General features: G+C 73.2%; 52 protein-coding genes (1 of these 52 running past the window's edge). 21 read left to right on the top strand and 31 right to left on the bottom strand.

Annotated features, from left to right (window positions below; translation table 11 throughout):
- From ACPXCS_RS19965 to ACPXCS_RS19935, 7 genes are all read right to left on the bottom strand, one after another.
- On the bottom strand, positions 1-800 hold the 5' portion of the coding sequence (locus tag ACPXCS_RS19965; protein WP_425945582.1) for a calcium:proton antiporter. 301 nt of this gene lie to the left of the window's left edge; the window shows 800 of its 1,101 coding nt (coding positions 1-800); it begins with the start codon at positions 798-800; the stop codon falls past the left edge of the window.
- A 72-nt stretch (positions 801-872) separates the two neighbouring features.
- Complete coding sequence (locus ACPXCS_RS19960; protein ID WP_425945581.1) at positions 873-1,175, bottom strand: hypothetical protein; 303 nt, start codon at positions 1,173-1,175, stop codon at positions 873-875.
- A gap of 129 nt (positions 1,176-1,304) precedes the next feature.
- Positions 1,305-2,306: a TerC family protein gene (locus ACPXCS_RS19955; protein WP_425945580.1), complete on the bottom strand. Its 1,002-nt coding sequence runs from the start codon at positions 2,304-2,306 to the stop codon at positions 1,305-1,307.
- A 237-nt stretch (positions 2,307-2,543) separates the two neighbouring features.
- A complete protein-coding gene (locus ACPXCS_RS19950) occupies positions 2,544-4,562 on the bottom strand; it encodes a TerD family protein (protein ID WP_425945579.1) in 2,019 nt (672 codons plus the stop codon).
- Positions 4,563-4,638: 76 nt separating this feature from the next.
- Complete coding sequence (locus tag ACPXCS_RS19945; protein WP_425945578.1) at positions 4,639-5,217, bottom strand: TerD family protein; 579 nt, start codon at positions 5,215-5,217, stop codon at positions 4,639-4,641.
- Positions 5,218-5,356: 139 nt separating this feature from the next.
- Positions 5,357-7,501 (bottom strand): excinuclease ABC subunit UvrB, encoded by a 2,145-nt coding sequence (gene uvrB / locus ACPXCS_RS19940; RefSeq protein WP_425945577.1) that lies wholly within the window; start codon positions 7,499-7,501, stop codon positions 5,357-5,359.
- 40 nt (positions 7,502-7,541) lie between these two features.
- On the bottom strand, positions 7,542-8,414 hold the full coding sequence (locus ACPXCS_RS19935; RefSeq protein WP_425945576.1) for an MHYT domain-containing protein: 873 nt from the start codon (positions 8,412-8,414) through the stop codon (positions 7,542-7,544).
- Between the two features lie 292 nt (positions 8,415-8,706).
- Between ACPXCS_RS19935 and ACPXCS_RS19930 the strand changes: the two genes are divergently transcribed.
- Both ACPXCS_RS19930 and ACPXCS_RS19925 read left to right on the top strand, forming a co-directional pair.
- The gene (locus ACPXCS_RS19930; RefSeq protein ID WP_425945575.1) at positions 8,707-9,585 is read left to right on the top strand and encodes a glycerophosphodiester phosphodiesterase; all 879 of its coding nucleotides are present in this window, start codon (positions 8,707-8,709) and stop codon (positions 9,583-9,585) included.
- Positions 9,586-9,892: 307 nt separating this feature from the next.
- On the top strand, positions 9,893-10,447 hold the full coding sequence (locus ACPXCS_RS19925) for a methylated-DNA--[protein]-cysteine S-methyltransferase (protein ID WP_425945573.1): 555 nt from the start codon (positions 9,893-9,895) through the stop codon (positions 10,445-10,447).
- Between the two features lie 9 nt (positions 10,448-10,456).
- On the opposite strand, the gene ACPXCS_RS19920 is transcribed toward ACPXCS_RS19925, so the two are convergent.
- On the bottom strand, positions 10,457-10,885 hold the full coding sequence (locus tag ACPXCS_RS19920; protein WP_425945572.1) for a VOC family protein: 429 nt from the start codon (positions 10,883-10,885) through the stop codon (positions 10,457-10,459).
- Between the two features lie 107 nt (positions 10,886-10,992).
- On the opposite strand from ACPXCS_RS19920, the gene ACPXCS_RS19915 reads away from it, so the two are divergent.
- Together ACPXCS_RS19915 and ACPXCS_RS19910 are read left to right on the top strand one after the other, a co-directional pair.
- Entirely contained in the window at positions 10,993-11,901 is a 909-nt protein-coding gene (locus tag ACPXCS_RS19915) for a pseudouridine-5'-phosphate glycosidase (protein ID WP_425945571.1), read from the top strand.
- Positions 11,898-12,893 carry a carbohydrate kinase family protein gene (locus ACPXCS_RS19910; protein WP_425945570.1) on the top strand — a complete coding sequence of 332 codons (996 nt, stop codon included), beginning with the start codon at positions 11,898-11,900 and terminating at the stop codon, positions 12,891-12,893. Before ACPXCS_RS19915 ends, ACPXCS_RS19910 begins: the two co-directional genes overlap by 4 nt.
- Before the next feature lie 191 nt (positions 12,894-13,084).
- Here ACPXCS_RS19910 and ACPXCS_RS19905 read toward each other — a convergent pair whose 3' ends face one another.
- Complete coding sequence (locus ACPXCS_RS19905) at positions 13,085-13,876, bottom strand: class I SAM-dependent methyltransferase (protein ID WP_425945569.1); 792 nt, start codon at positions 13,874-13,876, stop codon at positions 13,085-13,087.
- Between the two features lie 299 nt (positions 13,877-14,175).
- Between ACPXCS_RS19905 and ACPXCS_RS19900 the strand changes: the two genes are divergently transcribed.
- The gene (locus tag ACPXCS_RS19900; protein ID WP_425945568.1) at positions 14,176-15,303 is read left to right on the top strand and encodes a magnesium and cobalt transport protein CorA; all 1,128 of its coding nucleotides are present in this window, start codon (positions 14,176-14,178) and stop codon (positions 15,301-15,303) included.
- Positions 15,304-15,336: 33 nt separating this feature from the next.
- Here ACPXCS_RS19900 and ACPXCS_RS19895 read toward each other — a convergent pair whose 3' ends face one another.
- A complete protein-coding gene (locus tag ACPXCS_RS19895; protein ID WP_425945567.1) occupies positions 15,337-15,768 on the bottom strand; it encodes a CBS domain-containing protein in 432 nt (143 codons plus the stop codon).
- A 193-nt stretch (positions 15,769-15,961) separates the two neighbouring features.
- On the bottom strand, positions 15,962-16,603 hold the full coding sequence (locus tag ACPXCS_RS19890; RefSeq protein WP_425945566.1) for a uridine kinase: 642 nt from the start codon (positions 16,601-16,603) through the stop codon (positions 15,962-15,964).
- Positions 16,604-16,696: 93 nt separating this feature from the next.
- On the opposite strand from ACPXCS_RS19890, the gene ACPXCS_RS19885 reads away from it, so the two are divergent.
- The 3 genes from ACPXCS_RS19885 to ACPXCS_RS19875 all read left to right on the top strand — a co-directional run bounded on the left by ACPXCS_RS19885 (position 16,697) and on the right by ACPXCS_RS19875 (position 19,820).
- Positions 16,697-17,395, top strand: a complete 699-nt coding sequence (locus ACPXCS_RS19885; RefSeq protein WP_425945565.1) for a DUF2293 domain-containing protein — start codon at positions 16,697-16,699, stop codon at positions 17,393-17,395.
- Between the two features lie 249 nt (positions 17,396-17,644).
- Positions 17,645-18,124: a DUF1772 domain-containing protein gene (locus ACPXCS_RS19880; RefSeq protein WP_425945564.1), complete on the top strand. Its 480-nt coding sequence runs from the start codon at positions 17,645-17,647 to the stop codon at positions 18,122-18,124.
- A gap of 205 nt (positions 18,125-18,329) precedes the next feature.
- Entirely contained in the window at positions 18,330-19,820 is a 1,491-nt protein-coding gene (locus tag ACPXCS_RS19875) for a glutamate synthase subunit beta (protein ID WP_425945563.1), read from the top strand.
- Between the two features lie 9 nt (positions 19,821-19,829).
- Here the strand turns inward: ACPXCS_RS19875 and ACPXCS_RS19870 are convergent, their stop codons facing one another.
- Positions 19,830-20,315 carry a carboxymuconolactone decarboxylase family protein gene (locus ACPXCS_RS19870; RefSeq protein ID WP_425945562.1) on the bottom strand — a complete coding sequence of 162 codons (486 nt, stop codon included), beginning with the start codon at positions 20,313-20,315 and terminating at the stop codon, positions 19,830-19,832.
- 47 nt (positions 20,316-20,362) lie between these two features.
- On the opposite strand from ACPXCS_RS19870, the gene ACPXCS_RS19865 reads away from it, so the two are divergent.
- Positions 20,363-21,775: a PLP-dependent aminotransferase family protein gene (locus ACPXCS_RS19865; protein WP_425945561.1), complete on the top strand. Its 1,413-nt coding sequence runs from the start codon at positions 20,363-20,365 to the stop codon at positions 21,773-21,775.
- Between the two features lie 62 nt (positions 21,776-21,837).
- On the opposite strand, the gene ACPXCS_RS19860 is transcribed toward ACPXCS_RS19865, so the two are convergent.
- The 3 genes from ACPXCS_RS19860 to ACPXCS_RS19850 all read right to left on the bottom strand — a co-directional run bounded on the left by ACPXCS_RS19860 (position 21,838) and on the right by ACPXCS_RS19850 (position 23,969).
- The gene (locus tag ACPXCS_RS19860) at positions 21,838-22,650 is read right to left on the bottom strand and encodes an SAM-dependent methyltransferase (RefSeq protein ID WP_425945560.1); all 813 of its coding nucleotides are present in this window, start codon (positions 22,648-22,650) and stop codon (positions 21,838-21,840) included.
- Positions 22,651-22,853: 203 nt separating this feature from the next.
- Positions 22,854-23,108, bottom strand: coding sequence for a DUF397 domain-containing protein (locus ACPXCS_RS19855; protein WP_030246665.1), 255 nt, complete (start codon positions 23,106-23,108; stop codon positions 22,854-22,856).
- Positions 23,109-23,969 carry a helix-turn-helix domain-containing protein gene (locus ACPXCS_RS19850; RefSeq protein WP_425945558.1) on the bottom strand — a complete coding sequence of 287 codons (861 nt, stop codon included), beginning with the start codon at positions 23,967-23,969 and terminating at the stop codon, positions 23,109-23,111.
- Positions 23,970-24,211: 242 nt separating this feature from the next.
- On the opposite strand from ACPXCS_RS19850, the gene ACPXCS_RS19845 reads away from it, so the two are divergent.
- From ACPXCS_RS19845 to ACPXCS_RS19835, 3 genes are all read left to right on the top strand, one after another.
- Entirely contained in the window at positions 24,212-25,069 is an 858-nt protein-coding gene (locus ACPXCS_RS19845) for an ATP-binding protein (protein ID WP_425945557.1), read from the top strand.
- Positions 25,066-25,494 carry a hypothetical protein gene (locus ACPXCS_RS19840; protein ID WP_425945555.1) on the top strand — a complete coding sequence of 143 codons (429 nt, stop codon included), beginning with the start codon at positions 25,066-25,068 and terminating at the stop codon, positions 25,492-25,494. The genes ACPXCS_RS19845 and ACPXCS_RS19840 overlap by 4 nt, the downstream gene beginning before the upstream one ends.
- A gap of 282 nt (positions 25,495-25,776) precedes the next feature.
- Positions 25,777-27,753, top strand: coding sequence for an ABC transporter ATP-binding protein (locus ACPXCS_RS19835; protein WP_425945554.1), 1,977 nt, complete (start codon positions 25,777-25,779; stop codon positions 27,751-27,753).
- 195 nt (positions 27,754-27,948) lie between these two features.
- Here the strand turns inward: ACPXCS_RS19835 and ACPXCS_RS19830 are convergent, their stop codons facing one another.
- The 3 genes from ACPXCS_RS19830 to ACPXCS_RS19820 form a co-directional block, all read right to left on the bottom strand.
- On the bottom strand, positions 27,949-28,131 hold the full coding sequence (locus ACPXCS_RS19830; protein WP_425945770.1) for a hypothetical protein: 183 nt from the start codon (positions 28,129-28,131) through the stop codon (positions 27,949-27,951).
- A gap of 158 nt (positions 28,132-28,289) precedes the next feature.
- Positions 28,290-28,979: a DUF899 domain-containing protein gene (locus tag ACPXCS_RS19825; protein ID WP_425945553.1), complete on the bottom strand. Its 690-nt coding sequence runs from the start codon at positions 28,977-28,979 to the stop codon at positions 28,290-28,292.
- A gap of 99 nt (positions 28,980-29,078) precedes the next feature.
- Entirely contained in the window at positions 29,079-30,443 is a 1,365-nt protein-coding gene (locus ACPXCS_RS19820) for an amidohydrolase (protein WP_425945552.1), read from the bottom strand.
- Between the two features lie 134 nt (positions 30,444-30,577).
- Here ACPXCS_RS19820 and ACPXCS_RS19815 point away from each other — a divergent pair, with 134 nt between their 5' ends.
- The gene (locus ACPXCS_RS19815) at positions 30,578-31,525 is read left to right on the top strand and encodes an endonuclease/exonuclease/phosphatase family protein (RefSeq protein ID WP_425945551.1); all 948 of its coding nucleotides are present in this window, start codon (positions 30,578-30,580) and stop codon (positions 31,523-31,525) included.
- 306 nt (positions 31,526-31,831) lie between these two features.
- Here ACPXCS_RS19815 and ACPXCS_RS19810 read toward each other — a convergent pair whose 3' ends face one another.
- Positions 31,832-33,733 carry an FUSC family protein gene (locus ACPXCS_RS19810; RefSeq protein ID WP_425945550.1) on the bottom strand — a complete coding sequence of 634 codons (1,902 nt, stop codon included), beginning with the start codon at positions 33,731-33,733 and terminating at the stop codon, positions 31,832-31,834.
- A gap of 717 nt (positions 33,734-34,450) precedes the next feature.
- Between ACPXCS_RS19810 and ACPXCS_RS19805 the strand changes: the two genes are divergently transcribed.
- Entirely contained in the window at positions 34,451-34,954 is a 504-nt protein-coding gene (locus ACPXCS_RS19805; RefSeq protein WP_425945549.1) for an expansin EXLX1 family cellulose-binding protein, read from the top strand.
- A gap of 135 nt (positions 34,955-35,089) precedes the next feature.
- Entirely contained in the window at positions 35,090-35,704 is a 615-nt protein-coding gene (locus ACPXCS_RS19800; RefSeq protein WP_425945548.1) for a gamma carbonic anhydrase family protein, read from the top strand.
- Position 35,705: 1 nt separating this feature from the next.
- Here ACPXCS_RS19800 and ACPXCS_RS19795 read toward each other — a convergent pair whose 3' ends face one another.
- Together ACPXCS_RS19795 and ACPXCS_RS19790 are read right to left on the bottom strand one after the other, a co-directional pair.
- Positions 35,706-36,428 (bottom strand): aspartate/glutamate racemase family protein, encoded by a 723-nt coding sequence (locus ACPXCS_RS19795; protein WP_425945547.1) that lies wholly within the window; start codon positions 36,426-36,428, stop codon positions 35,706-35,708.
- Between the two features lie 5 nt (positions 36,429-36,433).
- Complete coding sequence (locus ACPXCS_RS19790) at positions 36,434-37,885, bottom strand: NCS1 family nucleobase:cation symporter-1 (RefSeq protein ID WP_425945546.1); 1,452 nt, start codon at positions 37,883-37,885, stop codon at positions 36,434-36,436.
- Positions 37,886-38,037: 152 nt separating this feature from the next.
- Here ACPXCS_RS19790 and ACPXCS_RS19785 point away from each other — a divergent pair, with 152 nt between their 5' ends.
- Positions 38,038-38,691 (top strand): GntR family transcriptional regulator, encoded by a 654-nt coding sequence (locus ACPXCS_RS19785; protein ID WP_425945545.1) that lies wholly within the window; start codon positions 38,038-38,040, stop codon positions 38,689-38,691.
- Positions 38,692-38,694: 3 nt separating this feature from the next.
- Here ACPXCS_RS19785 and ACPXCS_RS19780 read toward each other — a convergent pair whose 3' ends face one another.
- From ACPXCS_RS19780 to ACPXCS_RS19770, 3 genes are all read right to left on the bottom strand, one after another.
- Entirely contained in the window at positions 38,695-39,402 is a 708-nt protein-coding gene (locus ACPXCS_RS19780; RefSeq protein ID WP_425945544.1) for a uracil-DNA glycosylase, read from the bottom strand.
- 34 nt (positions 39,403-39,436) lie between these two features.
- Complete coding sequence (locus ACPXCS_RS19775; protein ID WP_425945769.1) at positions 39,437-40,633, bottom strand: MFS transporter; 1,197 nt, start codon at positions 40,631-40,633, stop codon at positions 39,437-39,439.
- Between the two features lie 545 nt (positions 40,634-41,178).
- Complete coding sequence (locus ACPXCS_RS19770) at positions 41,179-41,820, bottom strand: ArsR/SmtB family transcription factor (protein WP_425945543.1); 642 nt, start codon at positions 41,818-41,820, stop codon at positions 41,179-41,181.
- Positions 41,821-41,954: 134 nt separating this feature from the next.
- Between ACPXCS_RS19770 and ACPXCS_RS19765 the strand changes: the two genes are divergently transcribed.
- Positions 41,955-42,701, top strand: coding sequence for an RNA-binding S4 domain-containing protein (locus ACPXCS_RS19765; protein WP_425945542.1), 747 nt, complete (start codon positions 41,955-41,957; stop codon positions 42,699-42,701).
- A 36-nt stretch (positions 42,702-42,737) separates the two neighbouring features.
- On the opposite strand, the gene ACPXCS_RS19760 is transcribed toward ACPXCS_RS19765, so the two are convergent.
- Both ACPXCS_RS19760 and ACPXCS_RS19755 read right to left on the bottom strand, forming a co-directional pair.
- Positions 42,738-43,217, bottom strand: a complete 480-nt coding sequence (locus ACPXCS_RS19760; protein ID WP_425945541.1) for a DoxX family protein — start codon at positions 43,215-43,217, stop codon at positions 42,738-42,740.
- A 65-nt stretch (positions 43,218-43,282) separates the two neighbouring features.
- A complete protein-coding gene (locus tag ACPXCS_RS19755) occupies positions 43,283-43,990 on the bottom strand; it encodes a class I SAM-dependent methyltransferase (protein WP_425945540.1) in 708 nt (235 codons plus the stop codon).
- Between the two features lie 242 nt (positions 43,991-44,232).
- Between ACPXCS_RS19755 and ACPXCS_RS19750 the strand changes: the two genes are divergently transcribed.
- Positions 44,233-44,541, top strand: a complete 309-nt coding sequence (locus tag ACPXCS_RS19750) for a DUF6343 family protein (RefSeq protein WP_425945539.1) — start codon at positions 44,233-44,235, stop codon at positions 44,539-44,541.
- Positions 44,542-44,550: 9 nt separating this feature from the next.
- Here the strand turns inward: ACPXCS_RS19750 and ACPXCS_RS19745 are convergent, their stop codons facing one another.
- The 4 genes from ACPXCS_RS19745 to rpsA form a co-directional block, all read right to left on the bottom strand.
- Positions 44,551-44,931 carry a tetratricopeptide repeat protein gene (locus ACPXCS_RS19745; protein ID WP_425945538.1) on the bottom strand — a complete coding sequence of 127 codons (381 nt, stop codon included), beginning with the start codon at positions 44,929-44,931 and terminating at the stop codon, positions 44,551-44,553.
- 50 nt (positions 44,932-44,981) lie between these two features.
- A complete protein-coding gene (gene coaE / locus ACPXCS_RS19740) occupies positions 44,982-45,602 on the bottom strand; it encodes a dephospho-CoA kinase (protein ID WP_425945537.1) in 621 nt (206 codons plus the stop codon).
- A 498-nt stretch (positions 45,603-46,100) separates the two neighbouring features.
- Positions 46,101-47,039, bottom strand: a complete 939-nt coding sequence (locus ACPXCS_RS19735) for a PAC2 family protein (RefSeq protein WP_425945536.1) — start codon at positions 47,037-47,039, stop codon at positions 46,101-46,103.
- Positions 47,040-47,217: 178 nt separating this feature from the next.
- On the bottom strand, positions 47,218-48,711 hold the full coding sequence (rpsA, locus tag ACPXCS_RS19730) for a 30S ribosomal protein S1 (protein ID WP_114251453.1): 1,494 nt from the start codon (positions 48,709-48,711) through the stop codon (positions 47,218-47,220).
- Between the two features lie 363 nt (positions 48,712-49,074).
- Here rpsA and ACPXCS_RS19725 point away from each other — a divergent pair, with 363 nt between their 5' ends.
- Both ACPXCS_RS19725 and hrpB read left to right on the top strand, forming a co-directional pair.
- On the top strand, positions 49,075-49,923 hold the full coding sequence (locus ACPXCS_RS19725; RefSeq protein WP_425945768.1) for a class I SAM-dependent methyltransferase: 849 nt from the start codon (positions 49,075-49,077) through the stop codon (positions 49,921-49,923).
- A 49-nt stretch (positions 49,924-49,972) separates the two neighbouring features.
- Positions 49,973-52,486: an ATP-dependent helicase HrpB gene (hrpB, locus tag ACPXCS_RS19720; protein ID WP_425945535.1), complete on the top strand. Its 2,514-nt coding sequence runs from the start codon at positions 49,973-49,975 to the stop codon at positions 52,484-52,486.
- Positions 52,487-52,728: 242 nt separating this feature from the next.
- Here the strand turns inward: hrpB and ACPXCS_RS19715 are convergent, their stop codons facing one another.
- Positions 52,729-54,474 carry a lytic transglycosylase domain-containing protein gene (locus tag ACPXCS_RS19715; protein ID WP_425945534.1) on the bottom strand — a complete coding sequence of 582 codons (1,746 nt, stop codon included), beginning with the start codon at positions 54,472-54,474 and terminating at the stop codon, positions 52,729-52,731.
- 317 nt (positions 54,475-54,791) lie between these two features.
- Between ACPXCS_RS19715 and ACPXCS_RS19710 the strand changes: the two genes are divergently transcribed.
- Positions 54,792-55,643, top strand: a complete 852-nt coding sequence (locus ACPXCS_RS19710) for a DUF4184 family protein (RefSeq protein ID WP_425945533.1) — start codon at positions 54,792-54,794, stop codon at positions 55,641-55,643.
- Positions 55,644-55,873: the final 230 nt, after the last annotated feature.

Raw genomic sequence — 55,873 nt, 5'->3', positions numbered from 1 at the left:
AGGACCAGCAACGCGATGACCACGCCGACGACGGCCTGGGGCAGCCCGGCGGCCTCCACCCCGGACTCGATGGTCGGCGACACCCCCTTGGCGAGGCCCACCACGCCGATCAGGGCCAGGCCCAGCAGCCCCAGGCTGATCAGGGCGGTTCGGGCGGTCGGCGCCTCGGCGTGGGCCTCCGCGGTGATGACCTCGCCGTGCCGGGTGATCGGCAGGAAGTAGTCGCGGTGCCGCACGGTCTGTGTCGCGACGAACAGGCCGTACAGCACCAGCGAGGACAGCGCCGCGAAGGTCAGCTGGACCGTGGAGAACTCCGGACCCGGCTTGCTGGTGGTGAACGTCGGCAGGACCAGGCTGAGCGTGGCCAGGGTGGCGACGGTCGCGAGGGCGGCGCCGGTGCCCTCGGGGTTGAAGACGGCCGTGCCGTGCCGCAGCGAGGCGACCAGGAGGCACAGTCCGACGATGCCGTTGCAGGTGATCATCACGGCGGCGAAGACCGTGTCGCGGGCCAGTGTCGAGCTCTTGTCCCCGCCGTCGGCCATGAGGGTGACGATGAGGGCGACCTCGATGATCGTCACCGCGACGGCGAGGACGAGGGAGCCGAACGGTTCACCGACCCGGTGGGCCACCACCTCGGCGTGGTGCACAGCTGCCAGGACGGCTCCGGCGAGCACCAGGGTCACCAGCGCGACGACCGCGCCCGGCAGATCGCGCCCCCAGGTGAACACGAGCAGCACCACCGCGAGCAGGGGCACCAGGGTCGTCCACTGTGCCGCGAGCGGCCGGCGCCGAGCGATCATGCAGTGATCGTCGCAGAGGTGACGGAACCCCGCACTCCGGTCGCGTGGGGCTCCGTCGCTCGCGAGGGCGCGCTACCTGAGGTCGCGGGCGTCCAGGACGTCGCAGTTGGTGAAGACCCGGTCGCCGATGCAGAGCGCGCCCACCCGCTCGGCCATCCTGCCGGTCTCGGGGTCGTCGCTGTTGCGCATGGCCTCCTCGTACGAGTCGAACTCGATCAGGGCCAGGTAGCGGTTGGGGTTGTCGCGGTCCTTCAGGAGCATCCGGTGCGTGGGACCGCCCGTACGGCCGGCGCCACGCTGCCCGGCCTCTTCGAAGATCTGCTCCATCTCGTCCAAGCGCTCGGTCTCGAAGTCGATGATCTGGACGAACTTCATGGCATCTCCCGCCGGCCACGGCGCCCCCGGGCCGGGGAACGCGCACAGGACCAAGCAAGCACCGGGACCGGTGCCCGGCAATTCGCCGCGCACCGGTCCCGGTGATGGTTGTTCCTACGTCCGGCGTGGTCAGACGTCGATGCTGTCCTTCGGAGCGCTTCCGCTCTGCCCCTGCGCCGCCTCGGCCGCCGCCTGCTTCTTGGAAGCCCGCAGACTGGTGAGGGTGGTGACGATCAGGACGGAGCAGATCACGCCGAGCGAGACCGGGATGCTGATCTCGGGGACGTGCACCCCGGACTCGTGCAGGGCGTGCAGCACCAGCTTCACGCCGATGAAGCCCAGGATGATCGACAGGCCGTAGCTGAGGTGGACCAGCTTCTTCAGCAGACCGCCGATGAGGAAGTACAGCTGCCGCAGACCCATCAGGGCGAACGCGTTGGCCGTGAAGACGATGTACGGGTCCTGCGTCAGGCCGAAGATCGCGGGGATGGAGTCGAGGGCGAACAGGACGTCCGTCATACCGATCGCGAGCATCACGACCAGCATCGGGGTCATGACCCGCTTGCCGTTCTGCTGGATCCACAGCTTGGTGCCGTGGTAGCGGTCGGCCACACCGAAGCGGCGCTCGGCGGCCTTGAGGAGCTTGTTCTCCTCCCAGTCCTCGTCCTCCTCGTCCGCACGGGCCTCCTGGATGAGCTTCCAGGCGGTCCAGATGAGGAAGGCACCGAAGAGGTAGAACACCCAGGAGAAGCTGGCGAGGATCGCGGCACCGGCGGCGATGAAGATCGCGCGCAGGACCAGGGCGATGAGGACACCGACGAGCAGCACCCGCTGCTGGTACTGCGAGGGCACCGCGAACTTCGCCATGATCAGGACGAAGACGAAGAGGTTGTCCACGCTCAGTGACTTCTCGGTGATGAAGCCCGCGAAGAACTCACCGGCCGGCTGGCCGCCGGCGAACATCAGCAGGCCGAGCCCGAAGAGCACGGCGAGGACGATCCAGACGACCGTCCAGATTCCGGCTTCCTTGATCGACACGTCGTGCGGCTTGCGGCCGATGAAGAAGTCGACCGCGATGAGGGCCGCCAGGCCCACGATCGTCAGGACCCATAGGGTCAGGGAAACATCCACTGCGCCTCCGGCAGTCGTCACGGCAAATGTCAGCGTCGTAGCTGCCGGAGGTCTCTTCCACCCAACGATGGGCCGACGCCCCGGGTCCAGGTCCGATCTCTTCCGACCTGATCCGTATTGACGGGTACGCCGCAGCAGACAGGGAGTACTCCCCTCCGTGCCCTCAACAGTACCCAATCACCAAGAACAGGTAAAGCGCTTGGCAAAAGAAAGACCAAAAACCCTGGTCAGCGGGCTTTACATGTACTTGGTGCGAGCGGCCGCCACCTGTGCGAGCACCTGCTGGAGGACCGTGCTGCCGGGCGGCACGAGCGACGGCTCGTACGTCCAGGCGTGGCCCACCCACGGGTCGGCGAGGTGGTCGTCGGGCCCCGGCGTCAGTCGCAGCAGGGCACGCCACAGCGGGTCGAGCAACGGCCCGTACGCGGCGGACTCCTCGCGGTCGGCCACCATCATCAGATGCACCCCGAAGGCGGGGCCCTCGTCCGCGAGGTAGCGCAGCTGGTTCACGGCGCGGTCGTCGAAGCCGTGCGGGAAGTCGTTGACGATCAGCAGCTGCTGGGCGGTGTCGAATCCGGGCGGGAGGGCGTCCGCCGCACCGCCCCGGATCGCCATCTGCACCAGGTCGACCCGCTGGGTCAGACGCGTCAGCACGTCCGTGACGCCCGCCGCGCCGAGCGCGGGCGGGGCCGCGAGCACGCCGCTCTGCACGAGCGGCGCCAGCGCCTGCGCCCCCGAGCCGGCCGGGTCGATGACATGGACGGTGAACTCGCCCGCCGGGTAGACGGCGAGCAGCCGGGCGGCGTGCGCGACCGCCGTCTCCATGGCCAGCCGTCCCAGGGCGTGCGCGTCGGCGAACGAACCGTCGGACGACGCGGTGCGACCGCTGTCGATCCACAGGCCGCGCTCCAGCGGCAGCCGCACCAGCATCGGGATGCGGATCCCCTCGGCCTCGGGGAGGTGGAGGTCGCCCAGGCGCAGGGCCATGGGGATCTCCATCGGCACCCGGTAGGCGTGCCACACCGGGTTGTCCCAGCCGGCGTACGCCGGCGGAAGGGCCGGCTCGACCACCTCGGCCTCGGCCTGCAACTGGGCCAGGTCCCGGTCGAGGGCTTCCCTGGCCTGGTCGACGAGCTGGGCGTGACGGGCGCGGGCCGCCTCGCGGGCGGCGTCACCCTGCCCCCCAATCCGGCTGCGCGGGTCGGACAGGACCTGTTCGAGCTCCTTGTCCATGCGGGACTCGGCGAAGTCGACGGCGCTGCGGTAGGCGGCCGTGGTGCGGGCGAGGTCCTCGAACATGCCCCACACCTGGTTGTAGAGCCGCTCCTCCATGGACCAGCCGGTCGCGTCGCCCGCGACGGGCCGGGCGGGCTCCCCGGGCGCGGCCGGGGGCGCGGTGGGCGGCGGCGGGGGCGGCGCGGCGTTCTGGCGGCGCGGGTGGCTGTAGTCGATCGGTCCGCCCGCGGTGGGCGCGGACGGCTGGGTGACGGAGGCGGAGTCCTGCGTGGCGCCGGGGTAGGACGGCGGCTGCGGGACGGACTGCCCCGGCCCGCCGGACGTCTGGCCTCCGTACGGGGACACCGGCGGGACCGGGCCGGACTGGGGGGCGGTGCCACCCTGGTCCGGGCCGAGGGCCGGGGCCGCGGCCTGCCGGGAGCGGTCGCCCTCCGCCGTGCGCGGCGGGGGCGCCTGCACCGAGCGGGCCAGCCCTTGGGCCACCGCCTCGTTGATGCTGCCGGCGAGCTGCTGGGCCTGCGGCAGGCCCTGGTCGGTGAGGAGTTCGGCGAGGCCGCCCGCGTAGCCCTGGCCGACCGCGCGCACCTTCCAGGCGTCCTGCCGGCGGTAGAGCTCCAGGGCGACGACGGCCGACTCGGCGTCCAGGCCGTGGATGGTGTAGCTGGCGATCTCGGCGCCGTCGAGGCCGGTGACGGCGACGAAGGGGGCGGCGACGGACCCGAAGCGGACCGGGCCCGTGCCGCCCGTGGGCAGGGCGAGCAGCACACCGACCCGGTGGACGGTTTCCGGCATGGCGTCCAGGTCCACCGCGAGGCGGTGGTCCGCCGCGGCCTGCCGGGAGACCTCGAGACCCGGCTGGGTGGGCGCGCCCGGGTGGGCGACCCACTCCACGCCGCGGATCCGGCCGCTGTCGTCGCTGAGCGCGGCCGCGGCCACGATCGGCGTGCCGGCCGAGATCCGGATCTCGAGACGGGCCTGGGAGAGCGGGTGGTTCTGCCCCCGCACCAGCTCGGCCGTCATCGCCTTCGTCCCCCTGTGTCGTTGTGTGAGGTCGTGTGCTGCCCGCCGGGCCCGCCGGTCCCGGGGCCGGGTGCGCTCAGAGCACCGGCAGGATCGCCGGCATCAGGTCCTGGAAGGTGCGGCCGTTGGCCGGGTTGCCCAGGGCCGTCATCGTCCAGCCCGGGCCCGAGCGGTGCACCTTGGCCATGATCTGGGCCGTGTACTGGCCGCCACCGGCCAGCGTGTAGCGGGCGAGCTCCTGGCCGTTGGTCTCGTCGACGAGGCGGCAGAACGCGTTCTGCACCTCCTGGAACGTCTGGCCCGTGAAGGAGTTCACGGTGAAGACGATCTGGTCGATGTGGACCGGGATCCGGGCGAGGTCGACGAGGATCGCCTCGTCGTCGCCGCCCTGGCCGACACCGCCGACGAGGTTGTCGCCGGTGTGGCGGACCGAGCCGTCGTCGCTCACCAGGTGGCGGAAGAAGACCACGTCGACGGGCTGCTTGTCCGCGAACAGCACGGCGGAGGCGTCGAGGTCGATCTCTCGCGTACGCGAGCCGAACAGGCCGCGCCGGGGAGCCGCCTGCCAGCCGAGACCCATGCGCACCGCGGTCAGGCTGCCCCCGTCGTTCTTCTGCAGACTGATGGCCTGACCCTTGGTCATGTTGACGGTCACGCGCTGATTCCCCTCTCGAACGTCCCCTGTTGCCGCGCAGTCGCGGTTGACCAGCACCTTACGCAGGGGCACTGACAGCGACGTACCCCGGTCCGCACTTTGTGTCGGTCTTGCAACACAGCGCGTGCGCGGTGCGCCGTCAGGCCAGGCCGGCCTCCTTCATCTGGCGCAGTTCCTTCTTCATCTCGGAGACCTCGTCGCGCAGCCGGGCCGCGATCTCGAACTGCAGATCCGCGGCGGCGGCCCGCATCCGCGTGGTGAGCTCCTCGATCTGCTCGGCGAGTTCGGCCGCGGGGCGGTCCGTCGGCACCGTCTCCTTGGCCCTGCCCTTGCCCTTGGCGGGCTTGGCCGCCTCGGCCGCCTTGCCGAGGGAGGGCACGGGGGCCTTGGTACCGCCGCCGTCCTTCCTGGACTTGCGGTAGCCCGAGCCGAGCAGCTGCTCGGTGTCGATGTCCTCGCGGGCGATCTGGGCGACGATGTCGTTGATCTTCTTGCGGAGGGGCTGGGGGTCGATGCCGTGCTCCGTGTTGTACGCGATCTGCTTCTCCCGGCGCCGGTTGGTCTCGTCGATGGCCTTCTCCATCGCCGGGGTGATCTTGTCGGCGTACATGTGGACCTGGCCGGAGACGTTGCGCGCGGCGCGGCCGATGGTCTGGATGAGCGAGGTGCCGGAGCGCAGGAAGCCCTCCTTGTCGGCGTCCAGGATCGCCACCAGGGACACCTCGGGCAGGTCGAGGCCCTCGCGCAGGAGGTTGATGCCGACGAGCACGTCGTACTCGCCGGCGCGCAGCTCGCGCAGCAGCTCGACGCGGCGGAGGGTGTCGACGTCGCTGTGCAGGTAGCGCACCTGGATGCCGAGCTCCAGGAAGTAGTCCGTGAGGTCCTCGGCCATCTTCTTGGTGAGCGTGGTGACCAGGACGCGCTCGTCCTTCTCCGTGCGCTGCCGGATCTCGTGCACCAGGTCGTCGATCTGGCCCTCGGTGGGCTTGACGACGACCTCCGGGTCGACGAGGCCGGTGGGGCGGATGATCTGCTCGACGAAGCCGTCCGAGCGGGACATCTCGTAGGTGCCCGGGGTGGCCGACAGGTAGACCGTCTGGCCGATGCGCTCCTGGAACTCCTCCCACTTCAGCGGGCGGTTGTCCAGGGCGGAGGGGAGCCGGAAGCCGTGGTCGACGAGGGTGCGCTTGCGGGAGGCGTCGCCCTCGTACATGGCTCCGATCTGCGGGACGGTGACGTGCGACTCGTCGATGACGAGCAGGAAGTCGTCCGGGAAGTAGTCCAGCAGGGTGTTGGGCGGGGAACCGGGTGAGCGGCCGTCGAAGTGCATCGAGTAGTTCTCGACGCCGGAGCAGCTGCCGATCTGGCGCAGCATCTCGATGTCGTACGTGGTGCGCATGCGCAGGCGCTGCGCCTCCAGGAGCTTGCCCTGCTTCTCCAGCTCCGTCAGGCGCTCGGCGAGCTCCTTCTCGATGTCGTTGACCGCGCGCTCCAGGCGCTCGGGGCCCGCGACGTAGTGGGAGGCCGGGAAGACGTAGAGGTGCTGGTCGTCGCTGATGATCTCGCCGGTGAGCGGGTGCAGCGTGGACAGCGCCTCGATCTCGTCGCCGAACATCTCGATGCGGACGGCCAGCTCCTCGTAGACCGGGAAGATCTCGATGGTGTCGCCGCGGACGCGGAAGGTGCCCCGGGAGAAGGCCATGTCGTTGCGCGTGTACTGGATGTCCACGAAGCGGCGCAGCAGCTGGTCGCGGTCGATCTCGTCACCGACCCGCAGGGGGACCATGCGGTCCACGTACTCCTGCGGGGTGCCCAGACCGTAGATGCAGGAGACCGAGGCGACCACGACGACGTCGCGGCGGGTGAGCAGCGAGTTGGTCGCGGAGTGCCGCAGGCGCTCCACCTCCTCGTTGATCGAGGAGTCCTTCTCGATGTAGGTGTCCGACTGCGGGACGTAGGCCTCGGGCTGGTAGTAGTCGTAGTACGAGACGAAGTACTCGACGGCGTTGTTCGGCAGCAGCTCGCGGAACTCGTTCGCCAGCTGGGCGGCCAGCGTCTTGTTCGGCGCCATCACGAGCGTGGGGCGCTGGAGCTTCTCGATCATCCACGCGGTGGTGGCGGACTTGCCGGTGCCGGTCGCGCCGAGCAGGACGACGTCCTTCTCGCCTGCCTGGATGCGCCGGGCGAGCTCGGCGATGGCCGCCGGCTGGTCGCCGCTCGGCTGGTAGGGACTGACGACCTCGAAGGGCGCCACCGTGCGTTCGATCTGGGAAACGGGCCGCATGGGTTCCACCGTACGACCTCCCACTGACAACCGGCTCTGATCAGCGGTTTTGCGGGGCGCGGGAGCTCTGGTGCCGCGCGGGGCGGCGCGGGCGGAACCGCAGGCGGTCGGGGTTGTGGTGGACGGTGTGGTGGGTGCGGGCGGGGATCCCGGGCTTGTGCTCGACCGGGGCGACGGCGGGCTTCCCCATGATCATCAGCGGGTCGAACATCACCACGACGCCCGCGAGCAGCAGGAAGGCGAGGGGTCCGACCAGCATGGGGGCGAGCAGCGTGGCGGGCGATTCGCCCGTGGTGGGCTCGGCCGTGCCGTGCAGGTGGACGCTGAGGGCGGCCATCCCGGTGTAGTGCATGCCGCTGACGGCCAGGCCCATGACGAGGCTGGCGCCGACGCTCCACAGCAGGCCCCGGACCTGGCCGGCCGCCCACAGGGCCGCGGTGGCGGCGCCCATGGCGATCACGACGGAGGCGCCGACGGTGAGGGTGTTGTACTCGAGCTTCCCGTCCAGGGTCATGCTCGCCATGCCGAGATAGTGCATGGAGGCGATGCCGAGACCGGTGATGGTGCCGCCGGTGAAGAGGGCCGTTCCGCGGGCTCCCTTGTAGCCGACGATGAAGATCCCGACGCCGACCATCACGATCGCGACGGCCAGGCTCGCGAAGGTCATCGCCATGTCGTAGTGGATGGGGGTCCCCCGGATCGCGAAGCCCATCATGGCGATGAAGTGCATGGTCCAGATGCCGGAGCCGATGGCGGCGGAGCCGAGGGCGAGCCAGCCGGGGCGCCAGGACTGGGCGACCAGCATGGATCTGGTGGTGCAGCGCAGCCCCAGGGCGCCGCCGAGGCAGGCCATGAGATAGGCGACCAGAGGTGTGACCAGGCCGTAGCTGAATCCGTCGACCGTGCCCTGCATGCGCGGCTGCCCTTCCCGCCCTTTGCGTCCCGGAATACCTGAATGTGCGCCCCCTCCCAGGACCGCACCAGCGGTCAGGGTCGACGCAGAGAGTATGACCCCCACCGGAATGGTCGAACGACTTTCCGGCAAAGAAACACGGCCTTGCCCCAGTTGTGCGGCATCCGTGAGCGGAGTTGGGTCATCTCCATTCAACCTGTGGCCATCCTGCACCCCTCTCGCGTTGACCCTCTGCTGTCAGAGTTGTGCTGTCCGTGATGACGCCGATGATCGCTCGACGCGAGGAGTACGCATGCACGCGCGCGCTGTTGCCGCCTCGACCACCGCGCTCCTGGGGACCGCCGCTCTCCTCTTCCCCGTCTCCCCCGCGCGGGCCGCCGCCGACGGTGGCGGCCCGCCCCGTGTCATCGCGCACCGGGGTGCCTCCGCGTACGCTCCGGAGAACACGCTGGCCGCGGTGGACAAGGCGGCCGAGCTGGGCATCCGCTGGGTGGAGAACGACGTCCAGCGGACCAGGGACGGCGAGCTGGTCGTCCTGCACGACGACAACCTGCGGCGCACCACCGACGCCGAGGAGGTCTTCCCCGACCGGGCTCCCTGGAAGGTGAGGGACTTCACGGCCGCGGAGATCGCCCGGCTGGACGCGGGCAGCTGGTTCGATCCCGCGTACACGGGCGCGCGCGTGCCGACGCTGGAGCAGTTCGTGCACCGTGTCGAGCGCCATCACCAGAAGCTGCTGCTGGAGATCAAGAACCCGGAGCTGTACCCGGGCATCGAGCGGCAGACGCTGAAGGTCCTCAGCAACGAGGGCTGGCTCGACCGGCCGCACCTGGGCCGGCTGATCGTCCAGAGCTTCAGCGCGGACAGTGTGCGCATGGTGCACGGGCTCAAGCCCGGGGTGAAGACCGGGCTCCTCGGGACGCCGCCGGTGGCGGACCTGCCGGGCCTCGCCCGCTTCACCGACCAGATCAACCCGTCGCACGCCACGCTCAGCCTGGCCTATGTCTCCTCCGTCCAGGCGTTCAGGGGGCCGCACGGCAGGCCTCTGGAGGTGTTCGCCTGGACGGTCGACGACGCGGCGACGGCCCAGCGGGTCGCGGGGTACGGCGTCGACGGGATCATCACGAACCGGCCGGACGTGGTCCGCAGGGCCGTGGGGCGGGGCCGGTGACGGCTGCTCGGGCCGCCACCGCTCGGGCAGGTGATCGGTGGTTCGGCAGGTGATCGGCGGTTCGGCGGGTGGACCGTGGCGGGGCGGTGAGACGTGGCTCGATGGGTGGACTGTGGCGGGGCGGTGAGACGTGGCTCGGCGGGTGGACTGTGGCGGGGCGGTGAGCGGTGGCTCGGCGGGTAGACCGTGGCGGGGCGGTGATCGGTGGTTCGGCGGGTGGACTGTGGCGGGGCGGTGAGACGTGGCTCGGCGGGTGGACCGTGGCCGAGGGGACGGCGTTGTCAGTGGTGGGTCGTACGGTGGGCGCATGGACAGTCAGGAGCAGGTCGGGCAGCGGGTCGTGTGGGCCGTCGTCGGTACCGGGATCGGTCCGTTGCTGCTGGCCGCGACGGAGGCCGGCCTGGTCAACGTCGTGTTCCATGCGACGGACGCGGTACGGGACAGGGCGGTCGAGCGGCTGGCGTCGCGGTTCGGTACCGAGCCCGTCGAGGCGCCCGGCTCCCCGCTGCTGGCCGAGGCGATACGCCAGGTGCAGGCGTACTTCGCCGGTGAGCGCCGGGACTTCGACCTGCCGCTGGACTGGTCGCTGATCTCCGGCTTCAACCGTCAGGTCCTGCGCGCCCTCGCCGCCGGCGTGCCGTACGGCTCCGTGGTGGGGTACGGCGATCTCGCCGGGCGGGTCGGGCAACCGGGTGCCGCGCAGGCCGTGGGCATGGCCATGGGTGCCAATCCGCTGCCGGTGGTGGTGCCCTGTCACCGGGTCGTCGAGAGCGGCGGCGGTATCGGCGGGTTCGGCGGTGGGCTGGAGACCAAGCGGAAGCTGCTCGCCCTGGAAGGCGTGCTGCCCGAGCCGCTGTTCTGAGGCGGCCCGTCAGTCGTAGTGCCGTGCCTCGAACACGTTGCCGTCCGGGTCGCGGAAGTAGAAGCTGCGGGTGGCCTTGCCACGGGCCCCGAAGGAGTCGTACGAGAGGTCCGACACCGGCATGGAGCGTTCCTGGAGGCGGCTGAGGAGCGCGTCGAACCCGTCGCCGGACAGGGACAGGCAGACGTGGTTCACGGGGTGACCTGCGCTGTCGGCGGCACCGGGCAGCATCGTCATGCGTTCCGCGAAGGTCAGCGGCATGAGGTCGAGGATGGTCTCGTCGTTGACGCGCACGGAGGGGAACGGCACCTCACCGGCGGCGAACTCGGTGAGCCTGACCGTCTCCATGCCGACGGCCTTCTCGTAGAAGTCGGCGGCGGCGAGCGGGTCGCGCACCCAGAGGACGACGTGGTCGAGACGCGCTGTGTTGTCCGTCATGCACTCCAGGCTCGTGAGGTGTCCGCCGGCCCGCAAGGGTTTGGCCCGGTGTGCCGCCCGCCAGAGATGAGGGAAGACCGACTGGCCGGCTGACAGGAGGCAGGCGCGTGGTGCTGGTGGTGTCCGAAGAGGTGCGGGAGGCGCTCGACGCGGGTCGGCCCGTGGTGGCGCTGGAGTCCACGATCATCGCCCACGGGCTGCCGCGGCCCCGCAACCTCCAGGTGGCGCTGGAGCTGGAGACGGCCGTGCGGCAGGAGGGCGCGGTGCCCGCGACGATCGCCGTGCTCGACGGGCGGCCCCGTGTGGGGCTGGACAAGGAGCAGCTGGAACGGGTCGCGAACGAGGACGGCATCCGCAAGCTGGGCCATCGTGACCTGCCGCTCGCGGTGGCGTCGGGGGCGAGCGGGGCGACCACGGTGTCGGCGACCGCGCTGCTGGCGGCGCTGGCCGGGGTACGGGTGTTCGCGACGGGTGGGCTCGGCGGGGTGCACCGGGAGTGGACGGTGACGCAGGACGAGTCGGCGGACCTGGGCCTGCTGGCCCGGACGCGGATCACGGTGGTGTGCGCCGGGGTGAAGTCGATCCTGGACGTGCCGGCGACGCTGCAGCGGCTGGAGACGCTCGGGGTCGCGGTGGCCGGGTACGGGACGGACCGGTTCCCCGGCTTCTACCTGTCCGACTCTGGGCATCCGGTGGACTGGACGCTGGCGAACCCGGAGCAGGTGGCGGACGTCATGCGGGCGCAGGACGCGCTCGGCGGTCCGGAGTCGGCGCTGATCGTCGCGAATCCCGTCCCCGAGGAGGAGCAGCTCGATCCGGACCTGCACGCACGCGTGCTCGCGGACGCGCTGCACGCGTGCGAGGCGGAGGGGATCACAGGACAGGCCGTCACGCCGTTCCTGCTCGACTACCTGGTGCGGCACACCGACGGCGCCTCCCTGAGCGCCAACCTGGCGGCGGTCCGCGGCAACGTCCGCCTCGCGGCACGGATCGCGGCGGCCTGGGCCCGGGCATGAGCGGAGGTGCGTTCGCGGGTGGATCCGGGGGCAGGTCCGCAGGTGGATCCGGCCCCCGCCCTGACCCGGACGCCCGCTCAGGAGCGGATCGGCCCCGGGCGCTGCTCGTCGTCGGGGATGTCGTCACGGATGTCGTCGCGCGGCATCGAGGGCCGCTCGCCGCCGGAACGGACACGGCTGCCGCCATCCGGACGGTGCCGGGCGGGGCAGGGGCCAACGTGGCGTGCTGGGCCGCCCACCGGGGTGCCGCGGAGGTGCGCCTGCTCGGGCGGGTGGGGGCGGATGCGGCTGCCTGGCACGAGCGGGAGCTGGCGGCGCAGGGCGTGCGCCCGCGCCTGGTCGTCGATCCGCAGGCGCCGACCGGCACGGTGATCTGCCTGGTGGACGAGGGCGCTTCGGCGGAGCGGACGTTCCTCACCGACAGCGGCGCGTCCCTGCGGCTCGAACCCGCCGACTGGTCGGACGCGCTGCTCGACGGCGTCGCCCGGCTGCACCTGTCGGGCTACCTCCTGTTCTCGGAACCCGGTCGCTCCCTGGTGGGCGTGGCCCTGGAAGCGGCACGCGCGCGTGGGGTGCCGGTGAGTCTGGACCCCGCCTCGGCGGGGTTCCTCGGGAAGCTCGGCGCGGAGCGGTTCCTGACGCTCGTCGAGGGCGTGGAGGTGCTCCTGCCCAGCCGGGACGAGGCGTGCCTGCTCACCGGGACGACCGATGCGGCCGACGCGGCGGCCGAGCTGAGCCGGCGCGTTCCTCTGGTCGTGGCCAAGCAGGGTTGCGAGGGGGCGCTCGTCGCCCGTGCGGGGAAGGTGTGCGCCCGCGTTCCCGCCGTGCCGGCGAAGCCACGGGACACCACGGGTGCCGGTGACGCCTTCACCGGCGCGTTCCTCGCCGCCCTGCTCGCGGGCGCCGAACCGGAGGACGCTGCGGCGGAGGGCTGCCGGGCCGGTGCGAGAGCGGTGGAGCGGGTGGGTGGACGGCCGCCCCTGCCTGAGTGACGTGCACCCGTGCCGACGGTGAGGGCTCCCGCGCCCTCGTCACACATGACGGCTCCCCGCGCCCTCACCGGAGGTGATGGCTCCCTGCACCCTCGCCGGACGTGATGACTCCCTGCCGCAAAGACCCGTGCGTCCTTCGCCAAGCCGGCCGCGGCCCACGGCCACGGCTCACGGCCACGCACCCCACCTCGCTACGCCCTGCGCCCCCACGCCGAGATCATCGGTGCCGTCGTCAGATCGAGCGCACCGGACGTGACGTTCACGAGGTGCCGGTCGATGTCCTGGTCCGTGGCGAGACCCGCGGCGACCAGCTGGTCGCGGATCTGACGGATCGTGACGGACTCCAGGGCCGCACAGGCCGGTGACGCGAGGGGGAAGTAGGCGTCGGCGTGGACGCGGGTCAGGCCGGCCTCACGCAGCAGGCGCGGCAGGGTACGGCCGCAGGGCAGCTCGGTGCCGCGGTCGGCGAGCAGTTTGCGGAAGCCGCTCCGCAGCCGGTTCGCGAGCTGCTGCTCGGGGCCGTACTCGTCGGGACACAGCAGGGGCTGAAGGGTGGGGTCGGCGTCCTCGACGAGGAGGCGGCCGCCGGGGCGCAGGGCCCTGGCCATGGACCGCAACGCCCGCTCCCGGTCGGTGACGTGGACGAGGGCGAGGCGAGCGTGCACCAGGTCGAAGCCCTCGCCGGGCGGCTCCTGCGCCCCGAGTTCGTGGGCGCGCACCTCGACGGGCGGCCGGGCCGCGGAGGCCAGCCGCACGGTGTCGGTGTCGGTCGCGACGACGCGTCCGGTCGGGCCGACCTTCTTCGCCAGCCAGGACACCACGGTCGTACCGGCGCCGACCTCCCAGCAGCGCCAGCCGGATCCGACGCCGAGCGTTTCGAGGTGCCGGAACGTGGTGGGGTCGAAGAGAGCGGCGAAGGCGCTGAAATGCTCGGCCGCCACGGCCTGCCGGGTGTCGAGGAGGTGCCCATCGGTTCGCGTCATGCCTCGATCATCCCAGTTGTCCGACTTATCCGTAACGGTCGACGCTCCATACGGGGGCGGCGCCGCCGGTGCGGCGAGAAGACGGCTGCCCCCGATTCCGTCCCCCGCCCGCAGAACCACCCGGCGCCGCCATGCGTCGATGTGTCAGAACGTCGGCGCCTGCGCGTCGTTCGTCCACAGCCGGGAACCAAGCGGAACGGGCCGTTTCCACAGGCTTACCCGCAGCTCACACGGGCCTGGCAGACTGGCGGGCCAGGGCGCAGGGAACGGCGCGAGGAGTTCCACGCAAGGAGATCCGGATGTCCATGGCAGGGAATCTGCGGAAGGTCACGAGCCTCGGCGGGGTCGACGGCCTGCGCAAGGTGGCCCGGCTGGCCCGGCGACGTCCCCGCGTCGATCTGAGCCACCCCGCCCGCTCCCCGCTGGGTTCCTCGGTCGTGAACTGCGTGTCGTACCGGGACGGTGTCCGCACACCCACACGCGGCGATCTGGTGGACGTCGTGGAGCGGGTGCGCAAGCACCGGGAGGGCTTCGTCTGGCTCGGCCTGCACGAGCCGACGGACCAGGAGTTCGCGGGCATCGCCGAGCTCTTCGACCTCCATCCCCTGGCCGTCGAGGACGCCGTCGAGGCCCACCAGCGCCCCAAGCTGGAGCGCTACGACGAGACGCTGTTCGCGGTGTTCAAGACGGTCTGCTACGTCGAGCACGAGGAGCTCACGGCCACCAGCGAGGTGGTGAACACCGGCGAGATCATGGTGTTCGTCGGCCATGACTTCGTGATCACGGTCCGGCACGGCCGGCACGGCTCGCTGGGTCCGCTGCGCGAGGAGCTGGAGTCCGACCCGCAGCAGCTCGCCAAGGGCCCCTCCGCGGTGCTGCACGCGATCGCGGACCACGTGGTCGACGACTACCTCAGCGTCACGGACTCGGTGCAGCTGGACATCGACCAGGTCGAGACGGACGTGTTCGCACAGGACGGCGCGCGGGCCGACCCGGGCCGGATCTACCAGCTCAAGCGCGAACTGCTCGAACTGAAGCGGGCGGTGGTGCCGCTCAGCCGGCCGCTGGAGGATCTCGCCACCCGGCCGATCCGCGCGGTCGACCCCGAGATACAGGCGTACTTCCGGGATGTCTCGGACCACCTGCTGCGGGCGAAGGAGCAGATCGCCGCCTTCGACGAACTCCTCAACTCCATCCTGCAGGCGCACCTCGCGCAGGTCACGGTCGCGCAGAACGAGGACATGCGGAAGATCACGGCGTGGGCCGCGATCATCGCCGTGCCGACGATGGTCTGCGGGATGTACGGCATGAACTTCGACCACATGCCGGAGCTGCACTGGAGGTACGGCTACGGCATGGTCATCGGCGTCATATCCGTGGCGTGCGTGTCGCTGTACCGGATGTTCCGGCGCAGCGGCTGGCTCTGACCGCGGCGTGACCCGTCGAGGGGACGGGCGGGATCAGGCGGTGGTCGTGCTCCTGGCGTAGACGCTCCCGGCGAAGGAGGCGATCTGGTCGTCGGCCAGGTGCCGGGCCAGGTCGGCTTCGCTGATCATGCCGACCAGGCGCTTGTCCTGGATGACGGGCAGGCGGCGGATCTGGTGCTCCCGCATCTCGCGGAGCACCTCCGCGACATCGGCGTCCGCGTCGATCCAGCGGGGCGTGCCCTTGGCCATCTCGCCCGCCGTGACCCTGGCGGGGTCGTGGCCCATGGCGACGCACCCGACGACGATGTCGCGGTCGGTGAGGATGCCGCAGAGCCGCTCGTTCTCGTCGCTGATGGGCAGGGCGCCGACGTTCAGCTCGCGCATGAGCTGGGCGGCGCGGTCGAGGGTCTCGTGGGCGGGGATCCATTGCACGCCGCGGTGCATGATGTCTCCGGCGGTGGTCATGAAGTACCTCCCTGTGCCGGACGGCCGGCGCGGCGCGGGGAGGCACCGCGAGTCCCGGCGTCCTTCATTCTCGCCGCGCCTTTGGACGCCCGCACACGGAGGCCGCCGGCCCGGACGGCGGCCCTCCCACGCCCCGCTCCGCCCCGCCGGTTGCCCGGCCCGGTCTCACCTGCCTCCGGTGAGCCGACCGCCCTCACCCACTCCAGGCGGGATGCCGCGGGTCGTCGGCCCGGACCAGCACGTCCGCCGTGCCCGCCGGGTCCGTCTCCCGCTCGTAGCGCTCGAAGGCCGGCAGGGTCCAGTGCTGGTCCTCGGGGGTGCGGCGGCGCAGGGCGCCCGGAGACAGGAGGACGTGGACGCTCAGATCGAAGGGGAACCAGTGCCTAAGGAGGAACGGACCGTGCATCAACAGCAAGCCATCAGAAAGGAGTTGGACGTAGGGGCTGCGGGTGGCCCGGTCGGCGGACGGGTCCCAGAGGTCAGGCAGCACGCGGCCGTCGCCGCCGGCTTCGAGGGGGCCGAAGACCTCGCGCCACAGGGCGCCGGTGTCGTACCAGCCGCTGTAGTAGGCCTCCACGTCCTGGTGGCCGTACTCCAGCCGGACGGAGGCCGGGCGCAGGAAGCCCTCCGTGCCGACGACGAGCGAGGAGCGGCCGCGGACGCGCAGCGCCGCACAGACGCGCTGGGCGAGGTCCCCCGGGCGAGCGGCCGGGGCGCCGTCGAAGGCGATGCGCGGCCAGGGACTGCCGTCGGCGGGCTTCAGGTCGAGCAGGCGCTCGGCGAGCAGGTCGCCGAGCCGGTCCCAGGTGATCGCTTCGAGTCGCACACGGCCCATGATGCGTCAGGCCGCGGGGCGGCGTCGCCGAGGTCGTCAGGCCGTTCGCCGACGCGCGTAGTGCGCCCTGCCGTCTGGGGGAATGAACCCGGTATGGCCGCTCGTGCGACGCTTCCGACCCACCCCGGGCTTCTCGTCTTCCAGCCGCTCAAGCGGCGGCAGTGCGCCGAGTGCCGGGCAGCGCCGCTGCCCCTGATCGTCCTGGAGGACAGCGTCCCGCGCTGCCTCGACTGTGCCGACCTCGGGCATCTGGTGTTCCTGCCGCGCGGCGACACCGCGCTGACGCGCAGAGCGCGGGAGGAGAGCGGACTGTCGGCGGTGGTGGTGCGGTTCAACCGGCGCAAGAGCCGTTACGAGCGGCAGGGCGTGCTGGTCGAAGAGGCGGCGCTGGCCAGGGCGGAGCGGCGGTGTCTCGCGGACGCCGAGGCGCGACGGCGGCGCCGCGTCCGGGACGCGCGGCGGCGGGCGGCCCAGGACGCACTGTTCGCGCAGGCGTTCGCCGAGGAGATACTCCGGCTGCTTCCGGGGTGTCCGCCCGACCGGGCGCGGGCCATCGCCGCGCACGCCTCCGAGCGGGGCAGTGGGCGGGTGGGCCGCAGTGCGGCGGGGCGGGCGTTGTCCGAGGGGGCGGTGATCTCGGCGGTCGTGGCGTCCGTACGGCATCTGGACACGCCCTACGACCGGCTGCTGATGAGTGGGGTGGCGCGGCATGAGGCGCGGCGGCGGATCGCGGCGGCGGTGGAGACGGTGCTGAGGGGGTGGACGGAGGCGGGGCTCGGTTCCACGGGGTGACGGGGGCGGGGCCGACCCCGCGACCGGGCGGGAGCCGCCGTCCCTCGTCCCCACCTCCCCCCTCCCCTGTTGCCGGCCCTCTCTGCCCTTGCGCTGCCGCGGGACGCGCGCTGCGCCGACGGGCCGGGGTGGACGTTCGCGTATGCCTCCGCGCCGCTCGGCCATGGTCGCCGTGTTCGTACGGGATTTCACTTGTGGTGGTGACGGGTGCCGGGCAGGATCCCGGCTCGACGGGTGGGAGAGGCTGACATGATCGACGGACCGTACTTCTGGCTGACGGTGCTGGGCGTGCTCGGGACCGGCCTGGTGGCCGGGGTGTTCTGCGGTTTCTCGACCTTCGTCATGCGGGGCCTCGCCGCGTTGCCGCCCGCGCAGGGGGTCGCCGCCATGCGGGCGATCAACGTGGCGGCGGTGGCCCCGCCGTTCATGGTGGTGTTCCTCGGGTCGGCCGTGCTGTGCGCGGTGATCGCCGTGGTGACGTTCGTGCTGTGGCCGGACGAGGGGACGGTGGAGCTGCTGGTGGGGAGCGCGCTGTACCTGTTCGGCTCGTTCGGGGTCACGATGGTCGCCAACGTGCCGCGCAACGACGCCCTGGCCCGGCTGGAGCCGGGCACGTCGGAGGCGGCGGCGTACTGGCCGGCGTACGTGCGTGAGTGGACGGTGTGGAACCACGTCCGCACGGTGTCCTCGGCCGGAGCGGCCCTGGCCTACGTCCTGGCGCTCACCTGACCACCGCACCGCACCGCACCGCACCCTGCGCACGCCCCGCCACCGCACCGCACCCTGCGCACGCCCCGCCACCGCACCGTCCCGCCCGGCGGCGGCCGGCACGGGTCCGGCGACAGGCACGGGTCGGGAGGCGGACGTATCGTGGCCGGAGGAGTGCCGCCCGACGACGCACGGCCTGTCACCCGCGCACGCAAGGAACACGGCCATGGCCGATCCCAAGGGTTTCCTGACCACTCCCCGCCAGGACTGGCCGCGCAGGCCGGTCGAGGAGCGGGTGCGGGACTGGGACGAGGTCCACGTCCCGGGGGCGCTGCTGCCGATCATCGCCAAGCAGGCCGACCGCTGCATGGACTGCGGCATCCCGTTCTGCCACGAGGCCTGCCCGCTGGGGAACCTGATCCCGGAGTGGAACGACCTGGTGTCGCGGGAGGACTGGCGGGCCGCCGCCGACCGGCTGCACGCCACGAACAACTTCCCCGAGTTCACCGGCCGGTTGTGCCCGGCGCCGTGCGAGGCGGGGTGTGTGCTGGCGATCAACCAGCCGGCCGTGACCATCAAGAACGTCGAGTGCGCGATCGCCGACCGGGCCTGGGAGGAGGGCTTGGCGCCGCCGCGGCCGCCGGACCGGCTGTCGGGCAGGACGGTCGCGGTGATCGGTTCGGGCCCGACCGGTCTGGCCGCCGCCCAGCAGCTGACCCGGGCCGGGCACACGGTGGCGGTGTACGAGCGGGACGACCGGCTCGGCGGCCTGATGCGCTACGGCATTCCCGCGTTCAAGATGGAGAAGCACCATCTGGAGCGGCGCCTCGAGCAGATGCGGGCCGAGGGGACGAAGTTCCGTACGTCGACGGCGGTCGGGAGGGACATCGGGGCCGACGAGCTGCGGACCCGCTACGACGCCGTGGTGATCGCGACGGGCGCGACGGCCTGGCGCGAACTGCCGGTGCCGGGGCGCGAGCTGACGGGCGTCCACCAGGCGATGGAGTACCTCCCGCTGTCCAACCGGGTGGGCGAGGGTGATCTGGAGACGTCCCCGCTGTCGGCCGCCGGGAAGCACGTCGTGATCGTCGGCGGCGGCGACACGGGCGCGGACTGCCTGGGCACGGCGGTGCGCGAGGGCGCCGCGTCCGTGACCCAGCTCGACATCTACGCGCTGCCGGACGCCGCGCGCGACGAGGACACCGAGCCCTGGCCGACGTACCCGATGCGGCTCTACCGGCTGTCCGCCGCGCACGAGGAGGCCCGTGACCTGCGGACCGCGCCGGTCGCCGACGCGGACGCGCGGCTGTTCGCGGCGTCCACCCTGCGCTTCCACGGCGACGCGCTGGGCCATGTCCGTTCGCTGCACCTGGTGGAGGTGGACGCGCGGCGCCGTCCGGTGGACGGCACCGGGCGGACGCTTCCGGCCGACCTCGCCCTGCTCGCCCTCGGCTTCTCGGGGCCGGACCGGCAGGACGGGCTCGTCGACCAGCTGGGGCTGGACATGGAGCCCCGGGGCACGATCGCGCGGGACGCCGGGTTCGCTACCCGGGTGCCGGGTGTGTTCGTCGCGGGCGACGCCGCCCGGGGGCAGTCGCTCGTCGTCTGGGCGATCGCCGAGGGGCGGGCCGTGGCGGCCGCCGTGGACCGTCATCTGACGGGCCGTTCGACCCTGCCGGCCCCGATCGGGCCGTACGACCGGCCCATGGCGGTGTAGCGGCCCGGTTCAGCGCTCGTCCGTGCCCGCCACCTTCGCCGTGGACAGCGCGACCCGGTTCCATGTGTTGATCGTGAGGATCAGGGCGATCACCTGGGCCAGTTCACGCTCGTCGAAGTGTGCGGCGGCCTCGGCGTAGACGTCGTCCGGGACGCCCGCGTCGGCCACCAGTGTCACCGCCTCCGTGAGGGCGAGGGCCGCCTGCTCCCGTTCGGTGAAGAAGTGCCGGGCCTCGCGCCAGACGGTGACCATGTGGAGCCGGTCCTCGCTCTCACCGGCCTTGCGGGCGTCGTTGGTGTGCATGTGGAGGCAGTACGCGCAGTGGTTGAGGTGGGAGGAGCGGATCTGGATCAGTTCCACGAGGGCCGGGTCGAGTCCCTCGCGGGCGGCGGCGTCGAAGGCGATCAGGGCCCGGAACGCCTTGGGCGCGGCCTTGGCGAACTCCAGCCGGGGCGCCTTCACGGGGGCGCTGTTCGTGCTCGTGTGCGTCGTCATGCCGTTCAACCTACGGGCCCGAAAGACCCACGGTAGGGTGCATTTCCGTGGCGGATTCGTGGGTCAATGCGGCGGAGCGGATCGGTTCCGACCTGCATCTGGAGCTGACCGGTCCGGGCGGTCGGCGCGCGGCGCTGATCCGTGCCCTGCGCGAGGCCGTGCGCAGCGGGCGGCTGGCCCCGGGGACGCGGCTGCCGCCGTACCGGTCGCTCGCGGCGGACCTCGGCGTGGCCCGCAACACGGTGGCGGACGCGTACGCCGAACTCGTCGCGGAGGGCTGGCTGACCGCCCGGCAGGGCTCGGGCACGCGGGTCGCGGAGCGCGCGGCACCGCCGCGGCGGGCCGCCCGCGTGCCCGCGCGGGAGCCCGCACGCGCGCGTGGCCCCCGCCACGACCTGACGCAGGGCACCCCGGATGTCTCCGCGTTCCCGCGCACGGCCTGGCTCGCTTCCTACCGGCGGGCCGTCCAGCAGGCCCCGAACGAGGTGTTCGGACCGGGTGACCCGGCCGGCCGGAGCGAGCTGCGGGAGGCGCTGGCCGAGTACCTCGCACGCGCGCGTGGCGTACGGACCGAGCCGGGCAGGGTGGTGATCTGCTCCGGCTTCGCGCACGCGCTGCGGCTGCTGTTCGGCGGGGGCGTGCTGCGCGGGCCGCTGGCGGTGGAGGCGTACGGGCTGGGGTTCCACCGCGAGGTCCTGTCCGCCGCCGGGGTGCGGACGGTGCCGCTCCCCCTCGACGAACACGGCGCCCGGGTGGACCGGTTGGGCCGCGAGCGGGCCGTGCTGCTCACGCCGGCGCACCAGTTCCCGACGGGCGGACCGCTGCACCCGGCGCGCCGGTCGGCCGTGCTCGACTGGGCCCGCGCGCGGGACGGACTGGTCCTGGAGGACGACTACGACGGGGAGTTCCGCTACGACCGCAAGCCGGTCGGCGCCCTGCAGGGCCTCGACCCGGAGCGGGTGATCCACATCGGCTCGGTCAGCAAGAGCCTGTCCCCGGCGGTGCGGCTGGGCTGGATGGTGCTGCCGGAGCGGTACGCCGGCGCCGTGCGGGCCGCCAAGGGGGAACGGGAGGCGTGGGCGAGCGTCCTGGACCAGCTGTGCCTGGCGGACTTCATCGCGTCGGGCTCGTACGACCGGCACGTGCGGCGGATGCGGCAGCGGTACCGCCGGCGCCGGGACCGGCTGGTGGCGGCGCTCGCCGGGCACGCGCCGCACATCGAGGTCACGGGTGTCGCGGCCGGGCTGCACGCGGTGCTGCGCCTGCCGCCCGGCACCGAGGCGTCCGCAGTCAAGGCCGCCGCCTGGCAGGGCGTCGCCCTCGACGGCCTCGCCGCGTTCCGGCATCCGGAGACGGACATGCCGGTGGGCGACGGGCTCGTCGTGGGGTACGCGACGCCCTCCGAGCACGCCTACGGGCCGGCCCTGGAGGCGCTGTGCGGTGCACTGCCGCCGCCCTGACCGGCCCGTGGAGCGGGTGGGACCAGCTGGGACCAGGCGAGACCAGCCGGGACCAGCCGGGTCTACGCCTTGCGGGCCAGCGCCCCGTATCCCGGGATCACCCCGTCGTCCTGCCCGGGCACGGGCTCGCCCAGCTCGGGGTGCCAGTGGTGCGGCACCACGACGCCGGGCTCGACGAGGTCCAGACCGTCGAAGAAGCGGGTGAACTCCGCGCGGGACCGCAGGGCCAGGGTGACACCGGCGGCACGCATCTTCTCGGTGGCCGCCTTCGACTCCTCCGGGGTGAAGTCGGAGGTGGCGTGGGTCATCACCAGGTAGCTGCCCGAGGGCAGTTCGGCGAGCAGCCGGCCCACCAGGTCGTGTGCGCCGTCCTCGTCGGAGACGAAGTGCAGCAGCGCGATCAGCGACAGCGCGACGGGCCGCGTGAAGTCCAGGACCTTCCGCGCCCCTTCCAGGATGGCGTCCGGGTCGCGCACGTCGGCCTGGAGGTACTCGGTCACCCCCTCGTCCGTGCCGCGCAGCAGGGCCGCCGCGTGGGCCAGCACGATGGGGTCGTTGTCGCAGTAGACGACCCGGGCGCCGGGGACGATCTCCTGGGCGACCTGGTGCAGGTTGGGCTCGGTCGGTATGCCCGTGCCGATGTCCAGGAACTGGCCGACGCCGTTGCGGGCCAGCCAGCGCGTGGTCCGGTGCATGAACGCGCGGTTGACGCGCGCCATCACCGGCACCCGCGGGTCGAGGGTGAGCATCTGGCGGCCCATCTCCTCGTCCACCGGATAGTTGTCCTTGCCGCCGAGGTACCAGTCGTACATCCGCGCGGGGTGGGGTCTGGTCGTGTCGATCCTGACGGGTGACGTCGGGTCCTGCCCGGTCATGAGGCACTCCATAGAACACAGAAGGTGGTCACTTCAGCACCAGCGATTGAACATCAGCGGTTCGGCATCAGCGGTCATGCATCAGCGGTTCGGCATCAGCGGTCATGCATCAGCGGTTCGGCATCGGCGGTCAGGCGTCAGCGATCGGCATCAGCGGTCGTGCGTCGGCAAGGGAAAGTCGAGCGCGAGCAACGGCGAGCACGTCAGGACAGCAGGAAGTCCGCCTCTCCCGCCTTGGCCCCTTCGATGAAGGCGGTCATCTCGGCGGTGGTGTAGATCAGCGCCGGCCCGTCCGGGTCGGTGGACTGACGGACGGCGATCCGGCCGTCGGCGAGCTTCATCGCCTCCAGGCAGTTGCCTCCGTTGCCGCCGCTCCACGGCTTGTGCCAGCCTTCGCTGCCCAAGTCGCGCGCGGGCATGCCGTTGTAGACGTGTTTGCGCGGCTTGATGCGATCCATTCACAGCTCCTTGCGGAGATCCCGGAGGATCTCCTTCGTGCGATGTGCCGTGGCGGCCTGCGCCGCCATGCGGTCCATGACCTCGAGGTGGGTCGCCACCTCGGCGCGCGCGTCCAGGTAGACCGCGCCGGTCAGGTACTCGCTGTAGACCATGTCCGGCAGTTCGGGCATGGCGAATCGGAACAGCACGAACGGTCCGTACGTGCCCGGGTGCGGCCCCGCCGCGAACGGCGCGATCTGCAGCGTCACGTTCGGCAGCGCGGTCGCCTCCAGCAGTCTGTCGATCTGGGCGCGCATCACCTCCGGACCACCGACCGGGCGCCGCAGCGCGGTCTCGTCCATCACGACCCACAGCCGGGGCGCGTCCTCGCGGGTGAGCAGCTTCTGGCGCTGCATGCGCAGGTCGACATGCCGCTCGATGTCCTCGGGCCGGGTCTGTCCGATGGCGCCCGAGCGCAGCACTCCGCGCGCGTAGTCCTCGGTCTGCAGCAGACCGGGCACGAAGTGCGGCTCGTAGCTGCGGATGACGCCGGCCGCGCCCTCCAGGCTCACGTACATCGAGAACCAGCCGGGCAGGATGTCGTGGAAGCGCTGCCACCAGCCGGGCTTGTTGGCTTCCTCGGCCAGCTGGACGAAGGCGTCGGCCTCCTCCTCGGAGATCCCGTAGGCCTTGAGGAGCAGTTGCAGGTACGGGATCTTGAGCCCGACCTCGGCCATCTCCATACGGCGCACCGTGGCGGGGGCGACACGCAGGATGCGGGCGGCCTCCTCGCGCTTCATCCCGGCGCGTTCCCGCAGGTCCAACAGGCGCCGGCCGAGAACGACCTGGCCGACCGTCGGCGCGGACCGCGGTTCGCTCACGCTCCACCTCCACGAAGAGTTCTGACGAGCCGGCCACAAAAGAACGCTGACAGCCCTGCGGCGCCATGCGAAGACCTGACCGAAGAGCTGATCCGAACAAGATTTCGAACGGAACTTCGGCGGTCTCAACTGGCGCCGCGCGGGGTGCTGTTGCGAGCAGTGTGCCACGCCGTTCCAGACGGTCACACCGCACTCTGCAATTTTCAGAGTGACACTTGCCAAGTGTTCACGGCGGGGCGATAGTGGCAAGCGTGATTCCGTCCGCGCCCTTAGGAACAGACGCCGCCGCAGGCCCCCTCGGGGTCGGCGCCGCCGCGGGAGCAGGCCCGCTCGGGTCGGCTGCCGAGCGCCGGTTCCGTTTCGAGCTGGCCGCACACCCGGGTTCTCCCGCCCAGGCCAGACGCCTGACGCGGGCCCGCCTGACCGGCTGGTCGGTGTGCGAGGACACGTGCGACAGCGCGGCCCTGGTGGTTTCCGAGCTGGTCACCAACGCCATCGTGCACACGGCGAGCACCCACATAGTGTGCGAGCTGCACGACGGCGACGACCTGGTGCGGATAGCCGTGCGCGACGAGGGCTGCGCCCCCGGCCAGCCGCACGCCGCCGGCAGGACCCGCCCCGAGGAGGAGCACGGGAGGGGACTGCTCCTCGTCGACGCCCTCTGCCACGCCTGGGGCGCCCATGAGCACGGGCCCGGGCTGCTGGTCTGGGCGGAGCTGCCGCGCACGGCGGACGGCACACCCGATCCGGCCGCGGCCTGGAACGACCAGGACTGGGGCGGCGTCCTCGACGACCCGGAGCCCAGGGGCCCCCGCGCCGACACGGGCCGCCCCACCGCCGCGGCCCCCGGCGAACCCCGCAACGACCTCGGCTGGGGCGCCCGCCCCAAGCGCGGCCCGTCCGACCACCCGGACGACGGGGACGGCCCCCACCAGACACCGCACCAGCAGCACGGCCGGGCACCGCACCAGCGGTACGACCGGGTACGGCACCCGCACGACCAGGCACGGCAGCAGGCGTCGCAGCGCGTACGCCCCACCGGACCCGCCGTCCCGGAGGTGCCCCCGCAGGAGCGCCGCCGAGAACGGGGAACGGCGTGAGGCCCGGCGGCCGGGTCCTGCACCTGGACACCCTGGCCCGTCTCCGGCGCGCACAGCACACCCCGGCGCCCGTCCTGCGCCTGCCCGTGCCCGAGGGCATGACCACCCCGCTGGGCTGCGACGCCGTGGCGATGCCCGCCCGCTTCGGCCCGCTGATCATGCCCCGCCTGCCGCGCGTGGGCTGTGTGTACGCCGATGCCGCGCACTGGTGGTGGCTGGTGCCGTCGGACTCCGACCACGCCCTGGAGTGGCCGGCCCCCGCCCGGTACGCCGCCGGAGCGGTCGTGCCGGACGTCCCGGAGATGCCCGAGCTGATCCACCGGCCGGACGGCACGCTTCCGTACACCCCGCCGATCCCCCTGTATCTGACCTTGTGCCGCGTGACGGGGACGGCCCCGTCCTGGTCGCGTCCGGTCAGCGCGTAGGCCCGTCCGGCAAGCGACCCCGGCCCCCGCGCCGAGCCGCCACCCTCTCCCTCTCCCCGGCCCCCGCGACCGCCTTCCGCACGCCCCGTCGAGCCGTCGCCCCCCGTGCCACCTCCCACGCCGTCCCGGGCCTTCCTGCCTCCCGTCGTGCGCCCGCGCGCATCCGGCGCCCCCGGGCTGCGCCCTGCCCCGGCGGTCCCCGCCCCGCGATAGTGGCCGCTCACGAGGCGAAGCGAGGCGGAGCGAACCAGGGCGGCGGGACGAGGGGGAGGTCGGTCGACGGTGGCGAAGAAGCGGACCGCGCCGGAGGTGTCCGAGTCGGAGCGGCTGCTCTTCGGCGGGCCGCTCCGCTACGACATGGGCTGGAGCCAGCACGCCGACGCCTTCCTCGAACTGAACTTCCGCGCGATGATCACCCGCCTGCCCTCCCTGCTGGCGTCCAGCCTCCGGCTCGCCCGGCAGGCCGACGCGGCTGCCGCGCGGACCGTGCTGGCCGCCGAGGCGGGCCGGGGCCTCGCGCAGGCCGTGAGCCTGCTCGCGGTCAACAGCGTGCTGGCCCGGCTGCTGGGCGGCGGCCCCGTCGAGGACCGGCTGCGCGGCGCCGTCCCGGCGCTGGTCACGGTGGCCGTCGTGATGCTGCTGGCCGCCCTGCTGCGAGCCGCCAGCACCTACGCCACCGGCCGTCTGGAGCCCAAGGTGGAGCGGGTCGCGACCGAGCGGTACCTGGAGCGGGCGGCTGCCGTGGAGCTGGCCGCCATCGAGGACCACGCCTTCCACAAACTGCTGGACACCGCGCAGTACGGGGCGGCCTCGGCCCGCCGGATGATCTCGTACGGGACACGTGTGATCAACGCGATGATCTCGCTGGCCGCGGCGGCGGGCGTGCTGACCGTGCTGCACCCGGCCCTGCTGCCGCTGCTGGTCACGATGGTGCTGCCGAGCGCGTGGAGCGCGCTGACCGTCGCGCGGCGGCGCTACGAGTCCTTCCACGCCTGGGTGCAGCACGCCCGGGCCGGGCGGCTGCTCGGCAGCCTGCTCATCGAGCCGGAGGCCGCTCCCGAGATCCGGGTGCACGGGGTGGGCGCGTTCCTGCTGCGGCACTTCCGCGCGATGTCGGAGACGGCGGAGGCCGAGCAGGCCCGGCTCGCCCGGCTGGCCGCCCGTACCGGCCTGATCGCGGCGGCCTGGACCGGCCTGGCGACCGCGGCGACGTACGCGACGCTCGGCGCGCTGCTGCTGGCCGGGGCGATGGCCCTGTCCGTCGCGGGCACGGCCGTGATCGCCATCCGCACCGGTTCGCAGAGCCTGGACACGCTCGTGGTGGAGGTCAACGCGCTGCACGAGGAGGCGCTCTTCGTCGGCGACCTGCACCGGCTGTACGCGGAGGCGGCGCAGCGGGCGATCCCGCAGGGGGGCCGGGCGCTGCCGGAGGACCCGCGTGAGATCCGCTTCGAGAACGTCACGTTCCGCTACCCGGGCGACTCGGCCCGGCCCGCGCTCGACGACGTCACGCTCAGCCTGCCGCTGGGCCGGATCGTGGCGCTGGTCGGGGAGAACGGCTCCGGCAAGACGACCCTGGTCAAGCTGCTGGCCGGGCTCTACAAGCCGGAGCGGGGACGGATCCTGTGGGACGGCGTGGACGCGGCGACCGCCGACCGGCACCGGCTGGCCGAGCGGATCGCGATGGTGGCGCAGGACTTCAAGCGGTGGCCGTTCACGGCCCGGGTGAACGTCGCCCTGGGCCGGCCGTCGGCGCCCGTGTGCGAGGAGCGGCTGGCCGCCTCGATCGCCGAGGCCGGGGCCGAGCCGGTGATCGCGGATCTGCCGCGCGGGCTGGACACGTTGCTGGCCCGCAACTTCAGCGGCGGCCACGAGCTCTCCGGCGGGCAGTGGCAGCGCCTGGGCATCGCCCGGGCGGCCTACCGCAGGGGCCGCATCCTGATCGTGGACGAGCCGACGGCGGCCCTGGACGCCCGGGCCGAGCTGGAGGTGTTCGAGCGGATCCGTGCCCTGGCCGACAGCGGCCAGACGGTCGTCCTGATCACGCACCGGCTGGCGTCCGTGCGCCACGCGGATCTGGTGCACGTGCTGGACCAGGGGCGGCTCGTGGAGTCCGGGACACCGGACGAGCTGCTGGCGACCGGCGGGCTCTACGCCGAGCTGTACGCACTCCAGGCGGAGCAGTTCGCCACGTCACCCCCGCCGGCGGGAAAGGTACCGGCTCCGAAGACCGCCGGAGACGGGCTGAGGGCGGGCTGAGGGCGGGCTGAGGGCGGGCCCGACGAGTCGCGGGCGGGCTCAATGGGTCGCGGGCGGGCTCAATGGGTCGGGGGCGGCTCAATGGGTTGGGGGCAGGCTCAATGGGTCGGGGGCGGGCTTGAACGGGTTGCAGACGGGCTTCGGGCGGGCCGGAGACCGGCTGGGCGCCGGCCGTGCGGCGCCCGGCGGCGCGGGTCAGGCGGTGGCGCCGGCGCCGTCCCCACTGCGCACGATGACCAGGAACATGTCCGATGCCAGATCCATGACGACCTCGGCGGGCAGGCCTTCCAGACGCCGCGCCTGCGCGAACTCCTCCGCCGGCCAGGAGCCACGCGGCCCGCCCGCGGGAAAGCGCTCGAGCACCGTTCGCCCGTTCACCACCCTGCACCTCCATGTAGCGCTGTACTCGTAGAGTTAAACGCCAACCATGGGGTGAACGGCTCGCGAAGTGACGGTTCTGAGACGTAGTTGACACGCGTTCACCGTCAAGTGTGAGCAAACTCTCAGCCGCTTGGCTGATTTCCTCACTTTGGGTGTCAGTCGTCGTACTCGTCGTGATACCTGACGCGCTCACTTCCCGCAGGCGCCCCGAGAGCCGACGCGCGCCCCTTGGGTTCCTCCCACTCCTCCTGCCGGCCCAGCGCGGTGAGGTCCAGCAGGCTGGTCGTCGACCCGAGGCCGTCGAGACCGCGCTCGTACGTCGAGTACGTGTGGAACACGCGGTCGCGGTCCCGCAGGAAGCAGCTCAGGCCGGGCCGCTCGACGAGCCCGCCCTCCCGTTCCAGCGTCACCTCGAAGTCGCGGTTGAAGTCGCCGGGGTACGACGAGTACCAGGGCAGCGTCCAGCCCATCCGCGCCTTGAAGGGGAGGAGTTTCGGGTACGGCGCCCGGGAAACGGCCGCAAACGACGTGCCGCGCGCGTGGAGATGGGCGAGATGCCCCACCTGGTCCAGAAATGCGGAGCAGCTGCGGCATCCGGTGTTCCACTCGGGGGCGAACATGAAGTGGTAGACGACGAGCTGATGCCGGCCCTCGAACAGGTCGAGCAGGGTGGCCTTGCCGTCCCCGCCCTCGAAGACGTACTCCTCGTCGACCTCCACCATGGGCAGTCCGCGCCGCTCGGCGTTGAGCGCGTCCCGCGCGCGGGTGGCGGCCTTCTCCTTGAGCAGCAGGTGCGCGCGCGCCGCGCGCCACTGCTCGCGCGAGACGATCTCCGGAAGCGACATGGGCCCTCCTGTGACAACGGTCCGTCCGAGGTGATGACCGGCGGGAGGGGCGGAACTCATCGCCGCCCGGGAGGAAATCTCCCGGGCGTCCTTTCGGCCTCAGGTGTCGTACCGCTGGATCCGCCGTCCGTGGCTGCGGTCGACGAGCGCCGGCAGCCGCTCCCCCAGCTCCCGTACGACCGCCGGCACGTCGATGCTCAGCAGTTCGCGCTCCCGCATCAGGATCCGCCCGTCGACGATCGTGGTGCGCACGTCGGCGGAGCGGGCGCTGTGCACGAGGGTGGCGGCGAGGTCGTGGACCGGCTGGGTGTGCGGCCCGGTGAGGTCGACCAGAACGATGTCGGCCCTGCGGCCGGGCGCGATGCTGCCCACGCGGTCCCCGAGCCCCACGGCCCGGGCGCTCTGCAGCGTGGCGTGGTGGAGCGCCTGGCGGGAGGTCAGCCAGCGCGGGTCGCCCTCGGCCGACTTCTGCACCAGCGAGAACAGGGCCATGGACTCCCACACGTCGAGGGAGTTGTTGGAGGCGGCGCCGTCGGTGGCGAGTCCCACGTCGACGCCGATGTCGCGCAGGGCGCGGACGGGCGTGGTGCCGGGCCAGGCGAACTTGAGGTAGCCGCGGGGCGCGCAGGCCACGGCCGTGCGGCCGTCCGCCCCTTCCATCCGGGGCAGGTCCCGGTCGACGATGCCGGTGCCGTGGGCGAGGAGCAGGTCCGTGTGGAGGATCGTCGTGCGGTCCAGGACCTCGATCGGGCTGAGGCCGCGGCGGGCGAGGCTGGTGTCGGTCTGGTCGCGGTTCTCGGCGGCGTGCAGGTGCACGGGCAGCCCGTGCGTCCGGGCGAGCTCGGCGGTGGCGGCGAGGTCGGCGTCGTCGACCGTGTAGGGGGCGTGGGGCGCGAGGGCGGTCGTGATGCGCCCGCCGGCCGAGTCGCGCCGGCGCAGCGCGAAGTCCAGTGACCGCTCGCGGCCTTCGGGCCCCTGGGAGGAGAAGAAGGCCTGGCCGAGCAGGGCTCGCAGGCCGCACTCGGCGACCACGTCCGCGACCGCGTCCATCGCGAAGTAGTGGTCGGCGAAGCAGGTGACGCCGGCGCGGATCATCTCGGCGCAGGCGAGCCGCGCCCCCACCTCCACGTCCCGCTCGGTCAGGTTGGACTCCACCGGCCAGACGACGTCGTTGAACCACTCCTCGGTGGGCAGGTCCTCCGCAAGACCGCGCAACGCGACCATCGGCGCGTGCGTGTGACAGTTGATCAGGCCCGGCAGGGCCACCTGGCCCCGGGCGTCGATGCGCTCGGCGGCGGGCAGGTCCGCGACGTCCGCGGTGCCGGTGACCGCCTCGACGGTCCCGTCCCGTACGACGATCGCGGCGTCCTCCCGGAACCCGATCCGCTCTTGATCGTCGTGCACGAGGACCGTACATGCGCTGATGATGAGCTCGGCGGGACTGTCCGCGGCAGAAGGCGTCATCACGCCAACGTACGACCACGTCGTAGGGCGGTATGAGCCGAACCGCACATCCTGCCGCGGCTCTGTCGCGGGGCGGGCCGGGCGAGCACCCTGGCCTCACCACCCCGCCTGTCGGCTTCGGAAAGGAGCCCGGCATGCTCCTCGGCACCTGGAACCTGGAGAACCTCTACCGGCCCGGCGGCCCGTACGGCCCGCCCGACGAGGCCGCCTACGACAGGAAACTCGCCGCACTCGCCGCCGTGATCACGGAACTCGACCCGTTCCTGCTCGGCGTGCAGGAGGTCGGCGACCCGGAGGCCCTGAAGGACCTGGCCGGGATGCTCGACGACGACTGGCACGTCGCCCTGTCCGAGCACGCGGACGGCCGGGGCATACGGGTCGGGTTCCTCAGCCGTGCGGAGCCGACGGTGCTGGCCGACACGACCGGCTTCCCGGCCCGGCTGCGGCCCGTCCAGGTGGACGACTCCGGGACGACGGTGGAGCGGTCGGGGCGCGGCGTGCTCGCGGTGGAGGCCGGGGACGAGCCCCTGCGGGTGGCCGTCTGCCACCTGAAGTCGAAGCTGCTGTCGTATCCGGACGGCCGGTTCCACCCCCGCGACGAGGGTGAACGCGCCCGCTACGGCGCCTACGCGCTGTACCGGCGGGCGGCGGAGGCGACGGCCCTGCGCGCCCTCGCGGACGAACTGCTCGACGGTGACGGGCAGGGCAGGGACGTGGCGGTCCTGGGCGACCTGAACGACGAGGTGCAGGCCGCAACCACGCAGATCCTGCTGGGCCCGCCCGGTTCGGAACTCGGCACGCCGGGCTACGACAGGCCGGACCGGGGCGACGCGGCCCGCCTCTGGGACGTGGCCCCGCTCATCCCGGCCGGGCAGCGCTGGTCCCGCGTCAACTCCGGGCGCCGGGAACTGATCGACCACGTGCTGCTGAGCCATCGCCTGGTGCACCGGGCGGTGGCGGCGGGCACGGGTCTGCCCGGCGAGGGCCCGCCGTCCCTGCCCTCGGTCGGCCCCGACCCGGCGGAGCGGCGGGGCGCACCCGGCTCGGACCACGCGCCGGTGTGGGTGCGGATCGACGGCTGAGCCCCGACGCCGCGACGGCGTCCGGGGCGAGGCCCCTCGGAGTACGTCCACGGGGCGGCCCACCGCCCCCGCACCGCCGCTCCACCGCCACCGCCACCGCACGGGCGCCCCACCGCCACCGCCACCACACGGCCGCCCCACCGCCACCGCCGCCCGTCGCCGCGCCACCGTCGCCGCGCCACCGCTGCCCGTCGCCGCTCCACCGCCACCGCGCCACCGCTGTCCGTCGCCGCTCCACCGCCACCGCGCCACCGCTGCCCGTCGCCGCGCCACCGCCGCCGCCGGGCCGCAGCCGCCCCCGCCGCTCTACCCCGCCAGGGACCTGCGGGGCGGTCGCAGCCCCAGGCGCTGCGCAGGACCGGAGAGTTCCGTCAGGACGGCGGACAGCCGTTCCCGGTGGCGGGAGCCGATCCGGCCCGTGTCGTCGAGGTGCACGGCGCAGGCCGTCGTCGTGTCGACAAGTCGTTCGAGAAGTCCGGCCACCTCGTCCGCGCCCTCGGTGTGCCGGGCGAGGGCGGGCAGTTCGTGCGCGGCCAGGGAGATGGCCGTGCGGGCCTCGGCGAGGGTGCGGTACGCCTCGCGGCGCAGGGTCCAGCGGGTGGCGCGGTGGCCGGAGGGGGTGCCCGCGGTCCCGATGCGCGGGGCGTCGGCCTCGTCGAGGACGTGGCCGAGGTAGGCGTACGCGGCCTCGCTCGCCGCCACCAGCCGGGCGCGTACTCCCCCGCCGCGCTGCCCGGGCATCGGCAGATGGCCGACGAGCAGCACGATCGCGCAGGCCAGCAGCGTCTCGCCGATCCGGCCCGCCGAGGCCTGAGGTTCACCGCCGACCATGACGAGGGCGAGGACGAGCACGGTGACGACCGCGGTCTGGGCGGCGAAGTGCCGGGTGGCGACGGGGATCAGCGCGCCGCTGAGGGCGACGAGCGCGATCAGCCCCTCGGGCCTGGGCAGGATGGCGGCGAGCCCGGCGAAGAGGAGGGCGCCGAGCACGGTCCCGGCGGCCCGGTTCAGCACGCGTGAGGCCAGCGGTCCGAGGTCGGGCTTGACCAGGAAGACGGCCGTGGCGGGCAGCCAGTACCAGTGCTCGTGCTGCCCGTACCACCGGCTCTGGTGCAGGGCCTGCGCGACGGCCGCGCTGGCCCCGAAGCACAGGGCGACGCGCAGCCCGTACTCGCGTCCGGCCCCTCCGAGGGCGGCACGCCACCGGTCTCCGGCGGTGCGGGGCCGGGTGTGCAGGTCGCCGCCCCGGCCCTGGTCGAACGCCTCGGCGGCGTGCAGCAGGGCGTCGTCGAGGGCGCGCAGGGCGGGCGCCGAGCGGGAGGGGGCGGGCAGGGGGCCGGTGTGGGTGTTGCCGCGCACGGCGGCGGCGAGTCGCCGGGGTCCCGCACCGGACCGCTCGGACACGGGCTCCTCGGCCCACGCCAGCGCGGTGGCGGCCTCGGCGAGGGGCAGCGCGGCGGCGTACTGCGCGTGCAGCCGCCGCTCGGCGGAGGAGGAGGCGTAGCGCCGCAGCCGGGGTCCGGCGAGGGCGTCCTGGGCGTGGTCGAGGGCGGCGGTGAGCGCGGCCCGGCGGCGGATGGCGTCGGGCCCGCCGACGGCGTCGAGGAGCGCGGCGACGGCGTCGTACACCCCGGCCACCGCTTCCCGCTCCCCGTCGAACCGGAAGTCCCGGAAGTCACCGGCGAGCGAGCCGGGCATGGGCAGCGCCAGCCGGAGGACGAGCAGCCAGCCGGCGCCGGCGAGGAAGGCGAGCGCGCGTTCCCAGCCCGGCTCCGGCAGGGGCATCCCGGCCCCGACGGCGGCGCCGACGAGGAGCTGCGTGCCGGTGGCGGACGCGACCGGCCCCACCGCGCTCATCCCCCCGGCGACGAGCCCGACGAGGGTGAACAGGGCGGTGAGCACGACCGCGCCGGTCTCCTGCCCGGCGTACGTGCCGACGACCAGCCCCAGGGCGCCGCCCAGCGCGGGGACCCCGAGCCGCTTGACCGAGGCCCGCCGGCTCCCGGGCCGGTCGTTGATCCCGGCGAGCATGGCGGCGATGGCGGCCACGACCCCGAGGGAGGTGTGCCCGGTCGCGACGGCCAGGAGCAGCAGCGGCCCGGCCGACAGGGCCCCCCGCGTCACCGCGCTCCAGGGAACCGGCCCCCGCTGAGCGCGCAGGGCGTGCGCGAGCCAGGGCGGGAGATGCGGGGTGGTGCGGCGGGACACGGGGCTCCTGTCGTCTGGCCGGAGGCAGGGGTGGGCCTTCGGGCGACGGTGGCCGGGGCGTGAGGTGGTGTGTGGCTTCCACGGTAGGCGGGGTGTGCGGAGGAAAGGTTTCCGGAACGTGACGGAGGGCGTCGGGGGCCGCTTTCTTTATGTACGCAATCGGCGGGCCGCCCCGCGGCAACCTTTCCGGGCCCGGTGGCCACTGACGGGTCGGAAGCGCGCGTTCTCCCGAACCACGCAAGGACTCGAAGGGCTCATCCGTGGCATCCGCATCCCACCGCCGTCCTCCGCGCACGCGGCGTCCGGCCCTGGTCTCCGCTGTCGCCGTGGCAGCCGTGGGACTCCTGGTCTCCCTCGTGATGGCGTTGCGCCCGGAGGGTGCGCCGGACACCGTGCGCACGGCGCCCGGCCCCGGCACCCACGGCCGCCCGAGCGCGGGCCCCACCACCGGAAAGCCGTCGCCGTCCGCGACGGCGAAGCCGAAGCCGGAGCCCTCCGAGGCGTCCCCCACCCGGACGACCGCCCCGGCCGCCGCGTCCGGGCGCCGCTCGCCCACGCCACGCCGCGGGTTTCGGCCCGTCCGGCGCCCGGCACGGCGCCGGCGGCGGGCCGGATCAAGCCCGGGGTGACCTACCGGGGCGTCGCCACCCACTACGACGCCGGAGACGGTGACGGGCCTGTTCGTACGGCCCGAGCCCCGACCTGATGGTCGCGGCGATGAACCACACCGACTACGAGACGTCCGCGGCCTGCGGGGCCCACCTCCTGGTCCGCGCGGCGAACGGCGCGTCCGTCACGGTCCGGGTCACCAACGAGTGCCCGCTGCCGTGCGCCCCCGGGCAGCTGGACCTCAGCAAGGAGGCCTTCGCCCGGCTCGCCGACCTGTCCGCGGGCCGGACAGCGGTGAGCTGGAGCCTGCTGAGCCCCGCCACCTCCGACACGGTCTCGATCCGCTACAAGACCGGTTCCAGCCGCCACTGGTGCGGCATCCAGGCCCTCGGGCACCGCAACCCCCTGGCCCGCCTGGAGGTCCGCACCGGCAGCGGCTGGCACCGGCTGACCCGCACGGAGTACAACTACTTCCTCTCCCCCGACGGCACCGGCTGCGGCGGCCCCCTCCGGCTGACCGACCTCCACGGCCGGCGCCTGACCGTCGACGGCATCGGCGTCCGCCCGGACGTGGTGCAGCCGACCGGCGTCCAGTTCGCTCGCGTCCCGTGACGGTGCCGGCCCGCGCTCCCCGGCGCTGATCGGCACGGCGTGCCCCGGGTACTCGGCGGGGCCGGTGGAGATTACGGCGGCGGCCGTCGTTCCCGGTCCGGCGGGGACCGCGGGGCCGCCGGTGGGAGGACCGCCATGTTGATCGAGCATCGCGGGCAGCGGCCCGTCGTCCCCGCGTCGGCGTACGTCGCCCCGACGGCCGTGCTGTGCGGGGCCGTCGTCCTCGGTGAGCGCAGCCGGGTGCTGCACGGGGCCGTGCTCACCGCCGAGGACGGGCAGGTGCGGGTGGGCGCGGACGTCGTCGTCATGGAGAACGCGCTGGTGCGGGGGCGGGCCCGGCATCCGGCCGTGGTCGGTGACGCGGTACTGGTCGGGCCGCACGCGCACGTCAACGGCGGGACGCTGGAGGACGAGGTCTTCGTGGCCACCGGGGCCTGCGTCTTCCCCGGGGCCGTCGCGGGAACCGGCTCCGAGCTGCGCATCCACAGCGTGCTGCACGTCAACTCGGTGCTCCCGCCCGGTACGGTCCTGCCCATCGGCTGGATCGCGGCGGGCGCGCCCCGGGCGCGGCTCTTCGCGCCCGGCGAGCACGACGAGCTGTGGCAGATCCAGGAGGCGCTGGACTTCCCCGGCACGGTGTACGGCGCCCCGCGCGGCACCCCGATGCGCGAGCTGATGGCCCGGCAGGCGGCGTTCTACGGGGCCCACCGGGACGACGTCCCGCTGGACGGGCCCGGCAGCCCTTCGTGAGTCACCGCCCCCCGGGCCGTCCCCACGCCCTGCGCTTCGGCAGCGGCGCGGCGTAGCTTCCGGCCCGGCTGGTCGTCAGCCCCAGCGCGACCAGGGACTCCGCCAGCTTCACCGCCGCCGCGACGCCGTCGACGACCGGCAGGCCGAGTTTCTGCCCGACCGTGCGCTGCAACCCGGTCATCCCGGCGCAGCCCAGCACCAGCACCTCCGCCCCGGCCGCGCGGGCCCGCTCGGCGGCGGCGAGGAACGCCGCCCGTGTGCGCTCGTCGTCGCCGAGGTCCAGGACGTTCAGGCCGGTGCCGACGACGGCGGCGCAGTTCCGGGCGACGCCCGCCGTCTCCAGGCTGTCCTCGATCTGGCCGCGGGAGCGCTCCAGCGTGGTGACGACCCCGTAGCGGCGGCCCAGCAGGCAGGCCAGATGGGCCGCCGCCTCCGTGATGTCGACGACCGGGACGTCCACCAGTTCCCGTACGCCCTCGCGCCCGTGCTCCCCGAACCCGGCCATCACCACGGCGTCGTACGGCGGCCCGTCGTGGGTCCGCAGCGTGTCCAGGACGGCCGCCGCGGACAGGTAGCTGTCCAGCCAGCCCTCGGCGGACGCGGGGCCCCAGGCGGGGGTCAGTCCGCTCACGGTGGTGCCCGGGCCTGCGGCGGCCCGGGCACCTCGCACGATCTCCTCGGTCATCTCCTGCGTGGTGTTGCAGTTGGTGACGACGATCCGCACGGTGTTCAGACCTCCGCGCCGGCGCGCTCGGGACGGCACAGGGCCGCGTACAGGCCGGCCGCGATGGCCGTGCCGATGAACCAGGAGTACGGCGCCACGTCGCTGAAGGTCTTCACCAGGGCGAGCACCGCCGCGACACCGGCCGCCGGCAGGAACGCCCACAGGGCCTTGGGGTTGAAGCCCCTGCGGTAGTGGTAGCGGGAGCCGGGCGTGGCGTCGAACAGTTCGTCGACGTTCACGCGGCCGCGCTTGACCCAGTAGTAGTCGACCATGATCACGCCGAACAGCGGGCCGAGGAAGGCGCCGAGGCCGCCGAGGAAGTAGTTGACGACGGTCGGGTTGGAGAAGAGGTTCCAGGGGGTGACCAGCAGGGCCGCGACCGTGCTGATCATGCCGCCGATCCTGAAGGTGATCTTCTGCGGCCAGACGTTGGCCAGGTCGTACGCCGGGGAGACGAAGTTGGCGACGATGTTGACGCCCATGGTGGCGATGGCGAAGGTCAGCGCGCCCACCACCAGCACCCAGGTGCTGCCGATCTCGGCGACCAGGTGGGCCGGGTCGGTGATCTCCTTGCCGAAGACCTCGAAGGCGCCCGCGGTGACGATGACCGAGACGATCACGAAGGCCGTGGAGTTGACCGGCAGGCCCCAGAAGTTGCCGCGCCTGACGGACCGGTAGTCGGGCGCGAAGCGGGAGAAGTCGCAGAAGTTGAGCATCAGGGTGCCGTAGGTGGCGAGGACCAGGCCGATCGCGCCGAACCACTGGCGCCACTGCTCGCCGACGGACACCGGGTGCGGGGTGGAGGTGAGGGAGATCGTCCAGCCGGCCTTGGCCAGGATCCACACGGCCAGCGCGATCATCACGAGCCAGATCGCCGGGCCGCAGAAGTCCTGGAACCTGCGGACCGACTCCATGCCCCGGCTGATGATCGCCGCCTGCACGAGCCACAGCGCGACGAAGGAGACCCAGCCGAGCGCGTCCAGGCCGAGGAAGGAGTTGTGCGTCCAGGACTCCAGGCCCGGCCAGGCCGCCAGCAGCATCACGTTGACGGCGACGGAGGCGAGGTAGGTCTGGATGCCGTACCACATGATGGCGATGACGGCCCTGATCAGCGCCGGGATGTTGGCGCCCCAGACGCCGAACGCGATCCGGCTGACGACCGGGAAGGGCACGCCGTGCCGCTGGCCGATCTTCCCCATCCGGTTCATGCCGATGTAGATGATCACGAAGCCGACGAGCAGCGACGTGAAGATCTGCCAGACGTTCATGCCGAGGAAGAGCAGTCCGGCGGCGAACGTGTAGTTGCCGAGGTTGTGGACGTCGGACATCCACATCGCGAAGAGGTCGAAGACCTTCCAGTTGCGCTTCCCGGCGGGCGCCAGGTCTTCGTTGGTGAGCCGGGGATCGGGGACGAACGCGGGGGCGCCGGTGGCTGCGGCACGGTCGGCGAGGGACACGGGACCTCCCTGAGCAAGGGGACGGGGGAATGCTCTTCGGGGGCGTTTGGTATACCAAACTGCGCTCATGGTCTCTCCGTCAACCGTTCCGACCGATGTCGCTCTCGTTAACGCTCCGTAAAAGACCCCACGCGTCGACGAAGATGGGCGGCATGACGAAGATCGAACCCCTCGGGGCGGTACGTGAGCGCGTCACGGCCGCACTGCGCCGGGAGATCGTCGCGGGCGACCTCCGCCCCGGCGACCGCCTGGTGGAACGCGAGCTGGCGGAGCGTTTCGGCGTCTCGCGGGTGCCGGTCCGGGAGGCCATCCGGTCCCTGGTCGCCGAGGGCTTCGTCCACTTCGAGACGCCCCGCCGCACGGTCGTCCGCCGTCTCACACCGACCGACGTCAAGGAACTGTTCGAACTGCGCGAGGCCTTGGAGGTCTACGCCGCCGGACTCGCCGCCTCCCGCGCGACCCCCGAGGACCTGGCCGAGGTCCGCGCGCTCCTCGACCGGGCTGCCGCCGCCACCGAGGCCGGGGACGCCGAGGCGATCACCGACGTCAACAGCCGTCTGCACGACCGCATCGTGGCCATGGCCGGCAACAGCCTGCTGACCGAGGCCCTGGAACCGGTCGCCGGCCGGCTGCGCTGGATGACCCGCCGCAACGAGGAGTGGTCCCAGCTCCTCGTGGAGCACCGCGAGTTGTACGAGGCCATCGCCTCGGGCGACCCGGACCGCGCCCGCGCGCACGCGCTGACGCACGTACGGACCAACTACCGCTCCACGGTGCGGCACCTGTTCGGCGAGGGGACCGGCTGAGTTCTAGTCCTCGCCGGCCGGGTCGAGCCCCGCCGCCCGCGCCGCCGTGCGCAGCACGTCACGCAGCATCGCGGGGGTGAGCCGGCCCGTGAAGGTGTTGCGCTGGCTGACGTGGAAACAGCCGAACAGTTCCAGCCCGTCGAGCACGTACCGGGCCCCGTGGGCGAAGGCGGGGCGGGGCCGGGGCACGGGCCAGCCCGCCTCGGCGAACGCGGGCAGCGCGGCCTGCCAGCCGAAGCCGCCGAGCACGACCACGGCCCGCAGCGTCGGCCGCAGCAACCGGAGTTCCCGCACGAGCCACGGGCGGCAGGTGTCCCGCTCCCCCGGCGTCGGCTTGTTCTCGGGCGGCGCGCAGTGCACCGGCGAGGTGACGCGCACGCCGTACAACTCCAGTCCGTCGCCGGCGTGCACGGCGGTGGGCTGCGAGGCGAGCCCGACGTCGTGGAGCGCCTCGTAGAGGACGTCCCCGGAGCGGTCGCCGGTGAACATCCGGCCGGTGCGGTTCCCGCCGTGGGCGGCGGGGGCCAGCCCCACGATCAGCAGCCGGGCGTCCGCCGGCCCGAACCCGGGCACCGGCCGGCCCCAATACGTCCAGTCCGCGTAGGCGGCGCGCTTGGTACGGGCCACCTCCTCACGCCAGGAGACCAGCCGCGGGCAGGCCCGGCAGTCGGCGATGCGCCGGTCGAGAAGACGAAGGCCGTCGGCGTCCATCACTCCACGGTAGGCGCAGGCGGGGGCCTGGTGGTCACGGGGTCGGGAGCGGTGCGGCGCGCCGGATCCACAGCAGGGCTCCGGCCAGCAGGATGGCGCCGGTCAGCAGCCAGGGCAGCGGCCCCGGCGGGAGGGCTCCGACGGCCAGGCCGGTGAGGGCGCCCACGAGTTGCTGGGCGAGGGACTGCACGGACAGCGCGGTGGCGCGGCGCTCACCGGGGACGCGCCGGTGCAGCAGGTCGTTCTCGTTCGGGGACGCCGCGCCGAGGCCGAGATACACCAGCCCGAAGCCGGCGACCGCCAGGGCCGTCGCCACCGGGTGCGCGCCGGACGCGGTGACACCGAGCAGCAGCAGTCCGCCCGCCCCCACCGCGAGGCAGCCCGCCACGGCCCGCTCGCCTCCACCGCCGATCCTGGCGACGAGCGGCGCGAGATGGCTGCCGACGCCTGAGCAGACGAAGCCCGCGCAGGCCAGCGCCGCGTAGGCCGCCGCCCCCGAGCCGGTCCCGCCCGTCACCTCGGCGGTGCGGCCGGGCACGAGCAGTTCGACGGCGGCCAGGGCACTGCCGACGGCCGCGGCGGTGAGCAGGACCCTGCGCACCAGCATGTCCCGCCCGCCCAGCCGCACACCGCCGAGGACGGTGGCCGGAACACCGCGCAGCACCGAACGCACCGTCGCCGGCGGCCGCGGCGGTTCCTTCAGAGCGGTCAGCACATAGCCGACGAAGACGACCCTGAGCGCCGCCCCCAGCAGCAGCGGGACGGACAGCGGCAGCACCACTCCGGAGGTCGCCTCGCCCAGCCGGGCTCCGGGATCGGGGCCCAGGCCCAGCAGCCAGGGCAGGGCACCGCCGATCAGCAGACCGGCCGCGAGCGCCGCCGAGGTGGCGGAACCGCCCCGGGCCAGCCCTGTGCGCAGTTCGGCGTCGGGGCCGGAGCACGCCTGGACGGTGTCGACGTACCAGGCCTCCGCCGTCCCGCTGGCCAGCGCGCGGGCCGCGCCCATGAGCACCATGCCCGCCGTGAGCACCCAGGCGTTGGTGCCCAGGGCGACGAGGGTGAAGGCCACCACGTTGAGCGCGCCCGCCAGCGCCAGGACCGGCCGCCGCCCGAGGACGTCGGAGAGCCCGCCCGTGGGCAGTTCCAGCACCGCCACGGCCAGCGAATGGGCGGCGAAGAGCCCCGCGACGGCGGCGAGGGACATACCGCGCTCACTGAACAGCAGAACCATCGAGGCCAGCCCCAGCCCCGGCGGCAGCCAGAGCAGCGCGCAGATGGTGACGTAACGGCGACGAGCGACCCGCGCCCCGGGCGGCTCGACGGCCCGGGCCGCCGCGGTGACCTCGGCCGCCGGGGGCGCCGCGGGCGCCAGGGGCGGTTCGGCTGCTGCCTGGGGCGCCGCGGTCGCCTTCACCGGCTTGGGTGCACCGGAGGTGCCGGGGGCGTCGGAGGTGACGGGGGCGCCGGGGGTGACGGGGGCGTTGGAGGTGCCGGAGGCGTTGGAGGTGCCGGGGGCGCCGGAGGTGCCGGGGGCGCCGGAGGTGCCGGGGGCGCCGGAGGTGCCGGGGGCGCCGGAGGTGCCGGGGGCGCCGGGGGCGGCGGGGGTGACGGGGGCCTCGGGGGTGACGGGGGCCTCGGGGGTGATGGGGGCCTCGGGAGCGCGGGGGACCTGGGGGACCTGGGGGACCTGAGGGACTTGAGGGACTTGAGGGACTTGTGGGGTCTGCGGAGCGCCGGAGGTATCGGGGGTGTCGGGCGTCTCGGTCAGCCGGTCCGTCACGGGGTCGCCTCGTCGGGTGTGTCCGCCGGCTCGGCCGTATCGCTCGCGCTCCGCTCCGGCGGGGCGAGCGGCAGCCCGGCGGTGAACAGCATGACGTGCTCGGCGCGCGGGTCGTCCACGTCCCGGGCGGTCAGTTCCTCCAGCTTCCCGGCGATCGTCTCCCAGAGCTCGGTGAGCGACTCGGCCGTCAGCCGGGGCATGAGATCGCTGATCCCGGACGGCTCCACCCACTCCTGGCCGAACCGCCCGGCGGCCATGTCCGCCTCGTGCCGGGCGAGGGACTCCTCCAGGTGCTCGACCTGCCGCCGCCGCGCCAGCCCGATGAAGGCACGGCCCGCCTCGGAGGACTCCATCGACTCGTTGCTCCAGGAGGTCACGGTGTGCAGCGCCCGCCACCGCCGCTCCCGTCCGTCGCGGTGCTCGGCCTCGCCGATGAACGCGTATTTCGCCAGCACCCGCAGGTGGTAACTGGTCGACGCCGACGACTCCCCCGTCCGCGCGGCGAGCTCACTGGCCGTGGCAGGCCCGTCCAGCCGCAGCAGCCCGAGCAGCCGGATCCGCAACGGGTGGGTGAGGGCCTTCATGGCGCCGGTGTCGTGCTCGGGGTCGAGTACGCGTCGATGCTCGTCGCTGTCCATGCGGGGAGCGTAGGGCGGGCCGGACGTTTCACAGAAGACATTTTGCAAAATTAGATTGGGAAAGTCGGACCGGCCCGCTCCCCGGGCAGAAATCCACACCCGGTCGGCCGACCAGGAGGACTAAGGTCGGGACCATGGCTTCTCAAGGCGCGGAGTACGGCAGGGCGAACGGAGCCGGAGGCATGCCCCCCGAGGACAGGACACCCCAGGACACGACGTCCGAGGACACGGCGTCCGAGGGATCGCTGCCCAAGGGTTCGGTGTCCGAGGGATCGGCGTCCGAGCGTCCGGGCTCGGCCGGGGCCTCCGCGCCCGGCGGGGCGCAGGCGCCGGACCCGAAGGTGGCCGCCGCCATCGCCGCCGCCGAAGCCGCCGGGCCGCAGGGCGCCCAGACCGTCCGCGTCGACAGCTGGATCTGGTCCGTACGCCTGGTGAAGACCCGTTCCATGGGCGCCACGGCCTGCCGGGGCGGACACGTGCGGGTCAACGGCGAACGCGTGAAGCCCGCCCACGGCGTACGCGTCGGCGACGAGGTCCGTCTGCGCCACGAGGGCCGGGAGCGGGTCGTCATCGTGACCCGGTTGATCCGCAAGCGCGTCGGCGCCCCCGTGGCCGTCCAGTGCTACGTCGACAACTCCCCGCCGCCCCCGCCCCGCGAGGCCGTCGCCCCCGCCGGCATCCGCGACCGCGGCGCGGGCCGCCCGACCAAGCGGGACCGCCGCGAGCTGGAACGCCTGCGCGGCATGCCCGGCCCCGGGCCCGTCGGCGGCTTCGGCCCCGGTCCCGGCCCGGGAAGCGGCTTCGGCCCCGGCCCCGGAGGCGGGCTGGGTCCCGGCGGCCGCTCCCGTTCCGGTGGCGGGTCGGGCAAGCCGCGGCCCTGACCGGGCCACGCCCCGCTCAGGTCCCGCCGGAGGACGTCACGCCCGGCCCCGCAGCAGCCGCACCAGCTCCGCGTTGTGCCCCCGTCGTGCCCAGGCGATGAGGGCGAGCGGCACGATCAGGATGAGCGGCGTCGCCGCGTACTGCCCGTCGAAGACGGCCGTCTGCACGATGAACGCGCCCACCATCAACGCGCTCAGCGCCATCGCCGCCACCGACTGCAGCACCGGGATCAACAGGGCGATGGCCCCGGCCAGTTCGAGCACGCCGATCGCGTACATCCCGGCGCTGCCCCAGCCGAGTTCGTCGAAGGACTCGGCGGCCGACTCGTGCCCGATCAGCTTGGGCAGGGCGCTCGCGAACGCGTAGAAGAGGGCGAGCAGTATCTGCAGGCCGCGCAGTGCGATCCGGGCACGCCGCCCGCGCGGAGTCGCGGACTCGCCGATGACGACGCCGTCCGGGGTGGAGGAAGCGGCGGTGGAAGGAGAGACGGCGGCGGAAGCGGTGCTCTCGGACATGGAGGTCTCCCGGGGAAGCGGTTCGTGCTGGTGTCGCCGGGGTAGACCGCCCCTTCCCGCGGAACTCATCGCCGCCGGACGGCTGACCCGCTGTCGGCCTGGCGCACCGCCTTCACCCAGGTCCGGTCGTCCGTCAGGTACCGCTCCACTCCCAGGCCCGCCTCCCCGAGTGCCTCCTCGAACTCCTCCCTGCTCAGCGGCCGGGCCCGGAACGTCTGGGTCCACACGGCATCGGGGAACTCGTACTCCGCCCGCACCGAGCGGACACCGTCGCCGACCGGCTCCGAGGACGCGATCCGTACCGTGAAGCCGCCGGGGTCCACCCGCTCGCGCGGCACGTTCGCGTGGTAGTCCTCGCCCTCCCGCTGGATCAGCACGCAACCGCCCTCGGCGACATGACGCGCGCAGGTGCGCAGCAGGCCCCGCCGCACCTCGGCGTCTCCCGCGTGCACCAGGAACGACGCGAGGAGCACCACCTCGAACGTCTCCCCCAGGTCCAGGTCCTCGATCGGGCTGCGTATCGTCCGGGCGCCGCGCACGCGCTCCAGCATCTCGGCGGACTCGTCCACCGCCGTCACCGTGAACCCGCGTTCCAGCAGCGCGTGCGTCATGCGCCCGACCCCGCTGCCCAGCTCCAGGACGCGTGCGCCCTCGGGTACCGCGGCAGCGATGATGTCCGGCTCGTCCCCGACGGGCAGCCGCGCGTAGAGCTCCACCGCACAGCCGTCCGGGGTGATGGCCCCCGGTCCCGTCCCCTCGTACCCCTCACGCATTTTCAGCTCCATGCCCGTCCAACGGGCACTTCCCGCACGCCCGTTCCCGTCCCCGCCCCGTTCACCCGACCGAGTGCAACGAGACCGGATCGTTGACGTCCTCGTGCGGTACTGCCAGTCGAGCGGAATCCCGGGCAACGCGTCGGCGTCCGGCAGCGTGCGCGGCTCCCCTGCCGGCCCTCGGTGCCTTGGTGAACCCTCGTCCCGAGGAGTACGTTGCCCTCAGGAGTGGTGATCGGACGATGCGTACGGGCAGTGAACCGAGGACGGCGCGCAGTGCACTGCGGGCCCGCTTCTGGCTGAGCGTGTGGGGGCTGGTCTGGGCGGTCGTCGGGACGGTCGCCTTCGCGCTCGCCGGGCGGTCCGGCTGGGCCATCGCCTGCGGCGTGCTGCTGCTGGTCGTCACGATCGACCTCGCCGTCGTCCTGCGGCGCATCCGCCAGGGCCCGCACTACCAGCCGGGGCCCGGCATCCCGCCCTACCGGCCGGTCGACGACGGCCCGGCGGACGGCACGAGCGCGAACCCCCGGCCACCGGACGACCGCCCCTAGGGCACGTCCTCACGCGTCGAAGCGCGCCGCCTTCAGGAACTCCGGGTTCGGGTCCAGCGCGGCCGCCAGGCGGAAGTGGCGCTTGGCCTGGTCGGGGCGGCCCTGCCGCTCGAAGGTGCGGGCGAGGGCGAAGTGCGCGAACGCGTTGTCCGGCTCGCGCTCCAGCACGATCGAGAACTCCAGCTCCGCAGGCCGCAGCTGCGCCGCCGCGAAGAAGGCCCGTGCGCGCAGCAGCCGCGCGGCGGTGTTCTCCGGGTGGGCGGCGATGACCTCGTCGAGCAGCTTCACCGCGCCCCGCGGGTCACGCGCCGCGAGCAGCTGCTCGGCGGCACGGAAGTCGATGACGTGCGTCTCCGGGGTACGTCCGGTCGAACCGCTGGTCTCGGGCACGGCAGAGTCCTTCCCTCACTCCCCGGGTTCAACGCCCCCTCGGGGTGCCGCTATTCCTGGGGGGACTGCGGGGACGCCTGGGACCTGCGCACCAGCTCGGCCCAGACGTCCTTCACCCGGCGCTCCAGGTCCTCCAGCGGAACGTCGTTGTCGATCACGATGTCCGCGATCTCGCGGCGCTGCTCACGGGACGCCTGCACGGCCATCCGCGCGCGGGCGTCCTCCTCGGTCATGCCCCGCAGTCGCACCAGCCGGTCGAGCTGTGTCTCGGGCCCGGCGTCGACGACGATCACCAGGTCGTACAGCGGCGCCAGGCCGTTCTCCGTGAGGAGCGGGACGTCGTGGACGACGACCGCGTCGTCCGCGGCGGCCTCCTCCAGCTCGCGGGAGCGGGCCCCCACCAGGGGGTGCACGATCGAGTTGAGCGTGGCGAGCTGCGCGGGGTCGGCGAAGACGATGGCGCCGAGCGCGGGCCGGTCCAGGCTGCCGTCCTCGGCGAGGATCTCCTCGCCGAAGGCCTCCACGACCGCGGCGAGCCCCGGCGTTCCCGGCGCGACGACCTCCCGGGCGATGCGGTCCGCGTCGATCAGCACGGCGCCGCATGCGACGAGCAGCCGTGACACCTCACTCTTGCCGGCGCCGATGCCACCGGTCAGGCCCACCTTCAGCATGGCCGCAGCCTAGACGCTCCGCTGGGAGCGCCGGGTGGAGGGTGCGGGTCCTTGGGCGAGGACGCGAGCGCGGGGCCTTCGCGGCGTGCCTGCGGGATGCGCCGGGTTCGCTGGCGCGGTGCGGGAGCCTGCGCTGGGGGCCGGCTTCGCGGGGTGGCGCGGGAGCCCGTGCCCGTGGCCGCTCGCCTGGGCGCGGCGGGGGGCCCGTGCTCGCTGCCGGTCAGCGCGGGCGCGGCGCGGGAGCATGTGCTCGCTGCCGGTCAGCCCGGGCGCGGCGCTGGAGCATGTGCTCGCTGCCGGTCAGCCCGGGCGCGGCGCGGGATCATGTGCTCACTGCCGGTTTCGCGGGCGTGGCGCGGTGCCGGTTCGTGCGCGTGGAAGCGCGCGCGGCGTCCCGCCTCGCGGGCGTCGTGTCCGGCGTGCGGCGCCGGGGGGCCGGTCGCGCAGTTCCCCGCCCGCCCCTGGGGGCGCCCTCCCTCAGGGACGTGGTTGGGCTCGTCAGTTGTCGCCTTCTCGTTCCGCCAGGAACTTCTCGAACTCGCGGCCGATCTCGTCCGCCGACGGGATGTCCACCGGCTCGGCGAGCATGTTGCCGCGGGTCTCGGCGCCGGCCACGGCGTCGTACTGGTGTTCCAGGCCCTCGACGAGGGCGGTGAGGTCCTCGTCGCCCTCGCGGATCTGCCGGTCGATCTCCGTCTGGGTACGGTGGGCCTCGGAGCGCAGGGCGTGGGCGATGCCGGGCAGGACCAGTCCGGTCGCCGCCGTGATGGCCTCCAGGACCGTCAGGGCCGCGTCGGGGTAGGGCGAGCGGGCGATGTAGTGCGGGACGTGGGCGGCGACGCCCAGCACGTCGTGGCCGGCCTGGAGCAGGCGGTACTCGACCAGGGACTCGGCGCTGCCGGGCACCTGCGCCTCCTCGAAGGGGCTGCGGTGGCCGGGGACGAGGTCGCTGCGGTTGCCGTGCGGGGTGAGGCCGACCGGCCGGGTGTGCGGGACTCCCATGGGGATGCCGTGGAAGTTCACGGACAGGCGGACGCCGAGCCGCTCCACGATCTGCTGCACGGCGGCGGCGAAGCGCTCCCACTCCACGTCCGGCTCGGGGCCGGACAGCAGCAGGAAGGGGGCGCCGGTGGCGTCCTGGACGAGCCGCACCTCGATGGCGGGGACCTCGTAGTCGCTCCAGCGGTCGCGCTTGAACGTCAGCAGCGGGCGGCGGGCGCGGTAGTCGACGAGCCGGTCGTGGTCGAAGCGGGCCACGACCTGGTGGGGCAGCGAGTCGAGCAGGCGGTCGACGATCTGGTCGCCCGTCTCGCCCGCGTCGATGTATCCGTCGAAGTGGTAGAGCATGACAAGTCCGGCCGACTCCTGGGCGAGCGCCATGTCGACGACGGCCAGCCCCTTCGGCTCCCATGCGTACAAACCCTGCGGATCAAGCACAGTGACCGCTCCTCCTCGTGTCCGTTGTGGACAACGCCGGTGCGGGCGCGGGCATTCCCGGGGAGCGGATTTTTGATCTTGGCGGCGGGAGCGGAGCCCGTCGCCGGACATGCGCCGAGGGCCCGCACCTCGAAAGGTGCGGGCCCCCGGTCAGGAACAGCTACTGCTCAGCGAGCGGTCAGCTCTGGCCGCCGGCCAGCTTCTCGCGCAGAGCGGCAAGCGCCTCGTCCGAGGCCAGCGCGCCGGAGTTGTCCGGGCCCTCGGAGGAGTACGAACCGCCACCGGACGCGGCCGGAGCGGCGGCCTCGCCACCCTCGGCAGCGGCCTTCTCGTCCGCCTCGCGGGACTTGATGACCTGCGCCTGGTGCTGCTCGAAGCGCTGCTGCGCCTCGGCGTACTGGCGCTCCCACTCCTCGCGCTGCTTCTCGTAGCCCTCGAGCCAGTCGTTGGTCTCGGGGTCGAAGCCCTCGGGGTAGATGTAGTTGCCCTGGTCGTCGTAGGACGCGGCCATGCCGTACAGGGTCGGGTCGAACTCGACCGCCGACGGGTCGGCACCGAAGGACTCGTTGGCCTGCTTCAGCGAGAGGCTGATGCGACGGCGCTCGAGGTCGATGTCGATGACCTTGACGAAGATCTCGTCGTTGACCTGGACGACCTGCTCCGGGATCTCCACGTGGCGCTCGGCCAGCTCGGAGATGTGGACCAGACCCTCGATGCCCTCGTCCACGCGGACGAACGCGCCGAACGGCACCAGCTTCGTGACCTTGCCGGGCACGACCTGGCCGATCTGGTGGGTGCGGGCGAACTGCTGCCACGGGTCTTCCTGGGTCGCCTTCAGCGACAGGGAGACGCGCTCGCGGTCCATGTCCACGTCGAGGACCTCGACGGTGACTTCCTGGCCGACCTCGACAACCTCGGACGGGTGGTCGATGTGCTTCCAGGAGAGCTCGGAGACGTGGACCAGACCGTCGACGCCACCCAGGTCCACGAAGGCACCGAAGTTGACGATCGAGGAGACGACGCCGGAACGGACCTGACCCTTCTGGAGGGTCGTGAGGAACGTCTGGCGGACCTCGGACTGGGTCTGCTCCAGCCAGGCACGGCGGGACAGGACCACGTTGTTGCGGTTCTTGTCCAGCTCGATGATCTTGGCCTCGAGCTCCTTGCCCACGTAGGGCTGGAGGTCGCGGACGCGGCGCATCTCGACCAGGGAGGCCGGGAGGAAGCCACGGAGGCCGATGTCGAGGATGAGACCACCCTTGACGACCTCGATGACGGTACCGGTGACGATCCCGTCCTCTTCCTTGATCTTCTCGATGGTGCCCCAGGCACGCTCGTACTGGGCGCGCTTCTTCGAGAGGATCAGGCGGCCTTCCTTGTCCTCCTTCTGAAGGACGAGGGCCTCGATCTCGTCGCCGACGGCGACGACCTCGTTGGGGTCGACGTCGTGCTTGATCGAGAGCTCGCGGCTCGGGATCACACCTTCGGTCTTGTAACCGATGTCGAGCAGGACCTCGTCCCGGTCGACCTTCACGATGACGCCGTCGACGATGTCGCCGTCGTTGAAGTACTTGATCGTCTCGTCGATCGCGGCGAGGAAGGCTTCCTCGTTACCGATGTCGTTGACCGCTACCTGCGGGGTGGTGGCGGTGGTCTCGGTGCTGCTCGTCATGTGGGAAAGGGCTCCGGTACGGACATTGAAGTCGTAGGTACTGCTACGCCGGGAGCCCGTTTCGCTCTGCAGAAGCCGGACAGCCAAGGAAGCGCCACACCAGATCGGTGGCGCCTCGACAACCGAGGGGACATACATACAGATGCGAGCGCAGCCTGCTACGTCTGAGGTGCGCAGGCCCGCAGCGCAACTTGTAGCATACGGGGGCAGCCGGGCAGGGTCAATGCGCGAAGCCGCCCACGCGGGGCGGAACACCGCATACCCGGCACAAGTCGTGTCGTTCGAGGCCACGCAGGCCCGTCGACGACCCCTTCGTGACCTCCGGGACCGGCTGGACGGAAGAGTACGACGAGGGAGCCGATCATCCAAGAGCCCGAACCGTCCGAACCCGAGGCCACCCGGCGTACCGCCGGGGTCACGGAGAGTTCCCGCGCCAACCGTGGCTGGTGGGACCGCAACGCGGACGAGTACCAGACCGAGCACGGCACGTTCCTCGGCGACGACCGCTTCGTGTGGGGCCCCGAGGGTCTGGACGAGGTGGAGGCGGAGCTGCTCGGCCCGCAGGAGGAGCTGAAGGGCCGGGACGTGCTGGAGATCGGCGCCGGCGCCGCCCAGTGCTCACGGTGGCTGGCCGCCCAGGGGGCGCGTCCGGTGGCCCTCGACATCTCGCACCGGCAGTTGCAGCACGCCCTGCGGATCGGCGGGACGTTCCCCCTGGTGTGCGCCGACGCCGGGGCGCTGCCCTTCGCGGACGGCTCGTTCGACCTGGCCTGCTCCGCGTACGGGGCGCTGCCCTTCGTGGCCGATCCGCGCCTGGTGCTGCGCGAGGTGCACCGGGTGCTGCGCCCCGGAGGCCGTCTCGTGTTCTCGGTGACGCATCCGATCCGCTGGGCCTTCCCGGACGAGCCGGGCCCCGAGGGGCTGTCGGTGTCGGGCTCGTACTTCGACCGCACGCCCTACGTCGAGCAGGACGAGGAGGGCCGCGCGGTCTACGTGGAGCACCACCGCACGCTCGGCGACCGCGTCCGGGACGTCGTCGCGTCGGGCTTCCGGCTGGTCGACCTGGTGGAGCCGGAGTGGCCGGCCTGGAACACGTCCGAATGGGGCGGCTGGTCGCCGCTGCGCGGGAACCTGATCCCCGGCACGGCCGTGTTCGTGTGCGAGCGGAGCGAGGCGAAGGTGCCCCCGGCCGAAGGCCGGCGGAGGGACTGAGGCGGACGCGCGTGTCGTACGGCCCGCGGGCCGTACGACACTGAAGGACGTGATCCGTGACGACGCCCTGGCCGCCCTGCCCGTACGCGGTGCCCTGCCCGCCCTGCGCGACGCCCTGGAGGGGCACGGCACCGCCGTGCTCGTGGCGCCGCCGGGCACCGGCAAGACCACCCTGGTGCCGCCGGCGCTCGCGGGACTGCTGGGCGAGGGGCCCGAGCGGCGGGTGGTGGTGGCCGAGCCGCGGCGGATCGCGGCCCGGGCGGCGGCACGGCGGATGGCGTGGCTGCTGGGTGAGCGGGTCGGCGAGAGCGTCGGCTACACCGTGCGCGGCGAGCGGGTCGTCGGGCGGCACGCGCGCGTGGAGGTCGTGACGACCGGGGTGCTGCTCCAGCGGCTGCAGCGCGACCAGGAGCTGTCCGGCGTGGACGTGGTGGTGCTCGACGAGTGCCACGAGCGGCATCTGGACGCGGACACCGTGGCGGCGTTCCTGTGGGACGTGCGCCAGACGCTGCGGCCGGAGCTGCGGCTGGTGGCCGCTTCGGCGACCACCGACGCCCAGGGGTGGGCGGACCTGCTCGGCGGTGCCCCGGTGGTCGAGGCGCACGGGGCGGCCCATCCGGTCGACGTGGTGTGGGCGCCGCCGGTGCGCCCGGTACGGCCGCCGCACGGGATGCGGGTCGATCCGGCGCTGCTGGCGCACGTGGCGTCGGTGGTGCGGCGCGCCCTGGCCGAGCGGGAGGGGGACGTGCTGTGTTTCCTGCCGGGCGTCGGGGAGATCGCCAGGGTCGCCGGGCAGCTCGGGGAGCTCGGCGGGGTGGAGGTGCTGCAGGTGCACGGGCGGGCGCCGGCCGCCGTGCAGGACGCGGTGCTGGCCCCCGGGCAGCGGCGGCGGGTGGTGCTGTCCACGTCGGTGGCCGAGTCGTCGCTGACGGTGCCGGGGGTGCGGGTGGTCGTGGACTCGGGGCTGGCGCGCGAGCCGCGGGTCGACCACGCGCGCGGGCTGAGCGCCCTGACGACCGTGCGGGCGTCGCGGGCGGCCGGGCGGCAGCGGGCGGGCCGGGCCGGGCGTGAGGCGCCGGGGGTGGTGTACCGGTGCTGGGCGGAGGCGGAGGACGCCCGTCTGCCGCGGTATCCGACACCGGAGATCAAGGTGGCCGACCTGACGGCGTTCGCGCTGCAGGTGGCCTGCTGGGGGGATCCGGACGCGTCGGGGCTTGCGCTGCTGGACGCGCCGCCCTCCGGGGGCATGGCGGCGGCCCGGGGCGTCCTGACCGCGGTGGGGGCCGTGGACGGTGCCGGGCGGGCCACCGAGCGGGGTGCCGCCCTGGCCCGGCTGGGGCTGCACCCGCGGCTGGGGCGTGCCCTGCTGGACTCCGTGCCGTTCGTGGGGGACGAGCGGGCCGCGGAGGTCGTCGCCCTGCTGAGCGAGGAGGCGCCCCGGGAGTACGGGGACGACCTGGCGGGTGCCCTGCGGCGGGCCCGGCGCGGGGGTGACGCCTATGCCGCGCGGTGGCGGAGCGAGGTGCGGCGGCTGCGCGGTGTCGTCCCCGGGGCCGCGCGCCCTTCCACGCCCTCGCTGCGGGACTCCTCTCAGGAGCGGCAGGTCGGGGTCGTCGCCGCTCTGGCCTTTCCCGAGCGGGTCGCCAGGAGCGACGGCGGGTCGTACCTGATGGTGTCCGGGACCCGGGCCGAGGCCGGTGAGGGCAGCGCGCTGCGGGGCGTCGACTGGATCGCGGTCGCCGTCGCCGACCGGCCCGTGGGGAAGGGGCACGCGCGCGTGCGGCTGGGGGCCGTGGTCGACGAGGACGTGGCGCGCCTCGCGGCCGGGGCGCTGCTGACGGAGCGGGACGAGGTCGGGTGGGACGGCGGGGACGTCGTGGCGCGGCGGGTGGAGCGGCTCGGGGCCGTGGAGCTGACCGTGCGGGCGCTGCGGGAGCCCGGCCCGGGGCTCGTGCGCGGTGCGCTGCTGGAGGGCCTGCGGCGGGAGGGGTTCGGGCTGCTGCGGTGGTCGCCGGAGGCCGTGGCGCTGCGGCAGCGGCTCGCGTTCCTGCGGCTGCACGCCGGCGACCCCTGGCCGGACGTCGCTGACGACGCCCTCCACGCGCGCGTGGAGGAGTGGCTGGAGCCGGAGCTGAGCCGGGCCCGGCGGCGGGCGGATCTGGCGCGGATCGATGCCGGGGAGGCGCTCGCCCGGCTGCTGCCGTGGGCGTCCGGCGTGGCGGGGCGGCTCGACGAACTGGCCCCGGAGCGGATGACCGTGCCGAGCGGGTCGCGGATCCGGATCGACTACACGCGCCCCGAGCAGCCCGTGCTCGCGGTGAAGCTGCAGGAGATGTTCGGCCTCCAGGAGTCGCCCCGGGTCGCCGGGGTGCCGCTGCTGGTCCACCTGCTGTCCCCGGCCGGGCGGCCGGCCGCCGTCACCGCCGACCTCGCCTCGTTCTGGCGGGACGGCTACAAGGGCGTGCGGGCGGAGCTGCGCGGGCGGTATCCGAAGCACCCGTGGCCCGAGGACCCGGCCGGGGCGGAGCCGACACGGCACACCAACGCGCGCCTCAGGCGGTGACCGGCGACGGGTCCTCGGCCCGCGCTGCGGCGGGGCCGGAGCGGCGACGACGAGGGCACGCAGACGGGGCCTCCCACGAACGGAGCTGATACACCGTCAGTTTTTTCGGCACCGTAGTGACGCGCGGCGGAGACGAGAACACGTTGCACACACGACGACGTCCGCCCGTACGAAGAACGGCGCCCCTCCTGAAAGGAGGGGCGCCGTCCGTCGTACCCGAGAGCTGCTCGCCCGCCCGGGAGCTACGCGCTGGGGCCGGCCGAGGGGCTCGGCGAGGACGTCTCGGCGGCCGCCACGGTCAGTTCGACCGTGAGGGTCGCTCCGCCCGCGGTGGTGACGCGCAGCAGGAACATGCCGGCCGTGTCGTCCGCGTACAGCTTCGGCAGCGTCAGCAGGCCCTTGGCGTCGGTCTTCAGGCCCGCCAGGGTGCGCACGGGCTTGCCGGCGGCGTCCTTGAAGTAGGGGCCCTTGTCGTTGGCGGTGGCGTCGGCGGCCGACTTGATCAGGGTGGCCGTGGCCGCGACACCGTCGGCGACGGCGCCCTGGTACGTCGCCTTCACCTGGACCTGGTCGGCGAACTCGCCGCCCGGGACGCAGGTCAGGGCGGCGTCACCGACGCGGGCGAGCTGGTCGGCGGCGCGTTCGGTGACGGTGGCGGTGTAGTCGAGACCCGCGACCGTCCGGCCCACGACGGTGGCCCGGATCGTGACGGCGCCCGTCTTCTCCCCCGCCTGCAGGGCGGGCGCGACGGCCACGCCCGAACTGTTGGTGGCGACCGTGGCCACGCTCTCGCCACCGGTGAAGGTCGTGTCCGTGTCACCGAGGATGGTGAACCGGACGCGGACCTTGGCGACGGCCTTGCCGGTCTTCGTCTCGGCGCGGGTGCTGATGCGCTGGGCGAAGGCGTCCCCGGCCATCGCGGTGAACTTCGCGGCTCCGGCGTTCTCCAGGTGGTCCACCGTGTCGGTGGGCGTGGGGGAGGTCGACGGCGGTGGGATCGACGGGCCGGGCGGGGTGGAGGGCGGCTTGGGGCTCGGGGTGCCGCCGCCGGGCTTCGTCGGCTTCGGACCGGGCTTCGGCTTGGAGGCACCCTGGCCGGGCGTGCCCGGCGCGGACGGGCTGGACGGCGTGGACGGGTCGCTGCTCGCGCCGGAGCCGCCGTCGCTGCGGTTGCCGGGCAGCGTGCCCGTGCCGTCGGGAACCTCGTGCGTGCCCTTGCGGTAGTACTCCAGCCACCTCATGACGAGGTTCAGGTACTCGCGCGAGTTGTTGTAGCTGAGGATCGCCCTGTCGAGGTCGTCCTGGTCGGACAGGTCCCAGCCGTTGCGGCAGAGGTAGTGACCGGCGGCGAGGGCGGCGTCGTAGATGTTGTTGGGGTCCTTCTTGCCGTCGGCGTTGCCGTCGCGGCCGGCCCAGGCCCAGGTGGACGGGATGAACTGCATGGGACCGACGGCCTGGTCGTACGCGCTGTTGCCGTCGTACGCGCCGTTGTCGGTGTCCTTGATGAGGGCGAAGCCGTTGCCGTCGAGCTGCGGGCCGAGGATCTTCCCGATCGTGGTGCCCTCGGCGTCGACCCGGCCGCCGCGGGCCTGGCCCGACTCCACCCGGCCGATGGCCGCGAGGAGCTGCCAGGGCAGGTTGCAGCCGGGCTTGGACTCGCGCAGCGACGCCTCGGCCTTCTTGTACGCGTCGAGGACGGTCGCGGGGATGCCCGCCTCGGTCTCGCCCTGGCCGCTCGGGGACGGTCCGGTGGACGGTGACGGGTTGGGGCTCTTCAGCGGCGGCAGGTCCGTGTAGTACGGCGAGTTGCCGGTGGCGCTGCCGTCGGAGGCACTCACGTCGGGCGACGGGGTGGCGTCGGCCGCGGTCTGTCTGCCGTGGTCGTTCACGCCCGGAGCCTGGGAGGCGGACAAGGCCGCGACCGCCACCGCGGCCACGGCGGTCGTCGCCGCCCCTTTGCGCAGCCTCCTGCCGAATTGCGCCGCCATAGAGTGAACCCCTCCCGTGGACGCCCGAGCGCCCGTCTCTGTCTGTCGCGCTCCGTGTGGTGCGTTCGCGTACTGCTGTTGCGTTCGCTCTGTTGTGACGATCGACCGGCCCGGGTGGTTGCCCTCCGGAGGACATCTCTCCGCCCCGGCACGGTGACCCTGGCGACCCTACGACAACTTCCTTTCCGCAGACACCCGTTCGTGCCCGGTTTTCACCGGTTGGTCATGTGGAAGCCGCCGCCGGATGCCGGCGTGCGGTGTCGCGCATACTGGGGCCCTGTGATCCGCCCCGGTAACGACCGTCACGAGGAGCCGAGTTGCCGTTCACGCTGAGCCATGCGGCAGCCGTCCTGCCCGCCGTGCGCACCGACGGGACCGGTCGCGGCCGGCTGGTGCCCGCGGTCCTGGTCGCGGGGTCCTTCGCGCCCGACATGACCTATTACGCGGCGAGTGTGCTGCCCGAGGCGATGAGGTTCGGGGACGTCACGCACTCCTTCGCCGGTGTGTTCACGGTCGACGTGCCGATCGCCTGGGCCCTGGTGGGGCTGTGGCTGCTGATGCGCGAGCCGCTGGTGGCGCTGCTGCCGCGGGCCCGGCAGGGCCGGGTGGCCGCGCTGCTGCGGTGCGGGGCGCCCCGCGCGCGGGTGCGGCCTGCGCTGGTGGCGTGGTGGTACGCGTCGGCGGTGCTCGGGGCGCTGACGCACGTCGTGTGGGACGCGTTCACCCATCTCGACCGGTGGGGAATGCGGGTGTTCCCGGTACTGGGGCAGGAGATCGCGGGCTCACCGCTCTACTGGTACCTGCAGTACGGCGGTTCGGCGGTGGCCGCGGTCGTGATCGCCGTGTTCGTGACGCGGGGACTGCGGCGGATGCCGGTGGCCGAGCCGGTGGGGGTCGCGGTGCTGTCGGTCCGGGACCGGTGGGCGGCGGCCGGGGTGATCGGCGGTTTCGCCGCGGTGGGCGCGGTTCAGCGCGCGGTGCGGTGGTGGGCCCACTGGGGGCCGGTGGCGAAACCCTGGGAGATCGTCCCGACGGTGTGCTTCGGCGCGGGCGCGGGGCTCGTCCCGGCACTGCTGCTCTACGCCGTGGGCGTCAGGGCGTGGCGTCCGGTTCCGGTCCACGACGGTCCCGAACACGTCGGCGGGGAACGGAGCTCGGCGCTTCGCTGAGGGCCCCGGGGCTCACCGCGGGAGTGGTGGGCGCGCGGAGGGCGAGCGACGTGGGGAACGGGCGTGGGAGCAGGGTGAGCGCCAGCGCCAGGTAGCCGCGCGCCATGTCCGCCCAGGGGGGCCGGGCCCTGCGGACGCGGTGGCCGGCGGGGGCCACGGTGGTGCTGGGCGGGGTACGGGTGCCGGTACGGGCCGGGGTGGTGAGCGGGAAACGGTCCCCGGTGCCGGTC

Origin of the sequence: Streptomyces sp. DT190 (assembly GCF_049846985.1) — a bacterium.
GTDB lineage: Bacteria > Actinomycetota > Actinomycetes > Streptomycetales > Streptomycetaceae > Streptomyces.
The sequence above is the reverse complement of the archived record's forward strand: the minus strand, read 5'-3'. Positions and strand labels throughout refer to the sequence as shown.

Excerpts from the sequence above, each read along its gene's own strand:
- ACPXCS_RS19960 (WP_425945581.1), bottom strand. The coding sequence starts at position 1,175 with ATGAAGTTCGTCCAGATCATCGACTTCGAGACCGAGCGCTTGGACGAG.
- ACPXCS_RS19950 (WP_425945579.1), bottom strand. The coding sequence starts at position 4,562 with ATGACGGCCGAGCTGGTGCGGGGGCAGAACCACCCGCTCTCCCAGGCC.
- uvrB (WP_425945577.1), bottom strand. The coding sequence starts at position 7,501 with ATGCGGCCCGTTTCCCAGATCGAACGCACGGTGGCGCCCTTCGAGGTC.
- ACPXCS_RS19935 (WP_425945576.1), bottom strand. The coding sequence starts at position 8,414 with ATGCAGGGCACGGTCGACGGATTCAGCTACGGCCTGGTCACACCTCTG.
- ACPXCS_RS19930 (WP_425945575.1), top strand. The coding sequence starts at position 8,707 with ATGCACGCGCGCGCTGTTGCCGCCTCGACCACCGCGCTCCTGGGGACC.
- ACPXCS_RS19925 (WP_425945573.1), top strand. The coding sequence starts at position 9,893 with ATGGACAGTCAGGAGCAGGTCGGGCAGCGGGTCGTGTGGGCCGTCGTC.
- ACPXCS_RS19920 (WP_425945572.1), bottom strand. The coding sequence starts at position 10,885 with ATGACGGACAACACAGCGCGTCTCGACCACGTCGTCCTCTGGGTGCGC.
- ACPXCS_RS19910 (WP_425945570.1), top strand. The coding sequence starts at position 11,898 with ATGAGCGGAGGTGCGTTCGCGGGTGGATCCGGGGGCAGGTCCGCAGGT.
- ACPXCS_RS19905 (WP_425945569.1), bottom strand. The coding sequence starts at position 13,876 with ATGACGCGAACCGATGGGCACCTCCTCGACACCCGGCAGGCCGTGGCG.
- ACPXCS_RS19900 (WP_425945568.1), top strand. The coding sequence starts at position 14,176 with ATGTCCATGGCAGGGAATCTGCGGAAGGTCACGAGCCTCGGCGGGGTC.
- ACPXCS_RS19895 (WP_425945567.1), bottom strand. The coding sequence starts at position 15,768 with ATGACCACCGCCGGAGACATCATGCACCGCGGCGTGCAATGGATCCCC.
- ACPXCS_RS19890 (WP_425945566.1), bottom strand. The coding sequence starts at position 16,603 with ATGGGCCGTGTGCGACTCGAAGCGATCACCTGGGACCGGCTCGGCGAC.
- ACPXCS_RS19885 (WP_425945565.1), top strand. The coding sequence starts at position 16,697 with ATGGCCGCTCGTGCGACGCTTCCGACCCACCCCGGGCTTCTCGTCTTC.
- ACPXCS_RS19880 (WP_425945564.1), top strand. The coding sequence starts at position 17,645 with ATGATCGACGGACCGTACTTCTGGCTGACGGTGCTGGGCGTGCTCGGG.
- ACPXCS_RS19875 (WP_425945563.1), top strand. The coding sequence starts at position 18,330 with ATGGCCGATCCCAAGGGTTTCCTGACCACTCCCCGCCAGGACTGGCCG.
- ACPXCS_RS19870 (WP_425945562.1), bottom strand. The coding sequence starts at position 20,315 with ATGACGACGCACACGAGCACGAACAGCGCCCCCGTGAAGGCGCCCCGG.
- ACPXCS_RS19860 (WP_425945560.1), bottom strand. The coding sequence starts at position 22,650 with ATGACCGGGCAGGACCCGACGTCACCCGTCAGGATCGACACGACCAGA.
- ACPXCS_RS19855 (WP_030246665.1), bottom strand. The coding sequence starts at position 23,108 with ATGGATCGCATCAAGCCGCGCAAACACGTCTACAACGGCATGCCCGCG.
- ACPXCS_RS19825 (WP_425945553.1), bottom strand. The coding sequence starts at position 28,979 with ATGTCGCTTCCGGAGATCGTCTCGCGCGAGCAGTGGCGCGCGGCGCGC.
- ACPXCS_RS19820 (WP_425945552.1), bottom strand. The coding sequence starts at position 30,443 with ATGACGCCTTCTGCCGCGGACAGTCCCGCCGAGCTCATCATCAGCGCA.
- ACPXCS_RS19815 (WP_425945551.1), top strand. The coding sequence starts at position 30,578 with ATGCTCCTCGGCACCTGGAACCTGGAGAACCTCTACCGGCCCGGCGGC.
- ACPXCS_RS19805 (WP_425945549.1), top strand. The coding sequence starts at position 34,451 with ATGAACCACACCGACTACGAGACGTCCGCGGCCTGCGGGGCCCACCTC.
- ACPXCS_RS19800 (WP_425945548.1), top strand. The coding sequence starts at position 35,090 with ATGTTGATCGAGCATCGCGGGCAGCGGCCCGTCGTCCCCGCGTCGGCG.
- ACPXCS_RS19785 (WP_425945545.1), top strand. The coding sequence starts at position 38,038 with ATGACGAAGATCGAACCCCTCGGGGCGGTACGTGAGCGCGTCACGGCC.
- ACPXCS_RS19780 (WP_425945544.1), bottom strand. The coding sequence starts at position 39,402 with ATGGACGCCGACGGCCTTCGTCTTCTCGACCGGCGCATCGCCGACTGC.
- ACPXCS_RS19775 (WP_425945769.1), bottom strand. The coding sequence starts at position 40,633 with ATGGTTCTGCTGTTCAGTGAGCGCGGTATGTCCCTCGCCGCCGTCGCG.
- ACPXCS_RS19770 (WP_425945543.1), bottom strand. The coding sequence starts at position 41,820 with ATGGACAGCGACGAGCATCGACGCGTACTCGACCCCGAGCACGACACC.
- ACPXCS_RS19765 (WP_425945542.1), top strand. The coding sequence starts at position 41,955 with ATGGCTTCTCAAGGCGCGGAGTACGGCAGGGCGAACGGAGCCGGAGGC.
- ACPXCS_RS19760 (WP_425945541.1), bottom strand. The coding sequence starts at position 43,217 with ATGTCCGAGAGCACCGCTTCCGCCGCCGTCTCTCCTTCCACCGCCGCT.
- ACPXCS_RS19755 (WP_425945540.1), bottom strand. The coding sequence starts at position 43,990 with ATGCGTGAGGGGTACGAGGGGACGGGACCGGGGGCCATCACCCCGGAC.
- ACPXCS_RS19750 (WP_425945539.1), top strand. The coding sequence starts at position 44,233 with ATGCGTACGGGCAGTGAACCGAGGACGGCGCGCAGTGCACTGCGGGCC.
- coaE (WP_425945537.1), bottom strand. The coding sequence starts at position 45,602 with ATGCTGAAGGTGGGCCTGACCGGTGGCATCGGCGCCGGCAAGAGTGAG.
- rpsA (WP_114251453.1), bottom strand. The coding sequence starts at position 48,711 with ATGACGAGCAGCACCGAGACCACCGCCACCACCCCGCAGGTAGCGGTC.
- ACPXCS_RS19715 (WP_425945534.1), bottom strand. The coding sequence starts at position 54,474 with ATGGCGGCGCAATTCGGCAGGAGGCTGCGCAAAGGGGCGGCGACGACC.